At 69.2% G+C, this 57,671-nt stretch carries 45 protein-coding genes and 1 tRNA gene (1 of these 46 running past the window's edge); 22 read left to right on the top strand and 24 right to left on the bottom strand.

Annotation, left to right across the window (positions count from 1 at the left end):
- The first annotated feature begins 57 nt into the window (after positions 1-57).
- The 6 genes from NDR87_RS09030 to NDR87_RS09005 all read left to right on the top strand — a co-directional run bounded on the left by NDR87_RS09030 (position 58) and on the right by NDR87_RS09005 (position 6,432).
- Complete coding sequence (locus NDR87_RS09030) at positions 58-504, top strand: peptidase inhibitor family I36 protein (protein ID WP_251910677.1); 447 nt, start codon at positions 58-60, stop codon at positions 502-504.
- Between the two features lie 224 nt (positions 505-728).
- Positions 729-1,376 carry a hypothetical protein gene (locus tag NDR87_RS09025; RefSeq protein WP_251910676.1) on the top strand — a complete coding sequence of 216 codons (648 nt, stop codon included), beginning with the start codon at positions 729-731 and terminating at the stop codon, positions 1,374-1,376.
- Positions 1,377-1,640: 264 nt separating this feature from the next.
- Complete coding sequence (locus NDR87_RS09020; protein ID WP_251910675.1) at positions 1,641-3,701, top strand: CocE/NonD family hydrolase; 2,061 nt, start codon at positions 1,641-1,643, stop codon at positions 3,699-3,701.
- Between the two features lie 98 nt (positions 3,702-3,799).
- Positions 3,800-3,872, top strand: a tRNA-Asn gene (locus tag NDR87_RS09015).
- Positions 3,873-4,315: 443 nt separating this feature from the next.
- Positions 4,316-5,353, top strand: a complete 1,038-nt coding sequence (locus NDR87_RS09010) for a hypothetical protein (RefSeq protein WP_251910674.1) — start codon at positions 4,316-4,318, stop codon at positions 5,351-5,353.
- Between the two features lie 512 nt (positions 5,354-5,865).
- Complete coding sequence (locus NDR87_RS09005; RefSeq protein ID WP_251941099.1) at positions 5,866-6,432, top strand: hypothetical protein; 567 nt, start codon at positions 5,866-5,868, stop codon at positions 6,430-6,432.
- A gap of 27 nt (positions 6,433-6,459) precedes the next feature.
- On the opposite strand, the gene NDR87_RS09000 is transcribed toward NDR87_RS09005, so the two are convergent.
- Positions 6,460-7,464, bottom strand: a complete 1,005-nt coding sequence (locus tag NDR87_RS09000; RefSeq protein ID WP_251910672.1) for an acyl-CoA dehydrogenase family protein — start codon at positions 7,462-7,464, stop codon at positions 6,460-6,462.
- 176 nt (positions 7,465-7,640) lie between these two features.
- Entirely contained in the window at positions 7,641-8,582 is a 942-nt protein-coding gene (locus tag NDR87_RS08995; RefSeq protein ID WP_251910671.1) for an AraC family transcriptional regulator, read from the bottom strand.
- An 80-nt stretch (positions 8,583-8,662) separates the two neighbouring features.
- Here NDR87_RS08995 and NDR87_RS08990 point away from each other — a divergent pair, with 80 nt between their 5' ends.
- Complete coding sequence (locus NDR87_RS08990; RefSeq protein WP_251910670.1) at positions 8,663-9,352, top strand: NAD(P)H oxidoreductase; 690 nt, start codon at positions 8,663-8,665, stop codon at positions 9,350-9,352.
- Here NDR87_RS08990 and NDR87_RS08985 read toward each other — a convergent pair.
- The gene (locus tag NDR87_RS08985; RefSeq protein ID WP_251910669.1) at positions 9,265-11,019 is read right to left on the bottom strand and encodes an ABC transporter ATP-binding protein; all 1,755 of its coding nucleotides are present in this window, start codon (positions 11,017-11,019) and stop codon (positions 9,265-9,267) included. The genes NDR87_RS08990 and NDR87_RS08985 overlap by 88 nt on opposite strands.
- Positions 11,016-12,779: an ABC transporter ATP-binding protein gene (locus NDR87_RS08980; RefSeq protein ID WP_251910668.1), complete on the bottom strand. Its 1,764-nt coding sequence runs from the start codon at positions 12,777-12,779 to the stop codon at positions 11,016-11,018. The genes NDR87_RS08985 and NDR87_RS08980 overlap by 4 nt, the downstream gene beginning before the upstream one ends.
- A gap of 136 nt (positions 12,780-12,915) precedes the next feature.
- Here NDR87_RS08980 and NDR87_RS08975 point away from each other — a divergent pair, with 136 nt between their 5' ends.
- Positions 12,916-15,096: a GH92 family glycosyl hydrolase gene (locus tag NDR87_RS08975; protein WP_251910667.1), complete on the top strand. Its 2,181-nt coding sequence runs from the start codon at positions 12,916-12,918 to the stop codon at positions 15,094-15,096.
- A 6-nt stretch (positions 15,097-15,102) separates the two neighbouring features.
- On the opposite strand, the gene NDR87_RS08970 is transcribed toward NDR87_RS08975, so the two are convergent.
- The gene (locus NDR87_RS08970; protein ID WP_251910666.1) at positions 15,103-15,570 is read right to left on the bottom strand and encodes a DUF6194 family protein; all 468 of its coding nucleotides are present in this window, start codon (positions 15,568-15,570) and stop codon (positions 15,103-15,105) included.
- Positions 15,571-15,701: 131 nt separating this feature from the next.
- Complete coding sequence (locus NDR87_RS08965) at positions 15,702-17,087, bottom strand: metallophosphoesterase (RefSeq protein WP_251910665.1); 1,386 nt, start codon at positions 17,085-17,087, stop codon at positions 15,702-15,704.
- 210 nt (positions 17,088-17,297) lie between these two features.
- On the opposite strand from NDR87_RS08965, the gene NDR87_RS08960 reads away from it, so the two are divergent.
- Positions 17,298-18,176: a hypothetical protein gene (locus NDR87_RS08960; RefSeq protein ID WP_251910664.1), complete on the top strand. Its 879-nt coding sequence runs from the start codon at positions 17,298-17,300 to the stop codon at positions 18,174-18,176.
- Here the strand turns inward: NDR87_RS08960 and NDR87_RS08955 are convergent.
- Genes NDR87_RS08955 through NDR87_RS08935 form a run of 5 tightly spaced genes read right to left on the bottom strand, consistent with a single transcriptional unit; the run spans position 18,161 to position 24,339 of the window.
- Entirely contained in the window at positions 18,161-19,018 is an 858-nt protein-coding gene (locus NDR87_RS08955) for a PaaX family transcriptional regulator C-terminal domain-containing protein (RefSeq protein ID WP_251910663.1), read from the bottom strand. The genes NDR87_RS08960 and NDR87_RS08955 overlap by 16 nt on opposite strands.
- Positions 19,019-19,041: 23 nt before the next feature.
- Positions 19,042-19,950 (bottom strand): acyl-CoA thioesterase II, encoded by a 909-nt coding sequence (locus NDR87_RS08950; RefSeq protein WP_251910662.1) that lies wholly within the window; start codon positions 19,948-19,950, stop codon positions 19,042-19,044.
- Positions 19,947-22,325: a bifunctional salicylyl-CoA 5-hydroxylase/oxidoreductase gene (locus tag NDR87_RS08945; RefSeq protein WP_251910661.1), complete on the bottom strand. Its 2,379-nt coding sequence runs from the start codon at positions 22,323-22,325 to the stop codon at positions 19,947-19,949. The genes NDR87_RS08950 and NDR87_RS08945 overlap by 4 nt, the downstream gene beginning before the upstream one ends.
- A complete protein-coding gene (locus tag NDR87_RS08940) occupies positions 22,310-23,935 on the bottom strand; it encodes an AMP-binding protein (RefSeq protein ID WP_251910660.1) in 1,626 nt (541 codons plus the stop codon). Before NDR87_RS08940 ends, NDR87_RS08945 begins: the two co-directional genes overlap by 16 nt.
- 11 nt (positions 23,936-23,946) lie before the next feature.
- Positions 23,947-24,339, bottom strand: coding sequence for a RidA family protein (locus NDR87_RS08935; RefSeq protein ID WP_251910659.1), 393 nt, complete (start codon positions 24,337-24,339; stop codon positions 23,947-23,949).
- A 151-nt stretch (positions 24,340-24,490) separates the two neighbouring features.
- Between NDR87_RS08935 and NDR87_RS08930 the strand changes: the two genes are divergently transcribed.
- The 8 genes from NDR87_RS08930 (at position 24,491) to car (NDR87_RS08895) (ending at position 39,321) form a co-directional block, all read left to right on the top strand.
- The gene (locus NDR87_RS08930) at positions 24,491-24,928 is read left to right on the top strand and encodes a cupin domain-containing protein (RefSeq protein WP_251910658.1); all 438 of its coding nucleotides are present in this window, start codon (positions 24,491-24,493) and stop codon (positions 24,926-24,928) included.
- 317 nt (positions 24,929-25,245) lie between these two features.
- Positions 25,246-28,782 carry a carboxylic acid reductase gene (gene car, locus NDR87_RS08925; protein WP_251910657.1) on the top strand — a complete coding sequence of 1,179 codons (3,537 nt, stop codon included), beginning with the start codon at positions 25,246-25,248 and terminating at the stop codon, positions 28,780-28,782.
- A 253-nt stretch (positions 28,783-29,035) separates the two neighbouring features.
- Positions 29,036-30,697 (top strand): MDR family MFS transporter, encoded by a 1,662-nt coding sequence (locus NDR87_RS08920; RefSeq protein ID WP_251910656.1) that lies wholly within the window; start codon positions 29,036-29,038, stop codon positions 30,695-30,697.
- A 266-nt stretch (positions 30,698-30,963) separates the two neighbouring features.
- A complete protein-coding gene (locus NDR87_RS08915; RefSeq protein ID WP_251910655.1) occupies positions 30,964-31,773 on the top strand; it encodes an acyl-CoA thioesterase II in 810 nt (269 codons plus the stop codon).
- The gene (locus NDR87_RS08910; protein ID WP_251910654.1) at positions 31,770-33,152 is read left to right on the top strand and encodes a hypothetical protein; all 1,383 of its coding nucleotides are present in this window, start codon (positions 31,770-31,772) and stop codon (positions 33,150-33,152) included. The genes NDR87_RS08915 and NDR87_RS08910 overlap by 4 nt, the downstream gene beginning before the upstream one ends.
- On the top strand, positions 33,149-34,411 hold the full coding sequence (locus NDR87_RS08905; RefSeq protein WP_251910653.1) for a cytochrome P450: 1,263 nt from the start codon (positions 33,149-33,151) through the stop codon (positions 34,409-34,411). Before NDR87_RS08910 ends, NDR87_RS08905 begins: the two co-directional genes overlap by 4 nt.
- 22 nt (positions 34,412-34,433) lie before the next feature.
- Entirely contained in the window at positions 34,434-35,771 is a 1,338-nt protein-coding gene (locus NDR87_RS08900; protein WP_251910652.1) for a cytochrome P450, read from the top strand.
- Between the two features lie 85 nt (positions 35,772-35,856).
- Positions 35,857-39,321, top strand: a complete 3,465-nt coding sequence (gene car / locus NDR87_RS08895) for a carboxylic acid reductase (protein ID WP_251910651.1) — start codon at positions 35,857-35,859, stop codon at positions 39,319-39,321.
- Here car (NDR87_RS08895) and pnuC read toward each other — a convergent pair.
- Positions 39,290-39,937: a nicotinamide riboside transporter PnuC gene (gene pnuC, locus NDR87_RS08890; RefSeq protein ID WP_251910650.1), complete on the bottom strand. Its 648-nt coding sequence runs from the start codon at positions 39,935-39,937 to the stop codon at positions 39,290-39,292. The genes car (NDR87_RS08895) and pnuC overlap by 32 nt on opposite strands.
- 102 nt (positions 39,938-40,039) lie before the next feature.
- Here pnuC and NDR87_RS08885 point away from each other — a divergent pair, with 102 nt between their 5' ends.
- Positions 40,040-40,498: an SRPBCC family protein gene (locus NDR87_RS08885; RefSeq protein WP_251910649.1), complete on the top strand. Its 459-nt coding sequence runs from the start codon at positions 40,040-40,042 to the stop codon at positions 40,496-40,498.
- On the opposite strand, the gene NDR87_RS08880 is transcribed toward NDR87_RS08885, so the two are convergent.
- The 9 genes from NDR87_RS08880 to NDR87_RS08840 form a co-directional block, all read right to left on the bottom strand.
- Positions 40,499-41,722 (bottom strand): dihydrolipoamide acetyltransferase family protein, encoded by a 1,224-nt coding sequence (locus NDR87_RS08880; protein ID WP_251910648.1) that lies wholly within the window; start codon positions 41,720-41,722, stop codon positions 40,499-40,501. It lies immediately after the preceding gene.
- Between the two features lie 15 nt (positions 41,723-41,737).
- Positions 41,738-42,721, bottom strand: coding sequence for an alpha-ketoacid dehydrogenase subunit beta (locus NDR87_RS08875; RefSeq protein WP_251910647.1), 984 nt, complete (start codon positions 42,719-42,721; stop codon positions 41,738-41,740).
- A 20-nt stretch (positions 42,722-42,741) separates the two neighbouring features.
- On the bottom strand, positions 42,742-43,824 hold the full coding sequence (gene pdhA, locus NDR87_RS08870) for a pyruvate dehydrogenase (acetyl-transferring) E1 component subunit alpha (RefSeq protein WP_251910646.1): 1,083 nt from the start codon (positions 43,822-43,824) through the stop codon (positions 42,742-42,744).
- Between the two features lie 11 nt (positions 43,825-43,835).
- Entirely contained in the window at positions 43,836-45,287 is a 1,452-nt protein-coding gene (gene lpdA / locus NDR87_RS08865; RefSeq protein ID WP_251910645.1) for a dihydrolipoyl dehydrogenase, read from the bottom strand.
- 154 nt (positions 45,288-45,441) lie between these two features.
- Positions 45,442-46,653: a hypothetical protein gene (locus NDR87_RS08860; RefSeq protein WP_251910644.1), complete on the bottom strand. Its 1,212-nt coding sequence runs from the start codon at positions 46,651-46,653 to the stop codon at positions 45,442-45,444.
- Positions 46,654-46,793: 140 nt separating this feature from the next.
- On the bottom strand, positions 46,794-47,270 hold the full coding sequence (locus NDR87_RS08855; RefSeq protein ID WP_251910643.1) for an SRPBCC domain-containing protein: 477 nt from the start codon (positions 47,268-47,270) through the stop codon (positions 46,794-46,796).
- Positions 47,260-47,598 carry a helix-turn-helix transcriptional regulator gene (locus NDR87_RS08850; protein WP_251910642.1) on the bottom strand — a complete coding sequence of 113 codons (339 nt, stop codon included), beginning with the start codon at positions 47,596-47,598 and terminating at the stop codon, positions 47,260-47,262. Before NDR87_RS08850 ends, NDR87_RS08855 begins: the two co-directional genes overlap by 11 nt.
- Before the next feature lie 50 nt (positions 47,599-47,648).
- Positions 47,649-48,842 (bottom strand): CdaR family transcriptional regulator, encoded by a 1,194-nt coding sequence (locus NDR87_RS08845; protein ID WP_251910641.1) that lies wholly within the window; start codon positions 48,840-48,842, stop codon positions 47,649-47,651.
- Positions 48,843-48,868: 26 nt separating this feature from the next.
- The gene (locus NDR87_RS08840; protein ID WP_251910640.1) at positions 48,869-49,264 is read right to left on the bottom strand and encodes a RidA family protein; all 396 of its coding nucleotides are present in this window, start codon (positions 49,262-49,264) and stop codon (positions 48,869-48,871) included.
- 59 nt (positions 49,265-49,323) lie between these two features.
- On the opposite strand from NDR87_RS08840, the gene add reads away from it, so the two are divergent.
- Complete coding sequence (gene add, locus NDR87_RS08835) at positions 49,324-50,340, top strand: adenosine deaminase (protein ID WP_251910639.1); 1,017 nt, start codon at positions 49,324-49,326, stop codon at positions 50,338-50,340.
- On the opposite strand, the gene NDR87_RS08830 is transcribed toward add, so the two are convergent.
- Positions 50,341-53,088 (bottom strand): AAA family ATPase, encoded by a 2,748-nt coding sequence (locus tag NDR87_RS08830; RefSeq protein WP_251910638.1) that lies wholly within the window; start codon positions 53,086-53,088, stop codon positions 50,341-50,343.
- A 120-nt stretch (positions 53,089-53,208) separates the two neighbouring features.
- On the opposite strand from NDR87_RS08830, the gene NDR87_RS08825 reads away from it, so the two are divergent.
- The 3 genes from NDR87_RS08825 to NDR87_RS08815 are packed head-to-tail and all read left to right on the top strand — an operon-like array spanning position 53,209 to position 55,792.
- On the top strand, positions 53,209-54,156 hold the full coding sequence (locus NDR87_RS08825) for an alpha/beta hydrolase (protein ID WP_251910637.1): 948 nt from the start codon (positions 53,209-53,211) through the stop codon (positions 54,154-54,156).
- Complete coding sequence (locus tag NDR87_RS08820; protein ID WP_251910636.1) at positions 54,153-54,944, top strand: alpha/beta fold hydrolase; 792 nt, start codon at positions 54,153-54,155, stop codon at positions 54,942-54,944. The genes NDR87_RS08825 and NDR87_RS08820 overlap by 4 nt, the downstream gene beginning before the upstream one ends.
- Positions 54,941-55,792, top strand: coding sequence for an alpha/beta hydrolase (locus NDR87_RS08815; RefSeq protein WP_251910635.1), 852 nt, complete (start codon positions 54,941-54,943; stop codon positions 55,790-55,792). Before NDR87_RS08820 ends, NDR87_RS08815 begins: the two co-directional genes overlap by 4 nt.
- On the opposite strand, the gene NDR87_RS08810 is transcribed toward NDR87_RS08815, so the two are convergent.
- Positions 55,779-57,080, bottom strand: coding sequence for a HAMP domain-containing sensor histidine kinase (locus NDR87_RS08810; protein ID WP_251910634.1), 1,302 nt, complete (start codon positions 57,078-57,080; stop codon positions 55,779-55,781). The genes NDR87_RS08815 and NDR87_RS08810 overlap by 14 nt on opposite strands.
- A protein-coding gene (locus tag NDR87_RS08805) for a response regulator transcription factor (protein WP_251910633.1) crosses the window boundary here: on the bottom strand, positions 57,080-57,671 show its 3' portion. It continues 101 nt past the right edge of the window; 592 of the gene's 693 nt are visible here — the last part of the coding sequence; the start codon falls outside the window, past its right edge; the stop codon is at positions 57,080-57,082. The genes NDR87_RS08810 and NDR87_RS08805 overlap by 1 nt, the downstream gene beginning before the upstream one ends.

The following is a 57,671-nucleotide window of genomic DNA, read 5'->3' as shown; positions in this document are numbered from 1 at the left end:
AATGTGGCGCCACGAAGGGTGCCACACCTGTCAGAGGGGTTCGTTGCAATGCAGAAAATGCAGAAGATGATCGTTGTCGCGGCGGCGATGTTCGTCGGTGTCGGCCTGGTTCCCTCCGTTGCGCAAGCGGATGACGGTGGGCGGGTCGCCGCGCAACCCACGGGCACCCCGGAGGTTCTTGCCGACGGAAGGCTGAGCTGGCACAACGGGGACGTGCAGCTCGTGCCCGAGACCGCCGCCGCCTGGTCGTGCGACAACGGCTACCTGTGCCTGTATGACAACAGGGGCGGCGAGGGACGCCGTTTGCAGTTCCGGGACCACTACTGCCAGAACCTCAGCGACTACAATTTCAATGACAAGGCAGAGTCCTATTGGAACCGGAACAACTCCGGGTTCTTTTGGTACGAGCACACGGGCTGCCGCCAGCCCAGGAAGTGGATCTCGGCCGGTGCGCGGAACGGTGACATGGGAGGCGACCGAAACAAGATGAGCTCCATCGGCTAGCTCGTCTCCGCCGTGCCGCACCATGGCGCATGCCCCGCCCCGGTGCGGCACGGCCCTGCGTGGGTTGGGTTTGATGCCGTCTCGAGGGGGTCGCCGGATCTCTTCGAGGTCCGCAGGACGACGGCGCGGGCCGCATGGCGTGCGGTCTCCTCGATCATGTCCACGTACACCCCACCGCAGGGACACCCGACCCAGCTCCGGCTGGGGGCACGACATCGTCGGAGTTGTGGGCGGCGGCCCGCGACGTCTGCCCCGACACCGGCCTGGCCCGGCTGTCCTACGACCAAGCCCGCGACCTGCTCGTCGCCGATCCGGTCGGGTGCGCGTCGACGCTCACGATCGGGCCTGTCTCAACACCCGGCGTCACGACGGCCAGGCCGAGGCGGGCGGCGAACCGCGATGCCGCATCCTGGAGCCGATCCCGGTCGGCGCGCAAGGTTGGCGATCTCGGCGAGCGCGGCGCGGTGGTCGGCCTGCAGGGTGGCCCACTCGCCGAGCAACTCGTGCAACTCCCTACGCACGCTCTCGGTGTCAGCGAACGCCATATCCGGGTCGAACGCGACGGCTGGATCCTCATGCGGACGGCCTCGCCCGAGGCCGCGGCCGGATGGATTGCCGAAAAGCGGGAACGCATCAAGAATTCCGAGTTCCGCGCCCTGGTCCTCGACCACGACGCCGCCTTCGACTGGTCGCCGGAGGACCCTCGCCTGCCCGAGCTCGCGGCGCGCACCCGCGCGTGGTTCGCCAAGCACCACAGTCGATCCGAGAGCCAGCCGGTGCACAACCAGGCCGTCGCCCGGTTGGCCGCGCAGTCCCTGCCCGAGGTGTCCTCCCCGGCCTGGGACCGCCTCGCCGAACTCCTGCGCGGCTAGCCGGGCCCCGCCGCGATCTCGTCCTGGCGCGCCGGAGATCGTGCGGGGCGTATCGATCCGGCGCACAGCGTCCTCAGCCGGTGTGGTGGACTTCCGACCCGCAGTGCCGCCTCCCAAGTGATTCGGGCGTCCCAGCGCGGATTCTGCCTCGGCGACTGTGCATGGTGCATGGAACGCGGGGGGCGGATTCATGACTTTGGCGATGGACGCGATGCCCGGTTGTGCTGTGTGCTGAATCACGTTCTGACGAAGGCGTCATACCGGGTGGAGGGCAACGTGATTCACGGCAGCAGATGGGCACTCGCCGCGGCGACCGTGGTGGGGGTGTTGGTCGCGGCCGCGGTGCCGAGTACTGAGGTGGTGGCCGCGCCCGTGTTCGGAGTGGCGCCGACCGCGCCGGCGGGGATCGGGTACCCGGCCGGATACACCCCGCCGCCGCCCGCCTACGGGATCGGTGTGGATCTCGGTCAGGTGGTCCGGCTGTCGGACGGCACCCAGCTCACCGCGACCGTGCGCTATCCGACCGATCCGGTGACCGGTCAGCGTGCGCCCGGGCCGTTCCCGGTCATCGTGGACTACACCACCTACATCGGGCTCAACGGCGTCATCACCTCCGCCGTACTCGGTGCGGTGAAGGGTGCGCTGGATTCCCTGCACGTGCAGCTGCCGGACAATCTGGCCGATCTGAATCGCATTGTGCACCAGGCGATGAGCACCCAGGACGAGCTGGTGCGCCGCGGCTATATCGAGGTCATCGCCGACGTGCGCGGCACGGGCTCCTCGACCGGAGAGTGGGATCCCGCGTCCCCGCGCGACGGGCAGGACGGCAACGAGCTGGTGAATTGGGCGGCGCGCCTGCCGAATTCGAATGGCAACGTGGGCATGTTCGGCTATTCGTTCCCCGGTGTGTCGGGCATGCTGACCGCCCAGCACAGCCGTCCGGATTCGCCGCTGAAGGCGATGATGATGATGACCATTCCCAACGACGTGTTCAAGCACGTCGTCAGCCACGACGGCATGTTCAGCCCGATCCTGCTGACCGCCATCATCCCGGCCATCCAGTTCATGGGCGTGCTCGGCCCGCTGCTGAATCTGCCGCTGACCCCGCAGGTGGCGGTGCAGGCCCTGATCGACCATCTGCGCGCTGCCCTGGCCTCGCCGGACACCCCGCTGGCGAAGCTGGTCGAGGGCTACGGCAACGGCACCTACGGCCACAAGGACGCGTGGTGGTCGGCCCGCGACTTCGGGCCGAATATGCGTGCGCTGGTGGACAACGACATTCCCACCTATTTCGTCGACGGTATCTGGGATCTCTACCAGGACGGTGCGTTCCAGAACTATGCCCAGCTGCAGAACATCGCGGCCGGACGCCCGCAGTACGGCCCGATGGACCCGAACGCGCCCACCGATCCCCGCTTCCAACTGCTGATGGGTCCCTGGTATCACGTCGGCATGGGCGCGGGCCCGTACGCCCGCATCGATACCGATCCGATCACCATCGCGTGGTTCGACCGCTGGCTCAAGGGCATCGACAACGGTATCGACAAGACGCCCAACACCTTGCACCTGATCGATCAGACCGGAGCGGGCGCGAATACGACCGCCTACCCGTTCGCCGCCGCCCGCCCGACGAGCTACCGCCTCGGGGCGGGCACCCTGGGCACCGATTCCGCGGGCGCACCGGACCGCCTGAACTACTCCCCGGTCGAAAATCCCTGCAACCGCGACAATTTCGAGCAGTGGACCGGCGGTCTGCTGCAGGCCGTGCTGAACCTGTTCCATGTCAACGATCCCTGCGCCGCGGGTGTGGTCGGCCCGCCGTCCGGCGTGGCCTACACCGGCGATCCGGTGGCCGAGCCCACCCTCGTCGCCGGCCCCGGCAGCCTGCACACCTACATCACCTCCAGCGTCGACGAGGCCGCCCTGCAGGTCCATCTCGACGACGTCGCCCCCGACGGCTCCGCCGCCGAGATCACCGGCGGCGCCCAACTCGCCACCCTGCGCACCCTGGACGAGGCCAAGACCTGGCGCACCCCCGACGGCACCATCTATTCCCCCGAACACAACCTCTCCTCCGCCGACATCACCCCCATGCGCCCCGGCGAAATCGTCGAACTCCACATCCGCCTCCGCCCCACCTTCTACCGCCTGGCGCCCGGCCACCGCCTCCGCCTGCGCATAACCACCGGCAACTTCCCCTCCACCCTCGCCCCCCTCCCCGCCCTCCCCAAACTCCTCGGCTCCACCGTAGAAATCCGCCACGACCCCACCCACCCCTCCACCCTCACAATCCCCACCGCCCCCGCCGCCCAACTCCACCCCTAACCCCCACATCCCCCCAGCTAGAGCCCCGATTTGGGCCCCCGCCGCCCGATACGCTAAAGTTTCTCCTCGGCCCGCCCGGAACGGCGAGCCGAGGATAGTCCCCTATAGCTCAATTGGCAGAGCAGCCGACTGTTAATCGGCAGGTTTCTGGTTCGAGTCCAGATGGGGGAGCCTGATCCGGCCCCTGACCAGCGCATAAGCATAATTGGTCGGGGGCCGAATTCGTACCAGAACCTTCCGACTGATGGTTCACATTCACCGGATCTCGCAGCGTCCACTCGAACAACGAAAAGATCAGATCGGCGTCGTAGTCGTCCGGCGGCGGGTTGGGCTGCTTGCGGATCCGCATTCGTTCCCGCCGTCGGTTCATGATCTCGACCGCGAAGCCGTGCTCGGACTGCTCGCGATCCGCGAGCGCGATGATCGCTCACGGTGAGTCCCGGCAAGGCGGCGAAATACCTACAACTGCTGCTCGCAGTTGGTCTGGGCCTCGTATATGAACGCTTCCAAAGCGGGCGTCGATCTGGACAAGGACGGTGGGTGGGTGTGTGGCCGAAGGACATCCGTGGCTCCACGTGGGTGAGCCGATATTGAGTCCGTCGCAACCGCCGATCATGACCAAGACCGACCACACGTCGACCTTCGCCATCGACGCCAACGGAAACGTCGTCGGCAAGCTCCAGGGCGGCGCGATCGACTCGGCACGCATTGTCAGCTGGAATCGCGGGTTCACCTTTGCCGCAGCCGATTCGGTGATGACCGTCGGTCCATCCGGCCGCACCATGCTCGCGAACAACGAAGCCGCGGTCGAAGGCATCGCCCACGATTACGCCTCCGGGCGAAGCCTGGTGTGGTTCAACACCGGCCCCGGCGGCGGGACAGCGTCGCAGTACCGGCACGACTACGTGCTCACCTTTCCGGACACAGCACCACTGCCCGGTTCGGTCCCCGGGATCATGCTCTCGGCGGCGCACTGCGGCGAGCGCGCGTTCGGGGTCGTCGCCGCGTTCGATGACCTCACCTCGGATCAACCGATGATCAAGCACCGGCTGTTCGAACTCCCCCTCGCCGGTGGCGAACCCGTTCTGCGCGGGGAATGGGAGTGGCCCAATATGTTCCGCAGCGAGTCACGGACCGCGGCGTGCTCGGCGGACGGCTCGGCGCTGTTCAACCTGTACGGCTCGGTCGACGCACGCCGCGACCGGGCCGGCGCGCTCGGGCTGGAGTTGGTGCGACTCGATACCGGCACCGGTGCGCGTACCCAGTCACACGTGGATATGGCCGGACATTCCGCATGGTCGCGACCGAACACACTGACCCGCATCGGAGATCGGCTGTACTGGATCAACGGCGACGACGGCGCGGTACTTTCCCTACCGCTGGATCAGCCCTCCGAAGTGCGCAAGGAATGGGACCTCGGCGCGAAGGGATTCGGACATCAGGCAACGGTGACCGGTACCACGGTCGCGCACATCGACTTCCATCACACACCCTCATACGCCGAGTACGACCTCATCACCGGCCGAAGGATCCGCGGCCCCATCGAACTACCGTGGCTGAAACCGATCATTGGCGCGCAGGCCGAAAGCGGCAAAACCACCTACGCGGTGGCCGGGGTCGCTTGCCTTCCTGCGCCATCACCTCGACCCTGACTCGTTCGTGCGGGCGTGTGCATGCTGCCCTCAGCCACCCGCGGGCAGGCGTGCGGTTGCTGCTCGATATCGGTGCACTCGCGCGGTGAAGCCTGCGTGACTGCTCGTCCTGATGATCTTGCGGAAGTATGTTTCATGCCAACGGATTTGGGGGGCTCGCCGGTCGTAACAGCGCTCTGATCTGCGGAGATAGGTCAGGTATCTGATCGTTTGACTGAGAGGTGGGGGCGATGGCTGGGCGCGGGGTTGGGCGGAAGATGCTCGCGGTTGTGGCGGTGGGGTTGGTGGGGACGGCGTGTGGTGGTGGGGCGACGGGGTCGCCGAGTGGGACGGCGCCGGCTCCGACCTCGATGAGCGCCATGGAGTCCGGGAAGCCGCCTGTGGGTGATTCGTCACCTGGTAATAGGCCGCCGGTGAACCAACCGGCGCCGGGTGGGCAGCCCGGGGATCAACGACCGCCTGGTGGGCAGCCGGGGAGTCAGCCGCCTGCTGATGAGCCGCAAGGCACCGCGGTGATCCGGACTCGCACGCTCTCGGGGGCTCCGGTGCCGAACGTTCCGGTCAATGTGCGGTTGCAGCGGCCCTGTGATCCCGCGGCGCGGGATATTCCGCCGGAGGCCAAGGAGGTGTTGCGGCGGGATGCGGTTACCGATGGGAATGGGGTGGCCAGTTTCAGTGTGCCGGTGGGCTGTTACTACTTTGCCATGGGTACTCCGCCCGCGGGTGCTACGCCGGTGCCGGAGGGGATGCACAGTTTGTTCCTGGTTCGGGGCGGGCAGACGGTTACCGGTGAATTGCGGTTCGAGGAACCGGGATTGGGCTCGGGGTGTGCCGTCCAGACGGTTGTGCACGAGCTCGACGACCTCGGGGAGCTCGGTACCGAGGCTGCCACTGTGCGGGAGTGCGATGGGAAGTGGGCGGTTATCGCCTGGGACCTGCCGGGGGACAGTCAGCGCATCATTCGGCGTGCTGCCGATGGCTGGGTCACCTATGTCTATTTCCCGCATGATGTCTGCTGGGCGAAGGCCAGTGCGGACGGCGTTCCGGCACGCATGCAGAAGTACTTTCCCTCCTGCTGAAGCGCACGCCGGCATCATCGCACGGAACTACGGTTCGAGGCGGTCGAGGAGGGCGTGTTTGATTGGGTCGCGGGTGGTGCAGACCAGGGCGAAGGTGGCCTCGCGGGTGAGGCGTTCGGGGGTGGAGCCGGATCGGGTGGCGCGGCTGCCGGTGGCGACCACGGCGGCGGCCGCGGTGGTCAGGGCGGTGTGGGCGGTTTCGGCTCGGAGGGCGTAGACGGCCCTGGGATCGGTTGCCGCCGTGGCGTATTGGGTGCGCAGGGAGGTGAGTCGGTGGCGGTAGGGTTCCGGGTCGATGTTGGAATCGTCGAGTTGGCGGACGCAGCGCATGAGGACGCCGAGGGAGAGGGCGCCGTTGACCCAGTCGGTGAGGCTGCCGCGGTCCGAGCTGAATCGGGCGTGGGGTTTGCTGGTGATCAGGTGGTCGGCGGTGACGGGAGTGCGGTCGAAGCGCAGTTGCACGGTGGCGCTGGCGTCGGCGGCGATGAGGGGGATTCGCTCGGCGCTCACCCCGTCGAGACGGTCGGTGGGCAGGAGCAGGGTGGCCACCGATTCGTCGTCGCCGGATCGGATCCGCACCGCGGCGGCGACCGCGTCGATGTAGTCCCAGCCCGTGACGAACGGGGCGGTGCCGCTGAGGAGGTAGCCGGTGTCGGTCGGCTCGGCGAACAGCGTGGGCCGGGTGCGCGCGCCCGCGTAGGACACACCGCACCGGTAGTCGCCGCGGGTCATCCGGGGCAGGAATCGGTCGCGCAGATCCGCGTTGTCGCCGAAGGCCACGGCGCGGACGGCCCCCAGATGCTGGGCCCAGACGAAACCGGTGGCCAGGCAGCCGCTGATCACCGTGGCGACGGTATTGATCAGGATTTCCGGCGTCATACCCTCCGACAGCAGGAAGCCGTGGAACCCGCGCTCGGCGAGGGCGTCGAAATGGGCGTCCGGTATCCGGCCCGTCCGGTCCACCTCGGCGGCATTCGGCTCGAGTAGCTCCTCGACCAACTCCTCCGCCGCACGCACCCAATCCGTCGCCACCTGCCGACCCTCCCGTCGCCACCCGCACCAACCACCCACCGGGCGCAGTATCGGTGAGGTTGGGCCGATCGTACGGCAGCCACCTCGCCTTTCCGGTGCGACACATCGGCAGGCCCCGGCCACGGGATCGATCGGCCAGAACTCGAATCGCGCCGATACACGGCAGCTCTCGGTACCTAGGCCGTAGCGACAAGCCTCGCGTTGCGAAAGGCGTTGGGACTCATCCCCTTCAACCGCTTGAACGCCGCGCTGAACCCGAAGGCGTCGGCATAGCCGACCGAGCGAGCCACCTGCGCGACCGTGAGATCGGTGTCCAGCAGCAGCGCCGCCGCCTCGTCCATGCGGATCTCGGTGACATAGGTCAGCGGCGGTCGCCCCATCACGGCCGAGAAGCGCTTGGCGAACAGCGCCCGCGACACCCCGGCGCGGGCCGCCAGCGAGGCCACGGTCCAACCGTCGCCCGGACGCGCGTGGACGGCCTCGAGCGCCGGGCCGACCACCGGATCGGACAGACCCCGAATCCATTCCGGCGCTTCGGCTCCCGCCCGCGCGAACCACGTCCGCAGCGTGCAGACCAGTGCCCAGTCCAGCAGCCGATCCATCAGCGCCTGCGCGCCCGCGCTGCGCGCCACGGCATCGGCGGCGACCGTTTCCAGCCACTCGCACATATCGGATTCCTCGCTGACGACCAGCAGCCGCGGCAGCGCCCGCAGCAGCCGCTCGTGGCGGTGGCCGGAGGCGCGGTAGGCGGCCACGATCAGCGCGGTGGCGCCGTCGCGGTCGTTGCCCCAGCGGATTCCGCCCAGCTGGTAGCTGGTGCATTCGGGATCCTCGACGAAACAGGCGATCTCGTACTGCTCGTGCGGACCCGCGATGGAGCCGGGGCGGTCGGCCAGGTGAAACGGCTCGGGTCCGCGCACTACGGCCGTATCACCCTGGCGTACAACACGTTCGGTGCCGTCGGCCAGTAGCAGGGTGCCGCCGCCGCGCAGCACGGTCAGCATCGTCAGCGGCGCGCGGTCGGCGAACCGGATCGTCCACGGCGCCCGCAGCACCGCCTGGCTGACCACCGAGCCCTCCGCTCGGACGCCGTTCAACAAGGAGCTCAAGGGATCCACCAGCACAGCCTAGACGAACTCCTATGCATCGGAGCTTTTCTCCCATGGATCGTCCACGACCGGGCGACTGTACTGAAGTCATGGAGCACAACCGAAACCGCACTGCCCTGGTCGTTCTCGCCCACCACCGCTCGGATTCCCTGACCGCGCACACCGCCCGGCGCACCGTCGCGCAGCTCGAGGCCGCGGGCTACACCGTCGACCTGCTGGATCTGCACGCCGAGGGCTTCGATCCGCGCATGACCGTCGCCGACCAGCCCGACTGGGGCAACCGCGACAAGCTCTACTCCGCCGAGGCGCGCGAGCACATGCGCCGCCTGCTCGCCGCCGACCTCGTCGTCGCGGTCTTCCCGGTGTACTGGATGAGCCTGCCCGCCGTGCTCAAGGGCTGGATCGACCGGGTGTGGAACTACGGATTCGCCTACGGCAGAAGCAAACCCCGCCTCGCGGGCAAGCGCATCCTGTGGCTCGGCCTGGCCGGCGCGACCGGCTCCGACGACATCATCGAACCCATGCGCAAGATCCTCGAGGACCAGCTGAACACCGGCATCGCCTACTACTGCGGCTTCGAGCACGCCACCGTCGGCCTGCTTCCCGACGCCGAGGAGCGCCCCCAGACCATCGGGGCCGGGGGCGAACTCGTCATCGGCGATGCCGTCGCGGGCGCCGAGCGGGCGGCGCACTACACCGAATTCGACCGCAGGGCAGCCGAGTTCGTCGCCGAGTTCGTCGCCGGGTCGGCGGCCGAGGCCGCCCAGAAGTCGGCGTAGCGGCCGCCGCGACGCAGCAACTCGTCGTGGGTGCCCTGTTCGGTGATGCGGCCCTCGTCGAGGAAGACGATGTGGTCGGCGTCGCGGACCGTGCCCAGCCGGTGGGCCACCACGAGGACGGTACGGCCGGTCATCAGATGCTCGAGGGCCTCCTGGACGGCCGCCTCGTTGCCGGGATCGAGGGCGGAGGTGACCTCGTCGAGCAGCACGATGGGGGCGTCCTTCAGCAGGGCGCGGGCGATCGAAACACGTTGACGCTCACCGCCGGACAGCAGCGCGCCGCCCTCGCCGACGGTGGTGGCCCAGCCGCGGGGGAGCCGTTCGATCACCTCGTCCAGGCGGGCGGCGCGGGCGGCGGCCCGGACCTGCGCCTCGTCGGCGTCGGGGCGGCCCAGGCACACATTCTCCTCGATGGTGCCGTCGAAGAGGTAGACGTGTTGGAAGACGATGGCGATTCGGGCCATCAACGCCTCGACGCCGATATCGCGCACATCCACCCCGCCCACGCGCACCGCGCCCGCGTCCACGTCGTGGAACCGGGCCAGTAACTGCAACAGAGTGGTCTTGCCCGCACCCGAGGGGCCGACGAGGGCGAGCCGCTGTCCCTCGGGTACCACCAGCGACAGCCCGTCGATGACCGTGCGGCCCTCCGGCCGGAAGGCGACCGATGCGAACTCCACGTCGTGCCGTTGCGGCACAATCGGTTTCGGCGGCTCCGGCAGCGGCGCGGTGCGCAGTATCTCGTCGAGTCCGGTCAGCACCGACCGCGCGGCGCGCAACTGCCCACCCATCTCCGCCAGCGCCAGCAGCGGATCCGCGCAGCGGGCGGCGAGCACGAGAATCGCCAGAACCTCGACCGCACCGATCTTTCCGCCGATCGCCAGATAGGCCCCGAGTGCGAGCAGCACGGTGAACATCGCCTGCACCGTGAGCGACAGACCCAGGATGCCGGGCAGCGCGCGGCGCAGGGAGCGGCGGGTGGTGCGCTGGATATCGGACAGCGCGTCGTCGAGCAGCCGGAACCGTTCGGCGGTGCGGCCACCGGCGCGCAGCACCGGTTGCGCCTGCAGGTATTCGATGACGCGACCGGTGGCCTCGTGGTCACGTTCGATGCGCTCGGCATCGGTGCTCGCCGTCGTGCGCCCGGACCAGATCTGGATCGCCGCCACCACCGGCACCGCGACCATCGCGGCCAGCCCCATGCGCCAATCGACGGCCAGCAGGACAACCACGATCGTCAGCGGGGTCACACTCGCCGAGATCGAGGGCGCGAGCAGATGCGCGATCACGCCCATCGCCTCCAGCACCCCGCGACTGGCCAGGACCGACACCTCCCCGACCCGCCCGGCGCTGTACCAGCCGAGCGGCAGTCGGGCCAGATGATCACCGAGACGGTAATACATGCCGTGCAGCAGGGTGGTTCCGACCCGGAAGCCGGACAGATCGGCGAGATAGCGCAGCACGGCGTAGCCCGCGACGGCCGCCCCGAAGCCGATCAGCCAGGGCCGGGCGTCGGCGGGCGTGCCGCCGAACAGCGCCCGCAGCAGCGGAACCAGCAGCGCGTAGGACAGCCCCTCGGCGACCGCGGTCACCGTCATCAGGGCCACGGTGCGGCGCACCGGCTGGGCGTAGGCGTCGCCCAGCACGCGGAGCAGCATGCGAATCATCGGGTTCGATCTCCTTGTGATGCGAGCGCCGGTCGGTGGGAATGCCAGAACGCGGCGAACTTTCCGTCCCGCGTGAGCAATTCGGCGGGTGCGCCGCGCTCGACGATCGCTCCGTTCTCCATCAGCACGACGGTGTCGGCGTCGGCGACCGTCTCCAGGCGATGGGCGATGATCAGCACCGTCCGGACACCGTTGGGCGCCAGGGCGGCGCGCACGGCGCGGTCGGTCCGCGGGTCGGCGAAGGCGGTGGCCTCGTCCAGTACCAGCACGGGCGCGTCGGCCAGCAGTGCGCGCGCGATCGAGATCCGTTGTGCCTCACCGCCGGACAGCTGGGCGTCCACGCCGATCACCGATTCGTATCCGCGCGGCAGCCGCAGTATCCGATCGTGGATATCGGCCAGGCGGGCGGCGCGGACCACCTCGTCCCGTCCGGCCCGCGGCACCGCCAGCGCGATATTGTCCGCGATCGAGGCGCGCAGCAGACGCACGTCCTGGAAGACGAACGACACCGTCCGATACAGCTCGCGTTCGGTGATCTCGCGCAGATCGACCCCGCCCAGCAGGACCGCCCCCTGGGTCGGATCGAAGAACCGCGGCAGCAGCCGCACCAGGGTGGATTTCCCGCTGCCCGACGGCCCCACGAGTGCGGTGACCGTGCCCGGCTCGAGCACCAGGTCGATCCCGCGCAGCACCTCGTGCTCGGCCTCGTAGCCGAAGCGGACATCGCGCAGTTCCACCCGGTGCCCCTGCGGGACCCGCGGATGCGCGGGGGCGGGCAGCGACGGCACCGCGAGCACCTCGTGAATCCGGCCGATCGCGCGCCGGGCGGCCTGCAGATCGTCGAAGCCGTGGCCCAGGGCCGCCACCGGAGCGGTCAGGCCCAGCCCCAGCAGCAGGAACGGCAGCAGGTCGGCCGGGGCCAGGCCGCCGGAGCCGATCCGGACCGCGCCGCCGACCAGCACCACCAGCAGGACGAACGGCGGTGACAGCGCCAACTGCATAGCCGCCGCGATCGGAGCCAGCCCGCGCACCCACCGATAGAAGCTGGCGACGAAATCGTCCGCTGCCGTGCGGAATTCGCGATGCGCGCGCCCGGAGCCGCCGAACGCCTTGACCACCGAGATGCCCTGCACGAACTCCACCACCGAATTCGAGATCCGCCCCATTGCCGCGTCGAATTCGGTCTGCTCGCGCTGCCGGACCGGGGTCATCATCAGCGGGACCGCCGCGACGGCCAGCGCCACCGGAATCATCGCGATCAGCGTGAGCCGCCAATCGACGGTGAACAGGTAGATCAGCGACACCAGCGGCACCACGAAGGCGGCGACCAGCTCACCGGGAGCGTGGGCGATGACCGGATGCACCGCGCTCACATCCTCCCCGACCACCTTGGCCAGCTCACCGGTCCGGCGGCGCGACAGCCACCCGATCGGTGCGCGACCCAGCCGCGCGGCCAGTTGACGGCGAAACGACAGCTGCACCCGGGCATCGAGCAGATGCCCGATGCCCGACGACGCGGCCGTGAACACGATCCGCACGAACATGCCCACCGCCCCGACGATCACCACCGCCCACGCGTGCCCCTGGTCGATCGGGCCGGGCGACAACAGGATTCGGCCCAGCTCGACGACCGCCAGTAGCGGCGCCAACCCCGCGACGGCGCCGATGATCTGTGATACGACCACCGCGGCGAAACTCCCCAGATGCGGGCGCAGCAGCCCGGTGATGCGCTGCCCCGCGGCCGATTCGGTTGCCCTCATCGCTGCACTTCCATCCTCGTCCTCCTGACCGTGAGCGCCGCCGACGGGCAGCCGCACTCACTCTGGCCATCGGGTCGGGTCGATGTCTTGGACGAATTTTCCCGAGGTCACGGACGTACAAGCGGATACTGGAAGGGTGGATACGGCACAGGATCCGGCGGCGTGGGTGGATCCGTTCTACGGGACTCGACCGGGAGATGCCGATATGGGCACCGGCGGCGGGGCAGGTAATACCTTCCCCGGGGCCGACGTTCCGTTCGGGATGGTGCAGTGGAGTCCGGACACCGTCACCCCGCAGCACGGCGGCTACTACTACGACGACAATCGGATCAAGGGGTTCAGCCTGACCCATCTGTCCGGGCCGGGATGCGATACCTACCAAGACATTCCGTTTGTGCCGCTGGCGGGGGAGGTCACCGCGTCACCGGCGACCGAGCCCGGCCGCTACATCGCGACCTTCTCCCATGCCAACGAGCACGCGAGCCCCGGTCGCTACGATGTGCGGCTCGACTCGGGTGTGCTGGTGGAGCTGACGGCCACCCAGCGCAGCGGCTGCGGTCGGTTCGGCTATCCGGCCGATCGCCCGGCGACGCTGCTCGTCAACGTCTCGGGCTCGGTCATGGGCGTCGACCACGCGCAGGTGCGCATCGGTCCGGATTTCGTCGAGGGGTCGGCCGCCAGCGGGCGGTTCTGCGGGACGCCGAGTCACTACACCGTGTACTTCCACGCCCGCTTCGACCGGCCGTTCCGCGACAAGGGCACCTGGAGCGGCGGCTCGGTCCGGCGCGGCGGCACCTCCGCGTCCGGAACCCGGTGCGGCGCGTATGTCGGGTTCGACGGCGGCAGTACGGTCACCGTGCGGTTGGGCCTGTCGTTCGTCTCGATCGAGGGTGCGCGGGCCAATCTCGATGCCGAATGCGGCACAAGGGATTTCGACGGTATCGCGGCGGCGGCGCGGGCGACCTGGAACGAGTGGCTCAACCGGATCCGGGTGAGCGGCGGCACCGACGATCAGCGGCGCATCTTCTACACCGCGCTGTATCACGCGCTGCTGCAACCCAATGTGTTCTCCGATGTTGACGGCCGCTATCTCGGTTTCGACGAACAGATCCACACCACCGATCCGGCCCGCCCGATCTACACCAACTTCTCCGGCTGGGACGTCTACCGCGGCGAGGTGCAGCTGCTGGCCCTGCTCGCGCCGCGCGAGGCCGCCGATATCGCCCGCAGCATGGCGGTTTTCGCCCGGGAGGGTGGCGCGTGGGACCGCTGGACGGTCGCCGCCGACTACACCGGGGTGATGAACGGCGACCCGTATCACATCATCGTCGCCGCCATGTACGCCTTCGGCGCAACGGATTTCGACGCCGCCGAGGCCCTGTCGCTGATGGTCGAGGGGGCGACCATGCCCGGGCGCAATCGCAAGGGCTACGAGGAGCGGCCCGGTCTGGCGGAGTACCTGCGGCTCGGCTATGTGCCGCAGCAGGTCTCGGACACGCTGGAATACACCAGCGCCGACTTCGCGATCGCGCAGCTGGCCGAGCGGCTGGGCGTCACCACCGTGCGCGAGGCGTTCCTGAAGCGCGCGCAGAACTGGCGCAATCTGTTCAACCCGGCCACCGGCTACCTGCAGCCGCGCCGCGCCGACGGCTCCTTCGTCGAGCCCTTCGACCCGGCCGATCCGGCCGGGTATGTGGAAGGCAATGGGGCGCAATATCTCTGGATGGTGCCGTACAACCTCGGCGAGCTGATCGCCAGCCTCGGCGGCAACGAGGCGGTGAACGCCCGGCTGGACACGTTCTTCACCAAGCTCAACGCGGGCACCCGGGAGCCGTATGCCTTCCTGGGCAACGAGCCCACGATGCATACGCCGTGGATCTACGTCTACACCGGCGCCGCGCATCGGACGCAGGCGCTCGTGGATCGGGTGCGGCGGGAGCTGTTTCGTGCCGCGCCGGAGAATCTGGTCGGCAACGACGATCTCGGTCAGATGTCGGCGTGGTACGTCTGGGCCGCGCTCGGGATGTATCCGATGTATCCGGGGCGGGCCGAACTCGTCCTGAACAGCCCGATATTCACCAGCGCCACGGTGCTCCGGCCGGACGGGGTGACGATCACGGTCACTGCCCCCAACGCCGGGCCGGGCAGGCCGTACGTGACCGGGCTGACGGTCGACGGGCGGCCCTGGACCAGGCCCTGGCTTCCGGAATCGTTCGTGCACACCGGCGGCACACTGGAATTCACGCTGGCCGACTCGCCCGATCCGAGCTGGGGCGCGGCGCCGCAGGACGCGCCCCCCTCGTTCCCGGCGCCCTGAACGGGCTCAGCGCCGAACGGCGCGGGCCCGCCGGTTGGTGTGCTTGCGAACCGCGAAGGCATGCGCTTCGTCGAGCAGGGACAGGGCCGTATTCAGTGTTGTCGCACCGGGATTCACCACGCAGACCCAGTTCTGGACGGCATAGATCGGATGTGGCATGAGCCGATCGCGGGCGGCGTAGTCGTAGCCGGTGTCGTAGACGCCGTCCGCGTCGCGCTGGGTGGGGACGGGGCCGAACAGCTCGGTGTAGCGGGGGCGGGGCAGGCCGATATTGAGCCGGTAGGCATCGGGCTCGCCGAGGGCCGAGACCGTGTCGTAGTTGTCGGCGGTCACGATGGTGGCGAAGGGCAGCTGGCGCTGGGGCGGCAGATCGCCCTCGGGGTCGTAGATGACGAAGGTGTCGCCGAGGTGTTCGAGTAAGCGGATTCCCTCGTAGGACTCGGCGATGTGGCGCTTCATATCGTCGGCGTTCATGCATCCTCTTTTCGTCGAAAAACTGCACTTCAATCGTCTCATTGAAGTGGTTGTTGGAACTTTTCCGGCGATTCGAAGAGATGTCCCTCGACAACCCTCAAATTGGGCTCCAAGGGCGGGCCGACGGTCGGTCAGGCGGGTGCGAGTCCGGAGAAGTCGCGTGGCACCACATGGTTGCGGTCGGCGCAGGTGCCGAGCGCGTGGTCGGGGTGGAGGCCGAAATACTGGCGGCGGGTGCGGGTGCTCCAGCGCCGGGCGGCCGCGGTGCGGGTCTTGTAGAAGTTGACCATGTAGCCGCCCTCGTACAGGCGCAGCAGCATGTAGCCGCCGGGATACTCCTTGGCGGCGGCGACCTCCAGGAACTCCACGTCGATGCCGGAGTCGGGGCGGCCCAGGCGATTTCGGTGGGTGTGCCCGCTGTGATGCAGGAACACCCCGGGCGCGCCGCGATAGGCGGCGTGCAGGCCCGCGGCCGAGGCGCGGTCGAGTACGAAACCCGGCCCGCCCGGATTGCTGACCGCCGCGGAGGATGTCACCGGATGGTGACCGAAGATCAGGGTCGGCCGATGCGGGTCCACGGCCAGTCGGTCGCGCAGGTGGGCGAGCTGCGGCCCGACGATCGTGCCGCCCGAGCCGCGCAATCGGGTGGTGTCCAGGCCGAACAGGCGCAGCCCGCCGAGCTCGTGCTCGGTCAGCCGCTGGCGCGAATGGAATACCGCACCCCAGTGGTCGTCCGGCTGCGGGGCGTCGTGATTGCCGCGGCAGACGAAGTAGTCGCGGCCCAGGGCGCCCCACTCGTCGAGCCGCCTGCGCACCTCCAGCGACTGCCCGAGGGTGCCGGTGTCGGTGAGGTCACCCGCGACGATCAGATGGTCGGCTCCGCGATCGGGCAGGCGCAGATCCGACAGCAGCGCGTCCAGCATCAGCTCGGGATGTTCGGCGTCGTGGTGGCGCAGCCCGGTCGGCAGCCCGGCCATCAGCAGACCGCTGGTGCGCTCGCCGACGTGCAGATCGTTGGCCAGCGCCAGGGTGCGCAGCAGGCGGCCCGGCGGCGGGGTCAGTGTGGTGAAAACGCCCGTGCTCTCCGGTGTTCCGGGCCGCCGCGTCACCAGGGTGCGCGCCGGAACCGCGCGCCGACCGCTCGAATACGCCTCGAATCGGTAGGCCCGGCCGGGCTCGAGCCCGTGGATCTCGGCGTAGTGATAGGGCGTCGGGTCGGTGTCGTGGAACAGCGTGCGCGCCGGGCCGATCGAATCCGCGGGCGCGATGCGCACCTCGGTGTCGGCCGGAATCGGCCGCAGCCGCCCGCTGCGCTCGCGTTCGCGCGTGGTCCAGGTCAGGATCACCGAGCGGTCGGTCACGGTGACCACTTCCAGATCCGAGGCGAGCACCGGAGCGCGGCGCACCTCGACCCGATGTGCCACCTGTGCGCGCAACGGCCCCGCGCCCACGGCCACCGCCGCGGTCGCGGTCGCCACATTCGCCAGCCACGCCCCTCGCAGCCGCGCGTTCAACATGCAAACCTCCGAACGGATCCCCCTTGCCATCGACGGTAAGGCGACCGGTTGAACGGCGCAGTCCCGGAACGTGACAGCTCGGACGTTCGCGCTGAATATTTCGATACCCGCAGGTGAGCGGGGCGCGAACGGCAACGATGGGGTCCGCGCGGGCCGACCCCCGAAAAGTTCCGGGCTGACGCCGGCACCGTCGACAGGTATAGAGCAGTGGTGCGAATCGTCCTGGTGGCGGCCGCGAGGATCGCGGTCGCCGGTATCGCCGTCTGGGGGCTGATCGCGGGCTGCGGTTCGCCCGCGGTGCGACCGCCGACCGAGCCGACTGCGGTGGAGAAGATCGCCTTCGACAACGGGTGGGAATCGATCTTCGTCATGAATCCCGACGGCACCGGGGTCGCCCGGATCGGCGCGGGCAGTGATCCGAGCTTCGCCCCGGACGGTTCGAGGATCGTGGTGGGCGGGCGCTCGATTGCCGTCATGGATCCCGACGGGGTCGATGTCGTCGAACTCGGCGAGGGCGGGTTCGATCCGACGTTCGCGCCCGACGGCACCCGGATCGCCTTCACCCGCAGCGGTGCGATCTACGTCATGGACGTCTCCGGCGGGCAGCCGAAGCAGCTCACCCTCCCTCCCGATCCGGCCGCGTCGGGGCCCGACACGGTGTCCTCGCAGGAACCCGCGTATTCGCCCGACGGCGCACGGATCGTATTCACCAGGTACGGGGGCATCTGGGAAATGGCATCCGACGGATCCGGGGCGCGGCAGCTGCTCGCGGATGGGCACTGGAACTCGAGTCCGGTGTTCACCCGGGACGGAACCCGCATCGTATTCGCGAGCAATCGCGGCGGGAAGAACCGCTCCGAACTCTATGTGATGCGCGCCGACGGCTCCGATGTGCGCCCCCTGACCGATGATTGGACGGTGGGCCCCGCGCTATCGCCCGACGGTTCGAAGATTCTCTATACCCGCAACCCGGCACCCGCCTCGGGGGCCGAGATCTGGGTGATGAACATCGACGGCAGCGGCGCGCATCGGCTGACCGCGCCGAATCAGGTTGCCCAGAACCCCAGTTGGGGTCACCTGCGGCGCTGACCGTGGATCACCGCCAGCGCGTGCTTGTGGGCCAGGGGGTTGAGGATCGCGTCGAGTTGGTCGAACAGGGTGCCCGCGGCCTCGCCGTTCCACGCCGGCGGCAGCAGCGACAGGGGTAGGCCCGGATCGCGGTAGGGCAGGCGACGCCATTCGGTGAGCATGGGGACGTAGATGCCGAAGGCGTCGAGGGGAGTGGGGCGCGCGGTGGTCGTGCGGTGCAGGATCGGGCGGTAGCGGTGCAGGAAGTCGGCGTAGAGCTGGGTGAGTTCGTCCAGGTTCCACCACCGTGGGATCTTGGTCCGCAGATCGTCGAAGCCGACGTGGTGACTCACGAACAGATCGACATAGCCGGACAGCTCCTGGCGTTCCAGGGTGCGGCGGGTCTCGGTGGTCAGGGTGGCCGGGGCGATCCAGACGCCGGGGGCGGCGGTGCCGAAGCCGAGGCGGGTGAGGCTCGACCGCAGGGCGTGGCGCTTGTCGCGTTCGGACTCGGGGACCGAGAAGACCACCAGCAGCCAGCCGTCGGATTCGGATGCCCTGCTGCGCTCGAAGATTCGCACATCGCCCTCGGCGAGCACGGCCAACGTGGACTCGGCCAGGGAGTAACCGGCCGTGGTGGCCCGCCGCGCACTCACCAGCACCCCGCGGCGCTTGAGTCGGGAGATGGACGAGCGCACGGCCTGGTGGTCCACGCCCAGATCGGCCATGAGCGCCACCACCGACGCGGTGGACAGCCAGTTGCCCTCGGCCCGCGCGCACAGGCCGAAGAGGGTGATGATCAGCTGGGCCAGCCGGGCGTCGCGGCCGGGCGGCTCGGATGTCGCCTTGGGATCCGCCGTCATAGGAGCACCATACGAGGGAGCGGTCAGCCCGCCCGAATCATGCCCTCCTGCAGGACCGTTGCCACATGCAGCCCCGAGCGGGTGAAGAATCGGCCCGACCCCAGTCCGCGGCCCGCGTCGATCGCCACCGCCTCCTGCAGGTAGAGCAGCCAGTCCGCCACGGGGGCGGGCCGGTGGAACCACATGGCGTGGTCCAGGCTCGCGGTCACCAGCCCCGGTCGCGCCCAGGGCAGATCGAGCACCCGCAGCAGCGGTTCGAGGATGGTGTAGTCGCAGACGTAGGCGAGCGCGGCCTGATCGCGCTGGGCATCGGTGAGCCCGGCGACGGGCCGCAGCGCATCGAACGGCCTGACCCACACCGCCTGCTGCGGCACCCGCTCGCCCTCGACCGTCAGGTAGACCGGTCCGGGCACATGCCGCATATCGAAGCTGCGGCCCGCCGACCAGTAGCGTTTCGACTCCTCGGTCATCGTGCCGCCGCTGCGGTCGGCGAGATAGGTCGCCGAATCGGGCAGCGTCTCGGGTTCGGGCACCGATGCGGTGAGTTCGGCGCGGTAGCCGTCGCCGGCCTCGCCCGCGGCGAAGTTGGCCAGGCAGACATAGATCGCTTTGCCGCCCTGATAACCGCGCACCTGCCGGGTGCTGTAGCCGCGGCCGTCGCGCAGCAGTTCCACCTCGTAGCGCACGGTCGCGCCGATATCGGCCGGGCGCAGGAAGTAGCTGTGCATCGAATGCAGGGTCTTGCCGTCGGTGATCGAGCGCATCGCCGCGGACGCCGCCGCGGCGACCAGATCACCGCCGTAGGCCTTGGGCCACGGGCACGGCTGGGTGACCGCGTCGAAGGCCAGGTCGAAGCGCTCCGGTTCGGCGGCGGTCAGGGTGACGGCCGCGGTGAAGACGGTCGAGGTTGCCCGCGTATCGGTCGTGGTCATGACTTCCCTTCGGGCGGAGTCGAATTCGGGATCCAGCGGGAACGCCGCGCCGGTTCGCCGGAGCGCACCAGTTCCAGTCGCGGCGGGGGACCGTCGGTGCGCCCGGTGGGCGGCTTGCGATTTCCGGCGCGGAAGGGGGCGGGCCATTGCGCCGCCTCACCCTGATAACCCTGTTCGACCGCGGCGTGCAGGGTCCACTGCGGATCCCACAGGTGGGCGCGGCCGATGGCCACCAGATCGGCGCGCCCGGCCAGCAGCACCGAATTGACGTCGTCGTAGGAGGAGATCGCGCCCACCGCCACCACCGCCACACCCAACGGCACCCCCACCTCCTGCCGGATCCGGTCGGCGAACGGCGTCTGATAGCTGCGGCCGAAGGCGGGCCGCTCGTGCTTCACGACCTGTCCGGAGGAGACGTGCAGCACGTCGACGCCGTGCTCGGCGAAGGCCCGCGCGATCGCGACGGCATCGTCGATGGTGTTGCCGCCCTCGGCCCAGTCGGTGGCCGAGATGCGCACCGACAGTGGGCGATCCGCGGGCCACACCGCGCGCACGGCGTCGAAGACCCGCAGCGGGTAGCGCAGCCGGTTGGTCGGTGATCCGCCGAATTCGTCGGTGCGCCGGTTGGCCAGCGGCGACAGGAACGACGAGAGCAGATAGCCGTGCGCGCAGTGCAGTTCGAGCAGATCGAACCCGGCCCGCGCGCCCCCCTCGGCGGCCGCGACGAATTGCGCGGTGATCTGGTCCATCTCGGCCGGGGTGAGCTCGCGGGGTGGGGGATTGCCGGGACCGTAGGGTAGCGCGGATGGGCCGACGGTCTGCCAGCCACCGGTCTCGAGCGGGTCGTCGATCCCCTCCCACATCACCTTGGTCGAACCCTTGCGGCCCGAATGACCCAGCTGCACACCGATTTTCGATCGGCTGTGCCGGTGCACGAAGTCCACCACCCGCGCCCAGGCCCGCTCCTGCTCGCCGGTGTAGAGTCCGGCGCAGCCGGGGGAGATGCGGCCCTCGGGCGAGACGCACACCATCTCGGTCATGACCAGGCCGGCGCCGCCGAGTGCCTTGCCGCCCAGGTGTACCAGATGGAAATCGGTGGGCATCCCGTCGATCGCGGAGTACATGTCCATCGGCGAGACCAGCACCCGGTTGGGCAGCTCGATGCCCCTGAGCCGCAGCGGATAGAACATCGGCGGGCGGGCGGACGCGGCATGCTGGCGCGACAGGTACCAGCCGTCGATCGCACCGACGAAGGCCGCATCGCGCAGCCGCAGATTGTCGTAGGTGATCCGGCGGCTGCGGGTGAGCAGGTTGAAGGCGAACTGTTCGGGCTCCTGCTGGGCGTAGTGCCCGATCGACTCGAACCACTCCAGGCTCGCCTGCGCGGCGCGCTGCACCGATTCGACCACCGGCCGCCGCTCGGTTTCGTAGGCTCGCAGACCCGCCGCGACACCGTCGTTCTCGTGCAGGCAGGCCGCCAGCGCCAGCGCGTCCTCCATCGCCAGTTTGGTGCCCGAGCCGATGGAGAAGTGCGCGGTGTGGGCGGCGTCGCCGATCAGGACGATATTGCCGTGCCGCCAGGTGCGGTTGCGGACGGTGGTGAAATCGATCCAGCGGGAGTTGTTGCCCAGCAGGGCGTGTCCGGCCAGCTCGTCGGCGAACAGCTCCGCCAGCATGGCGAGGGACTTCTCGTCGTTCTCGCCGGGCGCGAAGTCGCGATCGGCGAAGGTCGGAAAACCCGCCGCGCGCCAGACCGATTCGTGCATCTCCACGATGAAGGTGCTGCGATCGGCGCTGTAGGGATAGGCGTGCACCTGCATGATCCCGTGCGGGGTGTGCCCGATGAAGAATTCGAAGGCTTCGAAGACCCGATCGGTGCCCAGCCAGATGTACTTGTTGTGCCGCCGATCCAGGTTCGGGCCGAACACCTCGGCGTAGCGGGCGCGCACGGCCGAATTGACGCCGTCGGCGGCCAGCACCAGATCGTGCGAGGCCGCCAGTTCCGCGACATCCGGTGCGGGCGTGCCGAATCGGATGGTGACGCCGGAGTCCAGGCAGCGCCGCTGCAGGATGTGCAGCAGGTCCTTGCGGCTCATCGCCGCGAAACCCTGTCCGCCGCAGGTGCGTACGGTCCCGCGGTAGTGGATGTCGATATCGCTCCAGCGCGCGAACCGCTCGCTCATCCGCCGGTGGATCCACTCGTCGGCGTGCTCGATGCCGCCGAGGGTCTCGTCGGAGAACACCACGCCGAATCCGAAGGTGTCGTCGGGGGCGTTGCGCTCCCAGATGGTGATCTCGTGGCTCGGATCGAGCTGTTGGGCCAGGGCGGCGAAGTACAGGCCCGCGGGCCCGCCGCCGATCACCGCGATTCGCATGCGGTCCTCCAGCGCTCGCGCAGCTTGTAGCGCTGCAGTTTGCCGCTCGGATTGCGGGGCAGCTCATCGAGGAATTCGATGCTGCGCGGGTACTTGTACGGCGCGGCAACGCCTTTCACGTACTCCTGCAGCCGCCGGGCCTGATCGGCGTCGCGGGGCACCCCCGGTCCGACCACGACCGCGGCGTGCACGATCATGCCGCGCTCGGGGTCGGGGATGCCGATCACCGCGCATTCCACCACGTCCGGATGCTGTTCGAGGACGGCCTCTACCTCGGGGGCGGCGATGTTGTAACCGGCGGAGACGATCATGTCGTCGCTGCGGGCCTGGTACCAGAAGTAGCCGTCGGCGTCGCGCAGATAGGTGTCGCCGGTGATGTTCCAGCCGTCGCGGACGTAGTCGCGCTGGCGCGGGTCGGCCAGATAGCGACATCCGGTGGGGCCCTTGACCGCCAGGAAGCCGGGGGTGCCGTCGGGGACGGGGCGGCCGGATTCGTCCTGGATCTGCGCGCGGTAGCCGGGCACGGCGCGGCCGGTGGCCCCGGGGCGGATGTCGTCGTCGGCGGCGGAGATGAAGATGTGCAGCAGTTCGGTGCCGCCGATGCCATTGATGATCTTCAGGCCGGTCTGCTCGAGGAAGCGGTGGTAGACCGGCGCGGGCAGGTGCTCACCGGCGGAGACGCAGCGCCGCAGCGAGCGCAGCCGGGTGGGCTGGTCGCGTTTGAGCAGCGCGCGGTAGGCGGTGGGTGCGGTGAAAAGTACCGTGGCGGAGAAGTTTTCGATCGCGTCGAGCAGGGTGTCCGGATCGGGGCGCTCGAGCAGGACCGTCGACGCGCCCACGCGCAGCGGGAAGACGACGAGTCCGCCCAGGCCGAAGGTGAAGGCCAGCGGCGGGGTGCCGATGAAGACGTCGTCGGCGCGCGGCGCCAGGATGTGCGCGGCGAAGGTGTCGGCATTGGCCAGCACGTCGCGGTGGAAGTGCATGGTGGCCTTCGGAACTCCGGTCGTGCCGGAGGTCGGGGCCAGCAGGACGACATCGTCGGCGGCGGTCGCCACATCGTCGAATCGGGTCGGATGGGTCGCGATGCGGCGGGTCAGATCCGCCTCGGTCGGACCGCCGACCGGCACGATCGGCAGTGTGGGGTCGGCCGCGGCCGGGTCCTCGGTGAGTCGGTGATCGCACAGGGCCAGTCGCGGGCGGGTCAGCTCGATCAGCGTGGTGAGTTCGCTCGCGCGTAGCAGGGGCATGGTCGTGACCACCACGCCCCCGGCCTTGATCACGGCGAACCAGCAGGCCACCAGCCAGGGTGTATTGGGTGCGCGCAGCAGGACGCGGTTGCCGGGAACCAGGCCGAGATCGTCGGTGAGCACGTGGGCGATCTGGTTCGCGCGATCGAGAAGCTCACCGTAGGACCAGGATTCGTCCGGGGTGTGCAGACAGGGGCGGGCGCGGCCGTGGCTGGCCACCGCGGCGTCCAGCAGTGCGGTCGCGCAGTTGAGGCGGTCCGGGTAGCGCAGCTCGGGCAGCTCGAAAATCAGTTCCGGCCACTGGGTTTCGGGCGGCAGGTGATCGCGGCAGAAGGTGTCGGTGTGTGCGGAGGGGGACAGCATCGCCGGTGTTCCTAGTCGAGCGCGGCCACGGCCTGGATTTCGATCAGGGCCTCGGGCTGCCACAGCGCGGTGACGCCGATGCCCGCCATGGCCGGGTATTCCGTTCCGGCCAGCTCGCGCCAAATGCGGCCGATCTCCTTGCCATTGGCCTGATAGTCGGCGATGTCGAGCAGGTAGATCGTGGCGCTGAGCAGATTCTCGGGGCGGCCACCGGCGACCGCGAGGGCGGTCAGCACATTCGACAGCGCCTGGCGGAACTGCGCGACGATGCCGCCTTCGACGATCTTGCCCTCGGGAGTGAGTGCCGTCTGACCGGCCAGGTGGACGATGTCGCGCCAGCGGGTCGCGTGGGCGAAGCCGGACGGTTTCGTCAGGGCGTCGGGATTGATGCGGGTGACAGGCATGGGACCTCTTTTCCCAGAGTGGCCTACACCACATTATGGCGTTACCATAACTACCGTCAACGGTGCGCGATATCGACCCCGACGGCATCGTGCACACCGTGATCGAGGGAATCGGCTTGCCACGCAACCGAATCACGGAAGGGAAAATCCGATGACCAGCGAAACCAACACTCGCGCCGTCCCCGTCGTCACCCGCGCGGGCCACGAATACGCCGACACCGCCCAATCCGGCGGCGCGGTCCGCGTTTCCGGCGTCAGCCCGCAGCACACCTCCGCCACCCGAATCTGGTTCGGCAAGGTCAGCAACGAACCCGGCTACCGCTCCCTCCCGCACCACCACGGCGAGGCCGAAACCGGCGGCTACCTCCTCACCGGCACCGCCCGCATCTACTTCGGCGACAACTACCAGGAATACGTCGACATGACCGAGGGCGATTTCGTCTTCGTCCCGCCCTACATCCCCCATATCGAAGTGAACATGAGCACCGCCGAGGAACTGATCTGGCTCACCTGCCGCACTCCGGACAACATCGTGGTGAATCTGCCCGACGTGGACGACGCGATCCTGGTGGGGTACCGCCGCGCCTGAGGGGAAGGGGTCTATCGCCCTGAGATCCTCCGCAGGGCGGTATCAATAGGGAGGGACGGCAGCCCGAGTTTCGGCGGCGTGCTCACCGCCACAAAACGGGCAAATAGCCCATATATCACACAGTGAGAAATTCCACAATCCGGCTGAGCTCGTGGTATGGCGGGCGGCCGGGCGAGACCTCTTGACAGCGTGTTGAGCGGGGAGAACCCTGGTGATAGTTAACGTAAGTAAGTTAATTATCGCAGGTGGAAGTACTACGGGTCCTGTGAGCTCAACCACGCGAGAAGTCCGATTGCAGGTCGGAGCAGGAGGTCGGGATGAACCAGGGATGGCTGGCGGAACTGGATCGGCGGGTGTCCGATCTGATCGCTCACGACGAGCAGGTTCGCGACGCCCAGCCGCTGTTGTCGGTAGGCGACGCCGTCCAGGCGCCGGAGCTGAGTACCGCGCAGGTGGTGGCGACGATCATGGCCGCGTATGCCGATCGGCCCGCGCTGGGGCAGCGCGCCGTGGAATTCGTCACCGAGGAGACGGGCCGCCGCCGTCGGAGCCTGCTGCCCCGGTTCGACACCGTCACCTATCGCGAACTGTGGGACCGGGTCGGCGCGCTGGCCGCGGCCTGGCGGCACGATGCCGAAAGCCCGGTCGGCGCCGGTGATTTCGTCGCCATCCTCGGCTTCGCGAGCATCGACTACGTCACCGTCGACCTGGCCTGCACCTATCTGGGTACGGTCTCGGTGCCGCTGCAGGCCGGGGCGTCGCTGGCGCAGCTGACCCCGATCGTGGCCGAGACCGAGCCCCGGGTGTTCGCCACCAATGTCGAACAGCTCGATGCCGCAACCGAATTGGCACTGGCCGCCGATTCGGTGCGCACCCTGATCGTCTTCGATTACCTCGACCAGGACGACGACCACCGCACCGCGCTCGACACCGCCCGCCGCCGCCTCGCCGACACCCCGGTGCGGGTGGAGACGCTGGGGGCGACGCTGGCGCGGGGACGCGATCTGCCGCCCGTTCCGCCGCATGCCGACGAACAGGGCGATCCGCTGGCGCTGCTGATCTACACCTCCGGCAGCACCGGAACCCCCAAGGGCGCGATGTATCCCGCCTCGATGGTCGCCCGCTTCTGGCGAGCCACCGACGGCCGCCGCGACGACACCGGCTTCAGCGTCGACGGTCGCGTTCCGCTGCCCACGATCGGACTGGCCTACATGCCGATGAGCCATGTGGCCGGTCGGGTCAGCCTGATCAACGCGCTCGCCCGCGGCGGCACGGTGTACTTCGCCGCGCGCAGTGATATGTCGACCCTGTTCGACGACATCGCGTTGGTGCGGCCCACGGTGCAGTTCTTCGTTCCGCGCGTGTGCGACATGGTGTTCCAGCGCTTCCAGAGCGAGGTCGACCACCGGCTCACCGCGGAGGTGGACCGCGCGGCCGTCGAGGAGCAGGTCAAGACCGAAGTGCGCGACCGCTTCCTGGGCGGTCGCATCATCGCGGCCCTGTCCGGCAGCGCGCCGCTGTCGGCGGAGATGCGCGCGTTCATGGAGTCGGTGCTGGACCTGCACCTCATCGACGGCTACGGCGCCACCGAGACCGGCGGCGGCATCCTGGTCGACACCGTGATCCAGCGCCCGCCGGTGCTGGACTACAAGCTGGTCGACGTCCCCGAACTGGGCTACTTCGCCACCGATCAGCCGTATCCGCGCGGCGAACTGCTGGTCAAGGCCCAGACCCTGATCCCGGGCTACTACAAGCGACCCGAGCTGAACGAGCAGATCTTCGACGCGGACGGCTTCTACCGCACCGGCGACGTGATGGCCCAGATCGGCCCCGACCAGCTGGTGTACGTGGATCGGCGCAACAATGTGCTGAAGCTGTCGCAGGGCGAGTTCGTGGCCGTGTCCAAGCTCGAGGCGCTCTACACCGCCAGCCCGCTGGTCCGCCAGATCTACGTCTACGGCTCCAGCGAACGGGCCTATCTGCTCGCGGTGATCGTGCCGACCATCGACGCCGCCGCGGCCCATCCGGACGTGGCCGAGTTGCGCGCCGCGATCGCCGAATCGCTGCAGCGGGTCGCCCGGGAGGCCGAGCTGAACTCGTGGGAGATCCCGCGCGAATTCCTGCTCGAGACCGAGCCGTTCAGCATCGACAACGGCCTGCTGTCGGGTATCGGAAAGCTGTTGCGCCCCAAGCTCAAGGCCCGCTACGGCGAACAGCTCGAGCAGCTGTACGCCCAGTTGGCTTCCGAGCAGGCCGACGAGCTGAGCGCGCTGCGCCGGGAGGCCCGCGATCTGCCGGTGCCCCAGGTCGTCGGCCGCGCCGCCCGCGCCGTGCTGGGCCTGGCCGAGGGCGAGGTGAGCCTTACGGCGCAGTTCGCCGAGCTGGGCGGGGATTCGCTGTCGGCACTGAGCTTTTCGAATCTGCTCGGGGAGCTGTTCGATGTCGAGGTGCCGGTCGGCGTCATCGTCAGCGCGGCCACCGATCTGCGGGGGATCGCGGATTACATCGAGGCCGAACGCGATTCGGGCGGCAAGCGCCCGACGGCCACCTCGGTGCACGGCGGCGGAACCACCATCCGCGCTGCCGATTTGACCCTGGACAAGTTCATCGATGCCGCCACCCTCGCCGCGGCGCCCGCGCTGCCCCCCGCGTCGCAACAGCCGCGGACGGTGCTGCTCACCGGCGCCAACGGCTATCTCGGCCGATTCCTGTGCCTGGAATGGCTACAGCGCCTGCACGATTCGGGTGGCAGGCTGGTCTGCATCGTGCGCGGCAGCGACGCGGCCGCGGCCCGCAAGCGGCTCGACGATGCCTTCGACAGCGGCGATGCGCAACTGCTGCGCCGCTACCGCGAACTGGCCGAGGGCAGGCTGGAGGTGCTGGCGGGCGATATCGGCGATTCGGATCTCGGGGTGAGCGAGGGGGATTGGCGGCGGCTGGCCGAGACGGTCGATCTGATCGTGCATCCGGCGGCGCTGGTCAATCACGTGCTGCCCTACAACCAGCTGTTCGGCCCGAATGTGGTCGGCACGGCCGAGATCATCCGGCTGGCGCTGACCCACCACATCAAGCCCGTCACCTATCTGTCGACGGTGGCGGTGGCCGATCAGATCGCGCCGGAGGCGTTCACCGAGGACGGCGACATTCGCGAGATCAGCGCCGTGCGCTCGCTGGGGGAGAGCTACGCCAACGGTTATGGCAACAGCAAGTGGGCCGGGGAGGTGTTGTTGCGGGAGGCGCACGAGTTGTGTGGGTTGCCGGTGGCGGTGTTCCGGTCGGATATGATCTTGGCGCACAGTCGGTTCGCGGGTCAGGTGAATGTGGCGGATATGTTCACCCGGCTGGTGCTGAGCCTGCTGGCCACCGGTATCGCGCCCAAATCGTTCTATCGGCTCGATGCGGACGGCAATCGGCAGCGGGCCCATTACGACGGTCTCCCGGCCGATTTCACGGCCGAGTCGATCACCGTCCTCGGCGCCCAGGTGACCTCGGGCTACGAGACCTTCGACGTGCTCAACCCGCACGACGACGGCTTCGGACTGGACGAGTTCGTCGACTGGCTGATCGAGGCGGGCGAGCCGATCGAGCGGATCGACGACTACCGGCAATGGCTATCCCGCTTCGAGACCGCCCTGCGCGCGCTGCCCGAACGGCAGCGTCAGCACTCGCTCCTGCCGCTGCTGCACGCCTACCAGCAGCCCGCGCCGCCGGTACAGGGCTCGCTGCTCCCGGCCAAGAAGTTCCAGGCCGCGGTGCAGGCGGCCAAGGTCGGCGCCGACCACGACATCCCGCACCTGAACCGGGCGCTGGTCGAGAAGTACGCCGCCGACCTGCGGTTGCGAAAACTGCTGTAGGCCAAGCGATTCGGTTACAGAACCCGCCCTTGCTCCCGCCCTGGCCCCCGCCGGGGTCGGGGGCCAGGGGTTGGGCCGGGGTGCGCGGCTAGGGATGAGGGGCCGGGACCGAGGGGGAGGCGGGGTCGTAGGCCGTGATCCAAACCACATTGATACTTCCGTACGGAAGATTATCGTGAGAAATCAAGCTTCGAGTTCCAGGGCTTGATTGCCGCGATGCCGTGGTGACACCCTCTCGATCGAGGAGTGCGCCATGTCCTCATATATCGCGACCGAGACCGCGCCTACCGGATTCACCCATCGGCGGATCATGGTGATTCTCAGCGGGCTGATGTTGGGCATGCTCATGGCGGCGCTGGATCAGACCGTCACCGCCACCTCGGTGCGGACGATCGCCGACGATCTGGGTGGTTACTCGTCTCAGGCGTGGGTTACCACCGCCTATCTCATTACGGCGACGCTGACGATGCCGCTGTACGGGAAACTCTCGGATATCCACGGTCGCCGCCCATTTCTGCTGGCCTCCGTTTTCATATTCACCCTCGGCTCGCTGCTGTGCACGATCGCGCAGTCGATCACGGAGCTGGCGGTCTTTCGCGCGATTCAAGGGGTGGGCGCGGGTGGTCTGATGTCACTGGCGTCGGCGATTCTGGGCGATATCGTCAGCCCGCGTGAACGTGCCCGCTATCAGGGGCACTTCATGGCGACCCTCGCCGCCGCGAGCGTGGCGGGTCCCGTCCTCGGCGGCCTGCTCGCCGGACAGCCCGCCATCGCTGGCATCGCGGGGTGGCGCTGGGTGTTCCTGATCAATGTGCCGCTCGGGCTGATCACCCTGCTGGTGGTCCATCGCGTGGTCGATCTGCCGCGGCGGCCGCGGACCGACAATGCGGTCGACTGGCTGGGCACCGCGGCATTCGCCCTCGGCGTCACCCCGCTGCTCGTGGTCGCCGAACAGGGCCGCGAGTGGGGATGGACCAGCGCCGGGGCGGTGATCTGCTATCTCGTCAGCGGGCTCGGCCTGCTCGCGTTCATCGCGGTGGAGATCGCGACCGGTGACGCGGCGCTGATTCCGATCCGGCTGTTCCGCGATCGGACCTTCGCGCTGGGTGTCGTCATCGCGATGGTGGTGGGCGCGGCCCTGTTCGGCGGAATCCTGCTGGTGCCGCAGTATTTACAGGTGGTCCGGGGCACGAGCCCCGCGGTCGCGGGGTTGCAGCTGCTGCCGATGGTGGGCGGGCTCATGGTCGGGTCGGTCGTGTCCAATCGCATGATCATGCGCACTGGCCGTTATCGGCTGTTCCCGATCGTCGGCTGCGCCGCGGTCGTACTCGGCATGTTCGGTTTCCACCTGCTCACCCCGCACACGCCGCTGTGGCAGACCATGCTCATCATGGTCGTCACCGGCTTCGGGCTGGGAAATCTGTTGCAGCCCATCACCCTGGCGATGCAGAACGCCGCCGCGCCGCGGGATATGGGCGTTGCCACCGCGGCCTCCTCGTTCTTCCGGCAGATCGGCGGCACGCTGGGGGTGGCGGCCCTGCTGTCGCTGCTGTTCGGATTGTTGCCGGGCAAGATCTCCGATTCGCTCGAGGCGGCCTCGGCCCAGCCGGGATACCGGCAGTCGGTGGTCGCGGCCCTGCACAGTGGGGATCCCGCGGACGCGGCCTTCGCGCACGGACTGCTGCGGCGCGATCGATCGGCGATCGAGACTGTGCTGGACGACAGTTCGGTGATCCAGGAGCTGGACCCGACGCTGGCCGCCCCGGTGAAAACGGGATTCACCGATGCCATGTCGACGGTGTACCTCGCCGCCGCCGGCCTGGCGTTCGTCGCATTGCTGCTGGTGCTGTGTTGGCGGGAGATACCACTGCGCGGCCCGGCCGAGCAGGCGCATGCCCGCGCGCCCGCGCATTGATTTCCTTTTGATGGCCAATTGTTTCGCTGTCGTTTCGTGGCGGCGTCAATTGCCCGCTGCGCAGACCATTTTCGGTGATTTCCGACATTGACGCAATTTTTACGTGACTCCCCGTCATACCTAACCGGTTATTGCTATAAATTGGCTGGTATACCAGGTCGGGAGAATTTCCCGTCCCGGGGCAGTACCCCTTCGAGGGCTTGACCCATGAGCAACAACGTCGTTCGCTCCGGCAGTACCCAGTAGTTTTTCGAGAGAGCAAGACAATGGTTGAGTTACTCGAGGCGATCGCGGTGGAACAGGTCGATGCGAATATCTTTCGCGGCCGTCCCCGCTCCGATACCGCACTGACCCGGACGTTCGGGGGCGAGGTCGCCGCGCGGGCGCTGGCCGCCGGATCGTGCGGTATGCCGGTGGAATTCGGCGTCCATTCGATCCACGGATATTTCGTCCGGCCCGCCGTTCCGGGCGTGCCGATCGACTACACCGTCGACACCGTCAAACACGGCCGCTCGTTCGCCGTGCGCTGGATCCGGGGAGTTCAGCACGGCCACGAGACGTTCCTGATGGTCGCCTCCTTCCATATCGGCGATCACGGTGTGCGCCATGCCGATCCGATTCCCGACGCGCCCGCGCCGGAGGAGCTGTTCCCGGCCGACACCGGGGCGGGATACGAATGGCAGGGCTGGGACATCCGCCGGGTGCCCGACGATCTCGTCGGCGGTGGGGCGCATCAGCAGATCTGGTTGCGCTACACCGGCATACTGCCCGGCGACCTGGTGACCGCCAGCTGCGCGCTGACCTATGCCAGCGATATGACGCTGCTGGGGGCGGCGATGGCCCCGTATCCGGGCATCGCCATCCAGACCGCGGCGCTGGACTATTCGATCTGGTTCCTGCGGCCGTTCCGGGTCGATCAGTGGCTGCTCTACGACGAGGTGTCGCCCTCGGCGGATCGCGGCCGGGCCTTCACCCAGGGCCGAATCTTCAATCGCGACGGCGAATTGGTCGCCATGGTCGCCCAGGAACGCATGCTGCGGGTCATTCCGCGCACCGAGAAGGCAGGTTCGAAATGAGCACACCCCTGTATGTCAGCCTGACCGACAAGGCCTTCCTGCGCCTGCATCACGGCTACGGCGCACCCGTCATCAGCCAGGCCCTGCTGGTGCTGGACGAGCCGCTGCCCGAACAGGAGGTGCGCAACTCCTACGAGCTGCTGCGGGCCGGGCCGCTGGCCCGACGGGTGCGCCATCCGGCGGTCCCGCTGGCCCGGGCGCGCTGGGTTCCGACCGATACCGCCTATCCGCTCGACATCCAGCATGCCGCCGTCGACGAGGCCGACATCGTGGCCTGGGGCAACGATCAGGCCCAGTTCCGGCTCGACCCCGAGGCCGGTTACGGCTGGCGGCTTTCGGTGGCGCCCACCCGAACCGGCGGCATGGTGATCTCGTTCATCGCCTCGCACGCCGTCGTCGACGGTCACTCCGGACTGTTGGCCGCGGCCGTGCTCATCCACCCGGAGCTGGCCACCAAGAACGATCTCGACGGCGAGGTGCGCCTGCGCGAGGATCTCGTCGACGGGATGCGGCGCGGGGTCACCGTGGCGCGGCAGGCGTGGTCGGAGGCCCGCCGGGCGGTGCGCGATCCACGCCACCGCGCCGCTCTGCGCGCGGCGCTGCGCCGTCCGGCGTCCCTGCCCGAGCGGGGCGGCGCGGGCTGGGAGGAACGGTCGGCGGTACTGACCTTCGACGCGGCGCAATGGAATTCCGTCGCCGCCCGGTACGGCGGCACCTCGAATACGCTTTATCTCGCCCTAGCCGCCGAGATGCTGCGGCACTGTTCGCTCGTCGACGTCGACACCCCGCTGGTGTTGATGACCGCGGTGCGGATGCTGCGCGAACAGCATCAGCTGGATTCGAATTCCTTTTCCCGCGTGCCGATTCCGGTGCAGCGGGAGTGGCTGGACAACCGCGATCTGACGGCGCTGCGCCGGGCGAGCAAGGCCGCCTTCGGCGCGACCGCCCCGGTCGGATCCGGGGCCACCTCGCGGCCCCGGCGGATGCCGCCCGACCTGATCGACGTCCTGCCCGACGGCGTGGTGCACCGGCTGGCCGAACCGACCCCGCTCACCGTCGGAATGTGTTCCAACATGGGCGTTCTCGACCCGTTCCTGGCCTCCGGGGTCGGCACCCGCACCTCGATGTTCGCGGTGCGGGCGGTGTTCCAGGGCCTGGACGTCGAGCAGGCCGCGCGGCAGCCGATCGCGCTGGCGACCTGGCTGTCGGAGTATCGCGGCAAGGTGCAGTGGGTCCTCGAGGGTCTCAAGCCGGAGATGGCTCGCTCCGATCGCGCGCTGAGTCTGCTCGCCGGGCGGATCGCCGATTCCTGGGGCCTGACCCCGGTTGATATCCACACCAGCGGCGGGATGGCCGCGATCGAGAGGCGAGTGTCATGACCACCACCCTGCCGCTGATCGAACTCGGCGCGGACTACCTGTACGACCCGCACCCGGTCTACGACCGGCTGCGCCCGCTCGGACCGATCCACCACGTGAAGCTGCCCAACGGTCTGACCGCGTGGCTGGTCGTCGACCATCGCCTCGCCCGCGAGGTGTTGACCGACGAGCGGATCAAGAAGAACGCCACGGCCCGCGCGGCGATCACGGCCCGCCAGCTCGGCGACACCCACGCCTACAGCCAGGTGAACGCCGACCTGACCGAACATCTGCTCAATATCGACCCGCCGCAGCACACCCGCCTGCGTCGGCTGGTGAGCAAGGCGTTCACCGCGCGCACGGTGGCGTTGCTGCATCCGCGCATCGAACTCCTCGCCGATGCCCTGCTCGATCGCATGGTTCGGTTGCCCGAGGTCGATCTGATCGCCGATTACGCGCTGCCGATTCCGATCACCGTCATCTGCGAGATGTTCGGGGTGCCCGAGGCCGATCGGGCCCGCTTCCAGCAGCTGTCCACCACCATGTTGGCCTCCTCCACCGAGCACGCCCCCGATCCCGAGGTCGCGGCGCGCTCGCCGTTCTATGCCACGGTGGCCGAACGCGGCGCCGCGAGTGTGGAATTGGCGAGCTATCTGATCGGGTTGATCACCGAACGATCGAGGGCGCTGGGCGAGGACATCCTGTCCGAGCTGATCCGGGCCAACCACGAGGACGACAAACTCACCGAGCGCGAACTGATCTCGATGCTGTTCCTCATCCTGGTGGCCGGGCACGAGACGACGGTGAACCTGATCGGCAACGGCCTGCTGGCGGTGCTGAGCGACCGGAGCCTGTACGACGAGCTGGCGGACGACCCGGATCGGATCCCCGCGGCGGTGGAGGAGTTCCTGCGCTGGGAGGGGCCGGTTCACCTTGCGACACAGCGCTATACCAGCGAGCCGGTCACCCTGGCCGGGGTCGACATTCCCGCCGACGAACTGGTGTACGTGTCGCTGGCCGCGGCCGACCACGATCCGACGCAGTTCGCCGATCCGCACCGAATCCGGATCGGCGGCGAAAAGTCCAAGGGTCACTTGGCCTTCGGGCACGGCATCCACTACTGCCTCGGCGCGCCGCTGGCACGGCTCGAGGGCAGGGTGGCGTTCGAGAAGATCCTGGGCCGTTACCGGAACATGACGATCTCGAACGAGGTGTGCTGGCGGCCCAGCACATTCATGCGTGGGCTGGAAGCGTTGCCCGTCACCCTCAATCAACTCTGAGCCGCGAGAGAGCAGCATTCTCATGTCCCACGCCTTTCCGCCCGGCCCCCGTCTACCTCGCATCGTTCAGACGATTCGGTACGCGCGCGAGCGCCGCCGTTTCCTGCTCGCGATGTCCCATCGGTACGGCGAGGTCTTCACGCTGCGCATGACGCCCCCGTTCGGCCGCCGAACGGTGGTGTTCTCCCGGCCCGATCACATTCGCGAGATCTTCGCCGCGGATCCGGCGGATATGCACGCCGGTGCGGGCCGGGGCCTGCTGGCGACGGTGATGGGGGAGCACTCGCTGCTGACCACCGACGGTGGCGAACATGCCCGGGCGCGCCGGTTGCTGATGCCCGCCTTCACCGCCTCGGCGCTGCGTGGATATCGCGACATGATCGAGACGATCGCCAAGGCACACGTCGACAGCTGGCAGCCGGGTACGACGCTGCGGATGCTGGAGCCTATGAACGACGTGACGCTGGAGATCATCATGCGGGTGGTCTTCGGCGTGACCGACGACGCCCGGCGCGCGGAACTGACCGCGCTGGTCCGCAGACTCGTCCAGCTCGACCCGATCGTGCTGCTCGGCTGGAAGTCCGCGCGACTGCGCCGGTTCGGGCCGTGGCGGCGCTTCGGCGAGCTCCAGGCCGCGCTCGACGAGCAGATCTACGCCCAGATCGCCCGGCATCGCGCGCATTCGGATCCCGATCGGCACGGCGATGTACTCACCCGGCTGCTGGCGGTCGGAGCGGGCGAGAGCCCCGACGATGTCCCCTTGTCGGACACCGAATTACGCGATCAGTTGATCACTCTGCTGCTCGCCGGGCACGAGACCACGGCCACCGCGCTGTCGTGGACGCTGCACGAGCTGGCGGCCGCGCCGGAGATCCAGGAGCGAGCCCGGCGCGCGGCCGGCGAGGGTGACGACAAGTACCTGGAGGCGGTGTTCAAGGAGGGGATGCGGCGGCGCACCGTCGTGAACAGCCTGTCCCGACGGCTCACCCGCGATATGACCGTCGGTGGGCACGAACTGCCGGAGGGGACCGTGGTGGTGGCCGCCGCGGTGCTGGTGCACGAGAATCCGGAGCACCATCCCGAGCCGGATCTGTTCCGCCCCGAGCGTTTCCTCGACGGCAGCGTCCAGCCGCAGCTGTGGCTGCCGTTCGGTGGCGGCGTTCGGCGTTGTATCGGTGCGGGATTCGCGTTCACCGAGGGCATCGCGGTGCTGCGGGAGGTGCTGTCGCGCTACACGCTGTCGCTGCCGCCGGGCGTCACCGGCGAACAGTTCGGCACGCGCAATATCATGAATTCGCCCCGGCACGGCGCTCCCGTGGTACTGACCGCCCTCCCCGTCGCGGCGCGTACTCCCGCCTGACGCGCGCACCGAAATTCGTTACCGTGCCCAGGGAAGTGCAAGGCGGGTCGGTGGTGCCGACCGGAGTTCGAAACGGGGGCCGACGATGGCCGACGAGGTGTGGCGCGAGCGGTTCGAGCGTCGATTGGCCCGGGTACTGACCGATCCGCAGGTGCGGGCGGCGATGCCGCTGGCCGAGGTGAGCGAGCGGCTGCGGGAGCCGGGGCTGGCGCTGTCGCAGGTGGTGGCGACGATCATCGACGGGTATGCCGATCGGCCCGCGCTCGCGCAGCGCGCGAGCGAGCCGACGCGCGACGAATCCGGCCGCACCGTACGGCGTCCGCTGTCCGAGTACACCACGATCACCTACCGCGAGCTGGGGGAGCGGCTGGGTGCGCTGGCGGCCTGGTATCACGATGTCGGTTTGCGCCCCGGTGATTTCGTGGCCACGCTCGGATTCACCAGCGGTGACTACGCCGTGGTGGATCTGGCGGGCGTACATCTGGGCCTGGTCACCGTGCCGCTGCAGGCCACCGCGTCGGTGGCGCAGTGGTCGTCGATTCTTGCCGAGACCGAGCCGCGGCTGCTCGCCACCACGCCCGACCTGCTGGACGCGGCGATCACGGCGATCGCGGGGACTGCCGTGCGGCAACTGCTGGTGTTCGACCATTACGGTGACGACGAGGGGCACCGCGCCGCACTGGAATCCGCCCGGCGTCGACTGGCGGACGGTCCGGTGGCCGTGACGACCCTGGACCGGGCGCTGCGGCGCGGGCAGGCCCTGCCGCGGGTGGACCCCTATGTGCCCGAACCGGGCGACGACCCGCTGTCGCTGTTGATCTACACCTCCGGCAGCACGGGCGCGCCCAAGGGCGCGATGTACACCGAGCGACTGGCGGCCGCGATGTGGTTGTACGCGCTCGAGATTCCGATTCCCGGCCTGACCTTCCACTATCTGCCGCTGAGCCATGTGGCCGGGCGGCTCATTCTCGGCGGGACGCTGGCGCGCGGCGGCACCGCGCACTTCGCGGCGTCGAGCGATATGTCGACCGTGCTCGAGGATCTGGCCCTGGCGCGGCCGACCGAACTGCTGCTCGTGCCGCGGGTGTCGGAGTTGGTGCACCAGCGCTTCCAGGCCGAGGTGGGCCGCCGCGTCGCGGCGGGGGAGGACCGAGTGGCCGCCGAGGAGGCGGTGAAAGACGAACTGCGCCATCGCGTTTTCGGGGGACGCTACTTCGGTGTGCTGAGCGCGAGCGCCCCGATCTCGGCGGAGCTGAAGCGGTTCATGGAATCGGTGCTCGAGGTGGAATTGCACGACGGCTACGGCTCCACCGAGGCGGGCGGCGGCCTCATCGTGGACAACCGGTTGCGCCGTCCGCCGGTGCTGGACCATCGGCTCGACGATGTGCCCGAACTGGGGTACTTCCGCACCGACAAGCCGTATCCGCGTGGGGAATTGCTGTTGAAGACCACGACCATGTTCCCCGGCTACTACAAGCGACCCGAGCTCACGGCCGAGATGTTCGATGCCGACGGGTTCTACCGCACCGGCGACGTGGTGGCCGAGATCGGCCCGGACCAGGTGGTTCTGGTGGACCGCCGCAACAATGTGCTGAAGCTGGCGCAGGGCGAATTCGTGACCGTGGCCCGACTCGAGGCGCTGTACGGGACGAGCCCGCTGATCCGGCAGATCTTCGTGCACGGCTCGAGCGAGCGCTCCTATCTGCTCGCGGTGATCGTGCCCACCGGCGAGGCCCTGACTCGGCCGGAGCCGGAACTGCTGGCGGCCCTAGCGCATTCGCTGCGTGAGATCGCCCGCGCGGCCGAGCTGAACTCCTATGAGATCCCGCGCGATTTCCTGCTCGAGACCGAGCCGTTCAGTCAGGACAACGGCCTGCTGTCGGGTATCGGAAAACCGCTGCGGCCCAAGTTGAACGAGCGCTACGGGCAACGCCTGGAACAGCGGTACCGGGAGCTGGACCGGCAGCGGGACGACGAGTTGCGGGCGCTGCGCGAGGGTGCGGCCGATCGGCCGGTGCTGGAGACAGTGATGCGGGCCGCGCGGGCGCTGCTGGGCGCGGCGGCCGAGCCGGGATCGCAGTTCACCGAGCTGGGCGGGGATTCGCTGTCGGCGCTGTCGTTTTCGACGCTGCTGGGTGAGATGTTCCGGGTCGAGGTGCCGGTCGGTGTGATCGTCGGACCCGCGATGGATCTGCGCGGGCTGGCCGACTACATCGAGGGCCAGCGCGGTGGCGCGGGGTCGCGGCCGAGTGTGCGGTCGGTGCACGGGGACGGAACGTGCCTGCGCGCCACCGATCTGCGGTTGGACCGGTTCCTCGCGGCCGATCTGCTCGCGGCCGCCGCCCAGCCGCCGCCCGCGCCGCATCCGCCGCGCACGGTGCTGCTGACCGGAGCCAACGGCTATCTCGGCCGATTCCTGTGCCTGGAATGGCTACGGCGGCTGCACGATTCGGGCGGGACGCTGATCTGTGTGGTGCGCGGCGGTGATGCCGCGGCCGCGCGGGCTCGGCTCGACGCGGCGTTCGACGGGGCCGATCCGGAGCTGTCGCGCCGGTATCGGGAGCTGGCCGCGGGCACGCTGCAGGTGCTGGCGGGCGATATCGGCGCGGCGAATCTCGGCTTGGCGGAACGGGAATGGCGGCGGTTGGCCGAGGGGGTCGATCTGATCGTGCATCCGGCGGCCCTGGTCAATCACGTGCTGCCCTATGAGCAGCTGTTCGGGCCGAATGTGGTGGGCACCGCGGAGATCATCCGGCTGGCCCTTACCGCGCGGCGCAAGCCGGTGACCTATCTGTCGACAGTGGCGGTGGCCGATCAGATCTCGCCGGAGAAGTTCACCGAGGACGGCGACATTCGGGTGCTGAGTCCCGAGCGCGTGCTCGACGGGCGGTACGCCAATGGTTATGGCAACAGCAAGTGGGCCGGGGAGGTGTTGTTGCGGGAGGCGCACGAGTTGTGTGGGTTGCCGGTGGCGGTGTTCCGGTCGGATATGATCTTGGCGCACAGTCGGTTCGCGGGTCAGGTGAATGTGGCGGATATGTTCACCCGGCTGGTGCTGAGCCTGCTGGCCACCGGTGTCGCCCCGCGATCGTTCTATTCCGGCGACGGCGCGCGCGCCCATTACGACGGCCTGCCCGCCGATTTCACCGCCGTGGCCGTCACCGAGCTCGGCGCGCGGGTCACCACGGGTTTCCAGACCTACGACGTGCTCAACCCGCACGACGACGGAATCTCGTTGGACACCTTCGTCGATTGGCTCATCGCCGCGGGGCAGGCGATCGAGCGGATCGACGACTACCAGCAGTGGCTATCCCGCTTCGAGACCGCCCTGCGCGCCCTGCCCGAACGGCAGCGTCGGCACTCCCTCCTGCCGCTACTGCACGCCTATCGCCGTCCGGCCCCGCCGATTCCCGGTGCGCTGTTGCCCGCCGAGCGGTTTCGGATTGCCGTGCGGCAGGCCGGGATCGGATCCGGCGGCGACATTCCCCGGATCACGCCCGAGCTGATCGGCAAGTACGTCAGCGATCTGCGTTCACGGGGACTGCTGTAATCGGTGCGGCGAACCGACGATCCCGGTACTCGCGCCGCCACCGGTTGAAGCCGAGCACCACCAGCACGAAGAACACGCCGTACACCGCGCCGGAGACATAGAGCCCCGATTTCAGCGCCAGCGGCACCCCGGCCAGATCGACCAGCATCCAGATGATCCAGAAGTCGACCAGCGCCCGGCTCTGGGCGAAGGAGGCGACGGCGCTGCCGACGAAGATGTACGCGTTGACCCACGGCGACCAGGCGATGTGCAGCCAGGTCAGATGGATGAACAGCTCGGCCACCACGACCGTGCCCACGGCCATGGCGGCCAGCAGGAACAGCCGTTCGCGGGCCGTGGCCGGGCGGACCAGCAGATCGTGCTGGTCGCGGGTGCCGCGCGTCCAGCTGTACCAGCCGTAACAGGCCAGCGCGCAGAACAGCACCTGTTTGAGCGCGTTGCCGGGCACCTGCGCGTCCAGCGAGGCGGCCAGCAGCAGCAACGCACCCGCCAACTGCACCGGCCACGTCCACACGGTCTTGCGCATCGCCAGCCACACCACCGTCAGCGAGGCGATATTCCCGACCAGATCGGTCCACAGGATGTGCTCTCCCGCGACCGTGAACCCCGCATTCACATCCCGGCCAACCTCCCGTCCGAGAACCGTTATTCCCGGATGCGATGTCGGATATGCCATACCGCGGTGGCGCGAACGGGCGGCAGATGTTTCGATCGCGTCATGACCGAGACAACCGCAGAGCCGAAAGTCGTTCGGGCCAGCCGCGAAATCGCCGCGGCCGCGCCCCGGATCTTCGAGCTGATCGCCGATCCCGCCGAGCAGCCGCGTTGGGACGGTAACGACAATCTCGCCGAGGCGGCCACCGGCCAGCGGGTGCGCGGGGTGGGTGAGGTTTTCACCATGGCGCTCACCGGTGGGAACATCCGGGAGAACCATGTCGTCGAATTCGCCGAGGGCCGCCTCATCGCGTGGCGGCCCGCCGAACCGGGCGGCACGCCGCCCGGTCATCTGTGGCGCTGGGAACTCGAGCCGCTCGACGACGGGCGCACCCGGGTCACCCACACCTACGACTGGACCGAGCTGACCGACGAGAACCGCTTCCCCCGCGCCCGCGCGACCACCGCCGAGAAGCTGCGCGCCTCACTCGATCGGCTGGCCGCGACGGTCGAGGGGCGGTAACTACGTCACGATCCGCAGCGGATGCTCCAGCAGCTCCCGCAGCTGCTGGAGGAACCGCGCGGCGACCGCGCCGTCGATGGCCCGGTGGTCGGCGGACAGGGTGACGCGCAGGATCTTGCGGGCGATCACCCGGTCGTCGGCGAGACGCAACTCGTCCTGGGCGGCGCCGACGGCGAGGATGGCCGATTCCGGCGGATTGATGACGGCGGTGAACTGTTCGACGCCGAACATGCCCAGATTCGAGATGGTGAAGGTGCCGCCACTCATCTCGTCGCCGCGCAGCTTGCGGTCGCGGGCACGGGTGGCCTTGTCGCGGGATTCGGCGGCGATCTCGGAGACGCTCTTGCGGTCGGCGTCGCGGATGACCGGGACCAGCAGCCCCGCCGGGGTCGCGACCGCGATACCGAGGTGAATGCCGCGGTGGCGCAGCAGTTTGTCCCCGGCGACCGAGACGTTCACCGACGGGTCGGTGCGCAGGGTCGAGGCGACCGCCTTGACCAGCAGATCGTTGACGCTGACCTTGGTCTTGCCCGCCTCCTCGAGCGTCCGGTTGATCTCGGCGCGGAAGGCCAGCAGATCGGTGACGTCGATGGCCGTGGTCAGGTAGATGTGTGGGGCCTGCTGCTTGCTCTCGGTCAGGCGTTTGGCCGAGACCTGCTGGATGGTGGTCAGCGGGATCTCGTCGTAATCGCCTGCGGGAGTGGGCTGCTGCCGAGCTGGTTCCTGACGAGCCGCGGGTTCCGGTTCGAGCCGCCGGGCGGATTCGACGTCCTGACGGGTGATGCGCCCGCCGGGGCCGGTGCCGGTGACCGTGTTCAGGTCCACGCCGAGTTCACCGGCGATCTTGCGGGCCAGCGGCGAGGACTTGGGGCGCTTGCCGTTCGCGGGCGCGGCCACCGGTTCGGCGGCGGGCCGCGGCGCGGATTCCGGCGCGGGCGCGGGCTTCTCCGGTTCGGGCGCGGCGGGTTTCGGGGCCGCGGCCGCACCATTGCCGTCGCCGACGATGGCGATGGTCTCACCGATCGGCACGCGCGCACCCGCCTCGGCGAGGATCTGTTCGAGCACGCCGTCGTCGTAGGCCTCCAATTCCATGAGGGCCTTGTCGGTTTCGATCTCGGCGAGCACCTCGCCGCGGGTGACCTTGTCGCCCACCTGCTTCAGCCAGGCGGAGACGACGCCCTCCTCCATCGTGTCGGAGAGGCGGGGCATGGTGATCTCGGGCATGTATACGAAGTCCTCTCAGCGCCGACGGCCCACGGCCGCAAGCGTTTCCACCGCGGCGGTGTAGAGCGAATCGGCGGACGGCAGGGCGAGTTTTTCCAGCGGTTTGGCGTAGGGCAGCGGCACCTCGGCCATGGCGACCCGGCGCACCGGGGCGTCGAGGTAGTCGAACGCGCCGTCGGAGATGGAGGCCGCGACCTCCGCGCCGATGCCGTAGGTGAGCCAATCGTCCTCGCCGATGACGGCGCAGCCGGTTTTGCGGACCGAGGCGATCAGGGTGTCTCGGTCCAGCGGGCGCAGGCTGCGCAGATCGATCACCTCGGCCGAAATGCCCTCGGTGGCAAGGCGTTCGGCGACCTGGGTGGCGACGGTCGCCATGCGCGAGTAACCGATCAGGGTGATGTCGGTGCCCTCGCGCGTCACCGCGGCCTTGCCGATCTGGGCGGGCGCGAGATCCTCGGGGACCTCGCCCTTGGTGTTGTAGAGCGAGAGGTTCTCCAGGAACAGCACCGGATCGTCGTCGTCGATGGCGGCCTTGAGCAGCGCTCGCGCATCGGCGGGGGTGCTGGGGGCCACCACCTTCAGGCCGGGCACGAACGCGTAGTACAGCTCGATGTTCTGCGAATGGGTCGCACCCAGTTGCTGACCGCCGCCGCCGGGGGTGCGGATGACCATCGGCACGCTGGTCTGCCCGCCGAACATGCCGTAGATCTTGGCGGCGTGATTGACGATCTGATCCAGCGCCAGCAGTGAGAAGTTGATCGTCATGATCTCCACCACCGGGCGCAGGCCCAGCATGGCGGCGCCGATGGCCGCGCCGACGAAACCCTCCTCGGCGATGGGTGTGTCGCGCACCCGCTTCTCGCCGAATTCGGCGAGCAGGCCCGCGGTGATCTTGTAGGAACCCTCGAAGACGCCGATCTCCTCCCCGATCAGGAAGACGTCGTCGTCGCGCCGCATCTCCTCACGCAGGGTTTCGCGCAGCGCTTCGCGATAGGTCATGACAGGCACGGTGATTGTCCTCAGAAGGTGAAGAGCGGATCGGCGGGCAGGCGGCGGGAATCGCCGGGCACCGGAGTGGCGTAGTTGTAGTCGAACAGGCTCGACGGCTCCGGATGCGGGCTGGAATCGGCGAATTCCACCGCGGCGGCGACACTTTCGGCCACCTCGGCCTCGATGTCGGCCACCGACTGTTCGGTCAGCACCCCGGCCTCGAGTAGCCGGTCGTGCCACAGCGCGATCGGATCGTGCGCGCGGGCGGTGGCCACCGCGTCCTCGGTGCGGTACTTGGCCGGATCGACCACCGAATGGCCCTTGAGCCGGTGACTGACCGCCTCCAGCAGCGCCGGTTTCCCTTCGCGCCGTGCGGCTTCGATGAGTTCGCCGGCGACCTCGCGCACGGCCAGCACGTCGGTGCCGTCCACCCGTTCGCCGCGCATGCGGTAGGCCGCCGCGCGCTTGTACAGATCCGGTTCGGCCGAGGACTTCTCGACCGTGGTGCCCATGCCGGTCTGGTTGTTGATCACCAGGAACACCACCGGCAGCCGCCACAGCGCGGCGATATTGAGCGATTCGTGGAACGCGCCGATATTCGTGGTGCCCTCGCCCATCTGGCACACCACCACATCGTCGCCGCCGCGGTAGTCGATGGCCAGCGCCGCGCCGATGGCCAGCGGAACCTGGCCGCCGACAATGGCATAGCCGCCCAGCAGCCGGGTGGCGGTGTCGTACATGTGCATCGAGCCGCCCCAGCCCTTGGAGGTGCCGGTGGCGCGGCCGTACAGTTCGGCCATCACCCGGCCGGGCTCGATGCCCTTGGCCAGGGCGTAGCCGTGCTCGCGGTAGTTGGTGAACAGGTAGTCGGTCGGGCGCATGGCCGCGCCCAGGCCGACCACGGTGGCCTCCTCGCCGAGGTTGAGGTGGCAGTAGCCGCCGATCTTGGCCTGCTGATAGCTCTGCGCGGTGCGCTCCTCGAAGCGGCGGATGAACAGCATGTCGCGGTAGTAGCCGCGCAGCGTCTCGGAGCTCTCGCCGCCGAAGGCGTTGGCGGGCTCGGCCTTCGGGGCGGCCTTGGTGGTCTTGCGCGGTGCGGTGGTCGTTGTCACGGTGGGACTCCTCAACGCTTGCGCGGCGCGATGTGTACCGGCAGCCCGAGTCCGGCCAGGGCCGTCTCCATGCCGATCTCGCCGAGGGTGGGGTGGGCGTGAATGGTGTCGGCGAGTTCGTCCAGCGTCGCCTCGAGCGAGATCGCCAGCGCGCCCTCGGTGATCAGGTCACTGGCCGACGGGCCGATGATGTGCACGCCGAGCACCTCCTGATGGGTGCGGCCCGCGACGATTTTCACGAAACCCTCGGTCTCGCCGAAGGTCTTGGCCCGGCCCAGGGCGGCGAAGGGGAATTTGGCGGTCAGCACGTCGTGCCCCGCGGCCTTCGCCCGCTCCTCGGTCAGGCCCACGCTCGCGATCTCCGGATGGGTGAAGGTCGCCGCGGGAATGACCGTGTAGTCGATGTGCGCGTCGTGCCCGGCGATCACGTCGGCGGCGACGAGGCCCTGATGGGAGGCGACATGCGCGAGCAGGGCGCGGCCGGTGACATCGCCGATGGCGTAGACGTGTTCCGCGCCGGTGCGCAGCCGCTCGTCGACCTCGATGAATCCCCGTGCGTCCGTGGCGATTCCGGCCGCTTCCAGGCCCAGTTCGGCGGTGTTGGGACGGCGTCCGACGCCGATCAGCACGATGTCGGCGTCGATCTCGCGCGCCTTCGGCCCGTCCACGGTGACCCGCAGCGGCTCGCCCTCGGCGATGGCGGTGACGGTGCAGCCGGTCAGCACGGTGATGCCGCGCTTGGCGAACGAGCGGCCCAACGCGACGCCGATGTCCTTGTCCTCCAACGGAACCAGGCGATCCTGCAGCTCGACGACGGTCACCTCGCTGCCGAACGTGGCGAACAGGCTCGCCCATTCCGCGCCGACCGCACTGCCGCCGACCACCACGATCCGGCGCGGCACCTCGGTGAGTCCGAACGCGCCGTCGGAGGTGATCACGCCGGGCAGATCGATGCCCGGAATCGGCAGCCGGGCCGGGATCGAGCCGGTGGCGACGATGATGTCGCGGGCGCTGATCTCGCGAATCGGATCGCCCTGCGGCGCGGCGGCATAGCGCGGGCCGTCGGGGAAGATCGGTGACGGCCCGGCCGCGCACACCTGCACCGTGGTCGGTCCGGTGAAGCGGGCGTGGCCCTCGATCACCGTGACGCCATTGGCCTTCAGCAGTCCGGCCACGCCGTCGGTCAGCTCCTTGACGATGCCGTCCTTGCGCTGGCGCACGGCGGCGAAGTCGAAGCGAACGTTGTCGGCGTACACGCCGAAATCGGCTGCGGCGGTGACGGTCTGGAAGACCTCGGCGGAGCGCAGCATGGCCTTGGTGGGAATGCAGCCCCAGTTCAGGCACACCCCGCCGGGCCGCTCCTTCTCCACCAGACCCACCGACAGCCCGCGCTGGGCCGCCCGGATGGCGGCCACATAGCCGCCGGGCCCGCCGCCGACCACCAAAAGATCGAATTCCGGCACTCGTGGTGCTCCTCGTCTCGAATGCTCAAAGACCCCCGCCCCGGTTGTGGCGTGGGTCATCGCAGTCGAGTCTCGCCGCCGCGCAGTGCACAAACAATGACTCGTAAGCCCAGGAATCCGGCGGGGAAAGTGGGCGCTGCGCCCAATCGGCGCGCTATGCGGCGACGCGCATGAACCTCGTCAGGCGACCGTGCAGGCCGTCGGTGAGCGCGGTCATCTGCTCGTCGGTGAAATACGTTCTGTCGTAGGTGAGATCGAGTTCGAGGCGGCCGTTGGTGGTGGCGGCGAACAGGATCGGGGTGGGCTGGGGAACGGCGGTGCCGAAGCGCAGCGACCGCAGTTCCAGGCCGGTCGGCAGCGTCGGCGGATCCAGCAGTCCCATATTGGAGACGCTCATGGTGTCCGTCGGAAGGGTGGACGCGCCGAGTGGCTGCGGTTGGAGCAGCGAGCGCTGCGGCAGGGCCAGGTCCAGGCTCGCCGTCAACTGCGTGGCGATGCGCCGCCCCAGGTCGGTGACATCGTCGGAGGCGGTGGGCCGGATCACGGCGTAGACGGTGCCGATCGCCAGCAGTTGCGCGTCGGGTCGCAGCGGTGGCCGCAGCCGGGGGCGCAGATCGATGGGAAACGAGAGCACGATCGGACCATCCACCGTGGCCGACAGGGCCGCCGCCACGGTCCCGCTCAGCAGGGCGTGCACCGAGACGCCCGCGGCGCGGGCACGCCGGGTCACCGCGGTGGTGGCGAGACGGTCCAGGGCGAGGTGGCCGACCCCGAAGCGCTGCACGGGAATCGGGCCGCGGGCCGGTGTGGGGAGTTTGGCCCCGGAAACCAGCGCGGGCGCCACGGGGACCTGGTCGGTGCCGTACTGCTCGGCCAGGCGGTCCTCCAGGGCGGGCTCGAGGCCCGTGCCGCGGGCCGGATTCGGCGTGCGCGCCTCGGTCGCCGCGGTGTAGTAATCGAGCAGCCTGCGCAGCAGGGTCGTGACGAGTCGGCCGTCGGCCACCGCATGGTCGATCACCAGGCTCACGACGTTCTCGCCGTGGTGGTGGAACAATCCGGCCCGCGCGAGCCCGCGGTCGCGGTGCAGCGGGGTGTTGAGCTCGAGCACGAAGGGGTCCGCGTCCACGTCGACGATGCGGAGCGGTGGGCGCTCACCGGCCGTGTACTGCAGCAAATAGCCTGCATCCGACTCGACGATCCGGCTGCGCAGCAGCGGGTAGGCGGTGGTCAACAGGTCGAGAGCCTGCTGCAGTAGCGTGGGGTCGACCGTGCCGTCGATGCGGGCCTGGGCGATGACTGCGTCGACGCCGATGGTGAGCTGATTGGTCTCCCCCGGGGATAGCAGGCGCTGCTCCACCGTCTGCATGCGACACCTCCGACCAGCGGCCATGTGAAACTGCTATGTCACATACAGCTAAGAACCGTGTGGTCGGCTCGTCAATGTGAGCAAACTCGCAGCGATCCGACGCGGGCGGGCCCGGAATCGGCCCACCCGCGCTGCGGCGCTCAGGCCGCCTTCGCCAGCAGGGCGTCCAGGGCGCGATAACTCTCGTTGAGTCCGGACGCCATACCCGACTGCAGCATGCCGTCGCGCTCCTCCCGGGTGAAGAACTGGCTGTCGGTCACGACCTTCGTGCGGCCGTCGCCCAGGTCGACGAAGGTGGTGCTGTCGATGCAGACGTGAGCGGGCATACCGTCCCACTCGAACGACTGCACGATCCGCTCCTTCGGCGTGATCTCCCGGAATCGCCCCTCGAAGCCGTGGGCTTCGCCGTCGGCGTGCTCGACCAGCCGCCAGTGCCCGCCCTTGCGGAACTCCCAGCGCTCGGCTTCCAGGCGGTTGCCGCGGCCCCACCACTGCACCAGCTGCTCGAGCCGGGAGTAGGCGTCCCACACCCGGTCGAGGGCGGCGTCGAAGACGCGCTCGACATGGATCGTCTGCTCGCCGACAGGGGTGACGACGGCGTCGGTATCAGTGCTCATGATTGTGCTCCGTGTGTTCGAGAAACCTTTCCAGACGGTCCATTCGGGCTTCCACCATCTGCCGGTAGCCGCGGATCCACGCCGCCTCCCGGTCGAGCCGGTTGTCGCCGAGTCGGCAGTACCGCACCCGGCCGCGCTTCTCGGTGACCACCATCCCCGCGTCCTCCAGCAGTCGCAGGTGCTTCTTGACGCCGGTGAGCGTCATCGCGAAGCGTTCGGCCAATTCGCTGACGGTCGCGGGGCCCCGGCCGAGCCGCTCCAGGATCCCGCGGCGGGTGGGATCCGAAAGCGCCGCGAACGAGGCGTCGAGGAAGTCATGCTGAACCATCTGGTTCAGTATTGCGCGCCGGGACGGCGCGGTCAAGGTCGGAAATACGGCTATGCGGTGCGTCCGCCCGCGCCGAGCGCGGTCAGCGCCAGCGACAGCTCGACGTAGGAACGCTGGCCCTCGAGCGGGCGGCCCAGCAGGGTCGAAATGCGTTGCAGCCGATTGATCACGGTGTTGCGATGACAGTGCAGGCGTGGGGCGGCGTGGGCGGCCGAGCAGTTCTCGGCGAGCCAGGCGGCCAGGGTGTCCAGGAGGATGTCTCGTTCCCGGCCGGGCAGATTCAGGATCGGGCCGAGGGTATGGGTCAGCAGCAGGTCGGTCAGATCGGGGGAGCGGACCAGCAGCGCCTCCGGATAGCGCTCGTCCAGGGATACCAAACCCGTAGTGTCACCGGGCAGGGTCTGCAGTGCGATGAGGGCCAGCGCATGGGCCGAGTCCACCTGGGCCAGACCCGGTACCGCGGGGGAGGCCCCGGCGCGGCCGCGCACATGCGGCCGAAGGTGTTGCAGCACGGCATGATCGTCGCGACCCTCCACCGACACCAGCCCGATGGTGGTGTCGACGCGGTCGTGCCAGACCGAGCGAATCCCCAAGGCGGCCAACGCGGTTTCGGTGCCGATCTGCAGCGGCCGTCCCTCGCCCCGGGCGGCCACCACCAGATACGCCCCCTGGGTCGGCAGATTCAGTTCGCGCGCGGCCCGAGCGGCGAAGGTGGCGTCGTGGGCGCGTCCGGCGAGCAGATCCTCGATGAGGGCGTGGCGGCGGCGCTCGTCGCGGCGGACCTGTTCGAGTTCGGTGTTGCGGTAGGCGGTGACCAGTGCGGAGGACAGGCCGTCGATGACCGTCCACATCGCGGTACCGGCCTCGCGGATCTCCTGCGGCCCGACATCGTCGGCCTGATCCAGCAGCGCCTCCCATACGATGCCGCCGCCGAGGCGGAAGGTGCGCAGCATGGCCTCGAGCGGCACGCCCTGTTCGGCGCGGCGGCGGCCGATCGAGGCGGCCACCTCGTCCCGCTCCGGATCGCCGTCGTCGCCGCCGAGCAGATCGAGAATGCGGGTCAGATAGCGGCGGCAGCCGTCGCGCAGATCGGCGCGCGGCACCGAGGTGTAGTCGGTCCATTCGGGGTTGTCGGTGAAGATCGCGGAGATCAGTCGCCTGGTCAGCGCCGGAACATCGGCCCGGCACGCCGCGGCCAGCTTCCGGGTCCCGGGAGTGGAGAGGGCGGGTTGCGGCGCTGCCATGACTGTCCACCGTACCCAGTCGGGGATCAGCCCCGGCCGACCGCGGCGATCGCCTCGATCTCGATCAGCACATCGGGCCGGAACAGCCCCGCGACCTGGACCAGCGAACTGGTCGGCGGATTGGCGGTGTCGACGAATTCGTCGCGGACCTTCCGGACCACCGCCAGCGCCGAGGTGTCGACGACGTAGATCGTCAGCTTGAACACCTCGCGCCAGCTCGCCCCGCCCGCGCGCAGCGCCGCGGTCAGATTCGTCATGACCTGCCGGGTCTGTGCCTCCCAATCGTCGGGCCCAACCAGATTCCCGTCGGCGTCGAACGGCACCTGACCGGAGGTCCACACCAGGCGGCTGTCCGGCGGCACCGCCGCGACATGGCTGTACCCGTTGGTCGGCGGCAATTCGGCGGGGCTGAGCAGGTCCATGCCGCCCATCCTGCCCGGATCGTGCCGCGAAAACCATTGCGGCGGAGGATGATGGGCAGATGTTGTCACCGCTGGCCGCATTCGTCCGGGGACTGCCCAAGGCCGAATTGCATCTGCATCTGGAGGGCACGCTGGAGCCGGAGCTGAAGTTCCGGCTCGCCCGGCGCAACGGGATCGAGCTGCCGCAGCGGTCGGAGGAGGAGGTGCGCGCCACCTACCGGTTCCACGATCTGAGCTCGTTTCTGCAGGTGTACTACCCGGCGATGGCGGTGCTGCGCGAGGCGGTCGACTTCCACGATCTGGCCTATGAGTATCTGCGCCGCGTGCACACTCAGGGCGTGCGGCATGTGGAGATGTTCTTCGACCCGCAGGCGCACACCTCGCGCGGGGTGCCGTTCGCGAGCGTGGTGAGCGGATATCGATCGGCGATCGTGCGGGCCCGGCGGGAGTTCGGGATATCCGCCGAGCTGATCATGTGCTTTCTGCGCGATCTGCCCGCCGAATACGCCATGGCGACCCTGCTCGAGGCGCTGCCCTACCGGCACTGGATCATCGGCGTCGGCCTGGACTCCGATGAACGCGGCAATCCGCCGCGCAAATTCGCCGCGGTCTTCGAACGCGCCCGCCGCGAGGGCTTTCTGCTGACCATGCACTGCGATATCGACCAGCCCGACTCCCTCGAGCATATCCGCCAGGCCCTCGAGGACATCGGGGTCGACCGCCTCGACCACGGCACCAATATCGTCTCCGACGACCGGCTGGTCGAGCTGGCCCGCACCAAAGGCATTGCCCTGACCTGCTGTCCGATCTCGAATTCCGTTGTCACCGAACAGATGAAGGCCCCCGAGATCGTGACCCTGCTCGACCGCGGCCTCTTGGTCACGATCAACAGCGACGACCCGGCCTATTTCAGCGCCTATATCGCCGACAACTACACGGCCCTCGCCGAACAGGGCGAGCTCACTCGCGAGCAGCTGATCACCCTGGCGGCCAACTCCTTCCGGGCGTCCTGGATCACCCCGGCCCGCCAGGAGGCATTCCTGGGCGAGATCGACTCCTATGTGGGCCGGGCCTGATCACCGAAGTCGTTGGCCCAGTTCACGTCTGGAAGTGACGCCGAGTTTGCGGAAGATCTTGCGCAGGTGGTATTCCACGGTCGCGACACTGAGGAACAGTTCGGCGGCGATCTCCTGATTAGTCACGCCCGCACCGGCCAGATGCGCCACCTGCAGTTCGCGCGGGGTCAGATCGTAGGAGTTCTCCGGCAGCCGCGGCCGCGCCTTCTCGCCGGTGCCCGCGAGTTCGGTGCGGGCGCGCTCGGCGAACGCCGCCGCGCCCATCTGCTCGAAAAGCTCATGGGCGCCCTGTAATTCGACCCGGGCATCGCGGCGGCGGCGACGCCGCCGCAGCCATTCGCCGTAGAGCAGCCGGGTGCGGGCGAGCTCGGGGGTCACCGATGTGGATGTCAGCCGCGTCAGCGCCTCCCGGTACAGCTCCTCGGCCGTGTCGTCGTCGGCCAGTAGCGCGCGGGCACGGGCGAGAAGGCCGAGGGCCCAGGGGGTTCCGGCGGCCTCGGCGCGCTCGGCCAGACGGTGCAGCGCGCGCTCGGCGGTCGCGGTATCGCCGTTGCGCACGGCCGCCTCGATCAGATCGGGCAGCACGACACTGCCGAAATGTGGTGGGTCCTCGTCGAAGACGATCGCCGCGGTCCGCTGCGCCTCCGGGTACCGGCAGCGCCCCAAATGCAGCACCACCAGCGCGGTCCGGGCGAGCTGCACCTGCAGACCGCCCGGCCGTTCGGCCTCGGGACCGGCCTGCACCGCGACGGCGGTCAGGGTGCGTTCCTCGTCCCCGCGCCAGCCGTGCAGCAGCGCGTCGCTGCTGTCGGCGAAGCGCAGATCCGCGCCGATGGCCGCCGCGACATCCTTGAACTCCGCGAAGCGCGCCGCCGCGGCGGTGAAGCGCCCGCACAGCAATTCGTGCGTCGCCTCGCCGTGGATGGCCGCCTGCAGCATGCGCAGCGCACCGTGTCGGCGCGCGGTCGCGCCGTAGCGTCGCGCGCAAATCCCCAGTGCCTCGATATCCCACAGCTCGATCGCCAGCAGGACGCCGAGCAGGAACCAACGCGCCGCGTCACCCTCCTCGGCGCCGGCGGCGAGCATGGCGTCGAGTCCGCGCCGCATCGCCGGAACGGCCGAAACATGATCGCGGCCAACCAGTTCCGCATGCGCGTCCAGCAGCAGATCGGCGATGCTGGGCGCGCCGGGGGCGGGCGGGGTGTCCAAGGCACTCGCCGCGATCCGGCGCGCGCTCATCCCGGCGCCGATGTGGGCCACGACGATGACCGCGTCGAACGCCTCCAGCAGGGTGTCGCGGGCGGTGCGCGCATCCGTGGCGCGAAAGCTCTGGGCGGCCTCGAACAGCAGCGGAACGGCCCCGGCCCGGCCCAGCATCACATGCAGAAACCCGCGCAGCCGCCGGGCGTACGCGTCCAGCAGCGGCACGCCGACATCCGGGGTGAGCAGGTCGAGCAGCTGCTCGGCCAGATGCGGCGCGCCCGCCACGAGCGCCGCGCCCGCGGCGGCCAGTAGCCGCGCATTACGTTGCGCGCCAACGGGAGTGAGCTCGGCGGCGCGGCGCAGGAACGCGGCCTGGGCCAGGTGACCGCCGCGCTCGCGGGCGCGGATGGCCACGGTCTCCAGCTCCGCGGCCACCTCGGCATCGGGGCCGTCGAGTGCGGCCGCGCGATGCCAGGCGCGCCGGTCGGCGTCGCCGATCGGATCGACGGCCTCGGCGAGCGCGGCGTGCACCCGCCGCCGCCGGGTCGCGGCGGCCCCGTTGTAGACCGCCGAGCGGATCAGCGGATGCCGAAAGCGCGCCGCCCCCAGGGTCGTAACGATCAGATCGGCGCGCCGGGCGTGGTCCGCGGCCTGCTCGAGCGCGGCGGCGCTGTCCGGGCGCAGCGCCTCGACGACCCGTCGCACCAGGCCGTAATCGCCGCTGGCATCGGCGGCGAGCACCAACAGCACGTCCTGGGTGAACTCGTCGAGCCGTTCGACCACGCGCCGGAACCGCGCCTCCAATCGGCGATCCAGCGGCAGCGGCTCGCCGAAGCCGAAGTCGGCGGGCAGGCCCTCGCCGAGGCCGCGCGCCAGCTCCAGGATGGCCAGCGGATTGCCGTCGGTCCGGGTCAGCAGCCGCTCGGCCACCACCCGATCGATCGCGGCGGGCAGCGCGGCGTCGAACAGGGCGGCGGCGTCGGTCGCGGCCAACCCCGCCAGCGGGATCGTGGGCAGGTCCCGCAGCACGGTGTCGAGCACCTGATCCTCGCGCACGCCGAACAGCAGCACGATGCCGTCGGCGTCGAGCCTGCGGGCGACGAAGGCCAGCACCCGCAGCGATTCCCGATCCAGCCACTGGGCGTCGTCGCACACCAGCAGCAGCGCCCGCTCGGCGGCGGCATCGGCGAGCAGCGACAGCGTGGCCAGTCCCACCAGGAACAGATCCGGCGGGGCGGCGGCGGTGAGCATGCCGAACGCGGTCTCCAACGCATCGCGCTGCGGCGCGGGCAGCCGCCCGCGCTCGCCGAGAAACGGCAGCAGCAGCCCGTGCAGCCCGGCGAAGCCCAGCTCCTGCTCGGTTTCGATACCGGCGACGCGGGCGACCCGCAGCGTCGACGCGGCCGTGAGGGCGTGTTCGAGCAGCGCGGTCTTGCCGATCCCCGCCGGGCCCGCGAGCACCAGCACGCCGCTGCGGCCGGACGCGGCCCGGCGCAACAATCCGTCGAGCTCGCCGAGCTCGGCCTCGCGGCCATGCAGAACCATGGTCACAAGGTAATGGCGGCGCGATCTTGGTGCTCACCACTGGGGTGCGCCAAGGATTCGAACGCGGGCGCCACGGGCCAGGCTCGAGGGGATCCCATTTTCCGAGCTGTGAGGACAGCGATGAGCAGACCCGTATTGGAACCGGCGGCCCAGGCGTTCGTGGAAGCGACCGCGAATCCGCCCTACCTGTTCGATCTCGGCCCGATCGAGGGCCGCAAGACCGTGGACGAGGTGCAGTCGCCGCAGGTGCCGGTGCCTGGCACCGAGCGCGAGGTGGTCGCCGAACCCGATCTGACCATCTTCCGGCCGTCGGAGGTGTCCGGACCGCTGCCGGTGATTCTCTACATCCACGGCGCGGGCTGGGTTTTCGGCAACGACCACACCCACGACCGGCTGGCCCGCGAGCTCGCGGCCGGAACGGAGGCGGCCGTGGTGTTCGTGAACTACAGCCGCTCGCCCGAGGCGCGCTACCCGGTCGCGCTCGAGCAGTGCTTCGAGGCGCTGCGGTGGGTTTCGGCGCACGGCGGCGAGCACGGGCTGGATCCGCGGCGGATCGCGGTGGCGGGGGATTCGGTGGGCGGCAATCTGAGCGCCGCGCTGACACTGCTGGTCAAGGAGCGCGGTGGCGCGGCGCTGTCGGGACAGGTGCTGTTCTATCCGGTCACCGACGCGGCCTTCGACACGGCGTCCTACCGGCAGTTCGCCACCGGCTACTTCCTGCGTCGCGACGCAATGCAGTGGTTCTGGGACCAGTACACCACCGACCCCGCCGAACGGGCCCGGGTCACCGCCTCGCCGCTGCGTGCGACGACCGAACAATTGACCGGGCTGCCACCGGCATTGGTGATCACCGCGGAGGCCGATGTGCTGCGCGACGAGGGCGAGGCGTATGCGACCAAGCTGCGCACCGCCGGTGTCGCGGTGACGGCCGTGCGGTATCAGGGCATCATCCACGACTTCGTGATGCTCAATGCCCTGCGCGAGACGTACGCGGCCGAGGCCGCCATCACCCAGGCGGTCGCGTTCCTGCGGGCGGCGCTGCGGATCGGACAGTGGTGGTCGGCATGAAAATCTCCGGAAAGCGTTGGCTGGGGGCGGTATTCGGCGCGCTCACGGTGGCGGCGGTCGCGGCCGGGCCCGCGACGGCCACGCCGACGCCGACCATCGTGCTGGTGCACGGCGCCTTCGCCGATGCCACGAGCTGGGACGCGGTGGCGGCGATGTTGCGCGCCGACGGCTATCGGGTCGTGGTGCCCGACAACCCGTTACGGGGTCCCGCGATCGACGCCGCGGCGATCGAGCGGGCGCTCGACGACGTCGACGGGCCGGTCGTGCTCGTCGGTCACTCCTACGGCGGGGTGGTCATCACCAATGTCGACGACCCCCGCGTGCGGGCGCTGGTGTACGTGGCGGCATTCGCGCCCGGGCAGGGTGAGCCCGCGCAGCTCGCGCTGGATCCGATCCGGTTCCCCGGATCTCGCCTGCTGCCACCGGCTCTCGCGCTCGAGCCGTCGGCGTCCGGCCTGGAGGCCCGGGTCGCACCGGCCCACTTCCGCGACGTGTTCGCCCAGGACGTCGGCGACGCCACCGCCGCGGACATGATCGCGCACGAGCGCACCCTCGCGCTCACCGCGAATCTGGAGCCCTCCGGACCGGCCGCGTGGACCAGGCTGCCGAGCTGGTATCTGGTCGCGAGCGAGGATCGGGTCATCCCGCCCGCGTCCCAGCGGCAGATGGCCGCGCGGATGCGGGCGCACACGAGTGAGGTGTCCGCCTCGCACGCGTGCCTGGTGTCGCAGCCGCGGGTCGTCGCGACGGTCGTCGAACAGGCTGCGGCACAGGGGGAGTCCCGATGACAACCACGATCGACGCACGCACCCGCGAGCAGATCGCCGAGGCGAACGCCGGGAACCGGGTGCCCGTGGTCTTCGTGCACGGGCTGTGGCTGCTGGCGAGCAGCTGGGACCGGTGGGCCGAGTTGTTCGCCGCGGCGGGCTACGCACCGCTGACGCCGGGCTGGCCCGATGATCCGGACACCGTCGAGCAGGCCCGCAAGCGTCCGGAGGTGTTCGCGGACAAGCGGGTCGGACAGGTCGCCGACCATTTCGCCGCGGTGCTCGGTGAACTCGCGCACAAACCCGTGCTGATCGGCCATTCCTTCGGCGGCCTGCTCACCCAGATCCTCGCCGGGCGGGGGCTGGCCGCCGCCGCGGTGGCCATCGACCCGGCCCCGTTCCGAGGCGTGCTGCCGCTGCCGCTTTCGTCGCTGCGGGCCTCGGCCCCGGTGCTGCGCAATCCGGCGAATCGGCGCCGGGCGGTATCGCTCACCTTCGATCAGTTCCGCTACGCCTTCGCCAATGCGGTGAGCGAGGAGCAGGCACACCGGCTCTACGAGACCTTCGCCGTCGCCGCGCCCGGGGCGCCGCTGTTCCAGGCCGCGTTCGCCAATCTGGTTCCGAGGGGGGAAACCACGGTGGACAGCCGCACTCCGGACCGCGGGCCGCTGCTGATCATCTCCGGCGAGCGCGATCACACCATCCCGCACGCACTCGCCCACGCCGCGTACCGCAAGCAGCGGCGCAATCCCGGGGTCACCGAATTCGCCGAGATCCCCGGCCGCGGTCACGCCCTGACCATCGACGACGGCTGGCGCGAGGTCGCCGAGACCGCACTGGATTTCGTCGAACGCGTCATTCGGCGTTGAGCTCGAAGCCGACCTCGGCACCGCCCGCGGCGTGATCGGTGGCGAATACCGTTCCGCCGTGGGCGGTCACGATGTCGTGCACGATGGCCAGCCCCAAACCGGAACCGGGGGTCGCGCGGGTGCGGTCGGCCCGGTAGAAGCGGTCGAAGACCGCCTGCCGGTCGGCGGCATCGATACCGGGACCGTGATCGCGAACCCCCAGGCGGCCGCGGCGAATTCGGATTTCGACCGAGGTGTCGTCGGGGCTGTACTTCAGGGCGTTGTCGACCAGATTGTCCACACAGCGGGCCAGTGCTCGCGGACGGGCCCGCACCGGCGCCGGATCCTCGGCGGTGACGGTGATGACGCGGCCGGTCCGGCGGCGGAAACGCTGGGCACAGTCCTCGGCGAGATCGGGGAGGTGCACGGTGGTCGCCGCCTCGGCGATGTCGTGGTCGGTGGCCAGGTCGACCAGCTCGCCGACGAGGGCATCGAGCGCCTTGGCCTCCTGCACCAGGGTGGTGAGCACCCGGGACTCGTCCTCGCGGGAGAGGCGGCCGTTGGCACGGTGCAGGAGTTCGGCGCTACCGCGAATCGAGGTCAGGGGGGTGCGCAATTCGTGTCCGGCGTCCTCGACCAGGCGGTGCTGCTGGGCGCGGGAGAGCCGCAGCGCGGCCAGCATGGCATTGAAGTTGCGGGTCAGCTCGCCGATCTCGTCGCGGCCCGCCTCGGGCAGGCGCGCGGACAGCTCGCCGGTGGCGGTGATCCGCGCGGTGGTGTCGGCCAGCTCGCGGATCGGTCGCAGGATCCGGCCGATCAGCAGCCAGCTGAAGGCGGCCGCCGCCAGCACCGCGAGTGCGGTGATCCAGCCGGTGCGCCAAAGGAATTGGTGATCGATGTGGGCGACTTCGGCCTGGTTCTGCCCGACCATGACCGCGCCGCCGCCCGGCAGGGCCTTGGTGAAGACGCCGTAGTCCTTGCCGTCGAGGACGATATCGGTGTAGGCGGTGGCCTGGCCGCCGCGGGCCACGGCGCGGTCGGCGTCGGACACTGGCAGCGCGGCCCGGTCCGGCGTCAGCGGGCGCACGGAACCGTCCGGGTCCAGCAGCTGTTCGGTCATATCCGGGCGTTCGGGAACCGGCGCACCCGAATCCAGCAGCGCCACAACGGTATCGGCGCGATCGGACAGGCCGCGGTCGACATGATCGGCGACCAGCGGCGCGACGCCCTGATAGGCGGTGACGATCGCGACCACGATGGCGGCGACCACCGCGGTCACCGCCACCAGCGTGATGCGGGCGCGCAGCATCACTGCTCCCGAATGGTGTAGCCGACATTGCGCACGGTGTGGATCAGCCGCGGCGCGCCGTCCTGTTCGAGTTTGCGGCGCAGGTAGCCGATGTAGACGTCCAGCGATCGCGATTCGGTGTCGAAGTCGTAGCCCCAGATGTGTTCGTAGATGCGGCTTCTGCTGAGCACGATCCGCTCGTTGCGCATGAGCAGTTCCAGGACGTCGAATTCGGTGCGGGTCAGATCGAGACGCACCTCGCCGCGGTGCACCTCGCGCGTGGCCGGGTCCAGGGTCAGATCGGCGACGGTGAGCACCTCGACGGGATCGGGGGCGCTGCGGCGCAGCAGGGCGCGCAGGCGGGCGAGCAATTCCTCGGTGTCGAACGGTTTGGGCAGATAGTCGTCCGCCCCGGCGTCCAGGCCGGCCACCCGATCGCCCACCTGGTGCCGCGCGGTGAGCACCAGGATGGGCAATCGGTCGCCGCGGCGGCGCAGCGTCCGGCACAGCGACAGGCCGTCCATCCGCGGCATCGTCACATCCACCACCGCCAGATCGGGTCGCTGCCGCTCGAGCAGGTCGAGCGCCTCGATCCCGTCCCCGGCCAGCTGT

This window comes from Nocardia sp. CDC159 (assembly GCF_023740735.1).
In the GTDB taxonomy this organism is placed as follows: Bacteria; Actinomycetota; Actinomycetes; order Mycobacteriales; family Mycobacteriaceae; genus Nocardia; species Nocardia pulmonis.
Note: the sequence above shows the minus strand (reverse complement) of the source record. Positions and strands in the feature narration are given on the sequence as shown.

Excerpts from the sequence above, each read along its gene's own strand:
- NDR87_RS09030 (WP_251910677.1), top strand. The coding sequence starts at position 58 with ATGCAGAAGATGATCGTTGTCGCGGCGGCGATGTTCGTCGGTGTCGGC.
- NDR87_RS09010 (WP_251910674.1), top strand. The coding sequence starts at position 4,316 with ATGACCAAGACCGACCACACGTCGACCTTCGCCATCGACGCCAACGGA.
- NDR87_RS08990 (WP_251910670.1), top strand. The coding sequence starts at position 8,663 with ATGGAGCACAACCGAAACCGCACTGCCCTGGTCGTTCTCGCCCACCAC.
- NDR87_RS08985 (WP_251910669.1), bottom strand. The coding sequence starts at position 11,019 with ATGATTCGCATGCTGCTCCGCGTGCTGGGCGACGCCTACGCCCAGCCG.
- NDR87_RS08980 (WP_251910668.1), bottom strand. The coding sequence starts at position 12,779 with ATGAGGGCAACCGAATCGGCCGCGGGGCAGCGCATCACCGGGCTGCTG.
- NDR87_RS08970 (WP_251910666.1), bottom strand. The coding sequence starts at position 15,570 with ATGAACGCCGACGATATGAAGCGCCACATCGCCGAGTCCTACGAGGGA.
- NDR87_RS08965 (WP_251910665.1), bottom strand. The coding sequence starts at position 17,087 with ATGTTGAACGCGCGGCTGCGAGGGGCGTGGCTGGCGAATGTGGCGACC.
- NDR87_RS08955 (WP_251910663.1), bottom strand. The coding sequence starts at position 19,018 with ATGACGGCGGATCCCAAGGCGACATCCGAGCCGCCCGGCCGCGACGCC.
- NDR87_RS08950 (WP_251910662.1), bottom strand. The coding sequence starts at position 19,950 with ATGACCACGACCGATACGCGGGCAACCTCGACCGTCTTCACCGCGGCC.
- NDR87_RS08945 (WP_251910661.1), bottom strand. The coding sequence starts at position 22,325 with ATGCGAATCGCGGTGATCGGCGGCGGGCCCGCGGGCCTGTACTTCGCC.
- NDR87_RS08940 (WP_251910660.1), bottom strand. The coding sequence starts at position 23,935 with ATGCTGTCCCCCTCCGCACACACCGACACCTTCTGCCGCGATCACCTG.
- NDR87_RS08935 (WP_251910659.1), bottom strand. The coding sequence starts at position 24,339 with ATGCCTGTCACCCGCATCAATCCCGACGCCCTGACGAAACCGTCCGGC.
- NDR87_RS08930 (WP_251910658.1), top strand. The coding sequence starts at position 24,491 with ATGACCAGCGAAACCAACACTCGCGCCGTCCCCGTCGTCACCCGCGCG.
- car (WP_251910657.1), top strand. The coding sequence starts at position 25,246 with ATGAACCAGGGATGGCTGGCGGAACTGGATCGGCGGGTGTCCGATCTG.
- NDR87_RS08920 (WP_251910656.1), top strand. The coding sequence starts at position 29,036 with ATGTCCTCATATATCGCGACCGAGACCGCGCCTACCGGATTCACCCAT.
- NDR87_RS08915 (WP_251910655.1), top strand. The coding sequence starts at position 30,964 with ATGGTTGAGTTACTCGAGGCGATCGCGGTGGAACAGGTCGATGCGAAT.
- NDR87_RS08910 (WP_251910654.1), top strand. The coding sequence starts at position 31,770 with ATGAGCACACCCCTGTATGTCAGCCTGACCGACAAGGCCTTCCTGCGC.
- NDR87_RS08905 (WP_251910653.1), top strand. The coding sequence starts at position 33,149 with ATGACCACCACCCTGCCGCTGATCGAACTCGGCGCGGACTACCTGTAC.
- NDR87_RS08900 (WP_251910652.1), top strand. The coding sequence starts at position 34,434 with ATGTCCCACGCCTTTCCGCCCGGCCCCCGTCTACCTCGCATCGTTCAG.
- car (WP_251910651.1), top strand. The coding sequence starts at position 35,857 with ATGGCCGACGAGGTGTGGCGCGAGCGGTTCGAGCGTCGATTGGCCCGG.
- NDR87_RS08885 (WP_251910649.1), top strand. The coding sequence starts at position 40,040 with ATGACCGAGACAACCGCAGAGCCGAAAGTCGTTCGGGCCAGCCGCGAA.
- NDR87_RS08880 (WP_251910648.1), bottom strand. The coding sequence starts at position 41,722 with ATGCCCGAGATCACCATGCCCCGCCTCTCCGACACGATGGAGGAGGGC.
- NDR87_RS08875 (WP_251910647.1), bottom strand. The coding sequence starts at position 42,721 with ATGACCTATCGCGAAGCGCTGCGCGAAACCCTGCGTGAGGAGATGCGG.
- NDR87_RS08860 (WP_251910644.1), bottom strand. The coding sequence starts at position 46,653 with ATGCAGACGGTGGAGCAGCGCCTGCTATCCCCGGGGGAGACCAATCAG.
- NDR87_RS08855 (WP_251910643.1), bottom strand. The coding sequence starts at position 47,270 with ATGAGCACTGATACCGACGCCGTCGTCACCCCTGTCGGCGAGCAGACG.
- NDR87_RS08850 (WP_251910642.1), bottom strand. The coding sequence starts at position 47,598 with ATGGTTCAGCATGACTTCCTCGACGCCTCGTTCGCGGCGCTTTCGGAT.
- NDR87_RS08845 (WP_251910641.1), bottom strand. The coding sequence starts at position 48,842 with ATGGCAGCGCCGCAACCCGCCCTCTCCACTCCCGGGACCCGGAAGCTG.
- NDR87_RS08840 (WP_251910640.1), bottom strand. The coding sequence starts at position 49,264 with ATGGACCTGCTCAGCCCCGCCGAATTGCCGCCGACCAACGGGTACAGC.
- add (WP_251910639.1), top strand. The coding sequence starts at position 49,324 with ATGTTGTCACCGCTGGCCGCATTCGTCCGGGGACTGCCCAAGGCCGAA.
- NDR87_RS08830 (WP_251910638.1), bottom strand. The coding sequence starts at position 53,088 with ATGGTTCTGCATGGCCGCGAGGCCGAGCTCGGCGAGCTCGACGGATTG.
- NDR87_RS08825 (WP_251910637.1), top strand. The coding sequence starts at position 53,209 with ATGAGCAGACCCGTATTGGAACCGGCGGCCCAGGCGTTCGTGGAAGCG.
- NDR87_RS08820 (WP_251910636.1), top strand. The coding sequence starts at position 54,153 with ATGAAAATCTCCGGAAAGCGTTGGCTGGGGGCGGTATTCGGCGCGCTC.
- NDR87_RS08815 (WP_251910635.1), top strand. The coding sequence starts at position 54,941 with ATGACAACCACGATCGACGCACGCACCCGCGAGCAGATCGCCGAGGCG.
- NDR87_RS08810 (WP_251910634.1), bottom strand. The coding sequence starts at position 57,080 with ATGCTGCGCGCCCGCATCACGCTGGTGGCGGTGACCGCGGTGGTCGCC.